The organism is Streptomyces sp. NPDC025833, assembly GCF_055558055.1.
In genome coordinates this window covers 1-56,011 of the sequence record NZ_JBVHNF010000010.1, presented here as the reverse complement: position 1 = coordinate 56,011, position 56,011 = coordinate 1, and the positions used below count along the sequence as shown (strand labels likewise).

The 56,011-nt window shown below is 74.5% G+C and carries 51 protein-coding genes, 1 tRNA gene and 1 pseudogene (1 of these 53 cut by a window edge); 36 read left to right on the top strand and 17 right to left on the bottom strand.

Translation table 11 applies throughout. The annotated features are described in order from the left end of the window. The 3 genes from ACZ4K2_RS18980 to ACZ4K2_RS18970 form a co-directional block, all read left to right on the top strand. Positions 1–31, top strand: the 3' end of a protein-coding gene (locus tag ACZ4K2_RS18980) for an ABC transporter substrate-binding protein (RefSeq protein WP_467475103.1). It extends 962 nt beyond the left edge of the window; only the last 31 of its 993 coding nucleotides appear in the window; the start codon falls outside the window, past its left edge; it ends in the stop codon at positions 29–31. A 10-nt stretch (positions 32–41) separates the two neighbouring features. Beyond that, positions 42–1,169, top strand: coding sequence for an aryl-sulfate sulfotransferase (locus ACZ4K2_RS18975; protein ID WP_467475105.1), 1,128 nt, complete (start codon positions 42–44; stop codon positions 1,167–1,169). 150 nt (positions 1,170–1,319) lie between these two features. Further along, positions 1,320–2,228 carry a class I SAM-dependent methyltransferase gene (locus ACZ4K2_RS18970; protein ID WP_467475107.1) on the top strand — a complete coding sequence of 303 codons (909 nt, stop codon included), beginning with the start codon at positions 1,320–1,322 and terminating at the stop codon, positions 2,226–2,228. Between the two features lie 151 nt (positions 2,229–2,379). Here ACZ4K2_RS18970 and ACZ4K2_RS18965 read toward each other — a convergent pair whose 3' ends face one another. Continuing rightward, the gene (locus ACZ4K2_RS18965; protein WP_467475109.1) at positions 2,380–3,072 is read right to left on the bottom strand and encodes a glycoside hydrolase family 75 protein; all 693 of its coding nucleotides are present in this window, start codon (positions 3,070–3,072) and stop codon (positions 2,380–2,382) included. Positions 3,073–3,277: 205 nt separating this feature from the next. Between ACZ4K2_RS18965 and ACZ4K2_RS18960 the strand changes: the two genes are divergently transcribed. Beyond that, positions 3,278–3,889, top strand: coding sequence for a hypothetical protein (locus tag ACZ4K2_RS18960; RefSeq protein WP_467475111.1), 612 nt, complete (start codon positions 3,278–3,280; stop codon positions 3,887–3,889). An 80-nt stretch (positions 3,890–3,969) separates the two neighbouring features. On the opposite strand, the gene ACZ4K2_RS18955 is transcribed toward ACZ4K2_RS18960, so the two are convergent. The 3 genes from ACZ4K2_RS18955 to ACZ4K2_RS18945 form a co-directional block, all read right to left on the bottom strand. Beyond that, the gene (locus ACZ4K2_RS18955; RefSeq protein WP_467475113.1) at positions 3,970–4,806 is read right to left on the bottom strand and encodes an aldo/keto reductase; all 837 of its coding nucleotides are present in this window, start codon (positions 4,804–4,806) and stop codon (positions 3,970–3,972) included. Positions 4,807–5,017: 211 nt separating this feature from the next. Continuing rightward, on the bottom strand, positions 5,018–6,844 hold the full coding sequence (locus ACZ4K2_RS18950) for an AMP-dependent synthetase/ligase (RefSeq protein ID WP_467475115.1): 1,827 nt from the start codon (positions 6,842–6,844) through the stop codon (positions 5,018–5,020). 303 nt (positions 6,845–7,147) lie between these two features. Then, a complete protein-coding gene (locus ACZ4K2_RS18945) occupies positions 7,148–8,017 on the bottom strand; it encodes a LysR substrate-binding domain-containing protein (RefSeq protein ID WP_467475117.1) in 870 nt (289 codons plus the stop codon). A gap of 162 nt (positions 8,018–8,179) precedes the next feature. Here ACZ4K2_RS18945 and ACZ4K2_RS18940 point away from each other — a divergent pair, with 162 nt between their 5' ends. After that, complete coding sequence (locus ACZ4K2_RS18940; RefSeq protein ID WP_467475218.1) at positions 8,180–9,235, top strand: bile acid:sodium symporter family protein; 1,056 nt, start codon at positions 8,180–8,182, stop codon at positions 9,233–9,235. On the opposite strand, the gene ACZ4K2_RS18935 is transcribed toward ACZ4K2_RS18940, so the two are convergent. Further along, positions 9,185–11,059: an exo-alpha-sialidase gene (locus ACZ4K2_RS18935; RefSeq protein ID WP_467475118.1), complete on the bottom strand. Its 1,875-nt coding sequence runs from the start codon at positions 11,057–11,059 to the stop codon at positions 9,185–9,187. The two genes, ACZ4K2_RS18940 and ACZ4K2_RS18935, sit on opposite strands and share 51 nt — an antisense overlap. A 236-nt stretch (positions 11,060–11,295) precedes the next feature. Here ACZ4K2_RS18935 and ACZ4K2_RS18930 point away from each other — a divergent pair, with 236 nt between their 5' ends. Further along, positions 11,296–11,823, top strand: coding sequence for an isochorismatase family protein (locus ACZ4K2_RS18930; protein ID WP_467475120.1), 528 nt, complete (start codon positions 11,296–11,298; stop codon positions 11,821–11,823). Between the two features lie 77 nt (positions 11,824–11,900). Here ACZ4K2_RS18930 and fdhD read toward each other — a convergent pair whose 3' ends face one another. After that, on the bottom strand, positions 11,901–12,749 hold the full coding sequence (fdhD, locus tag ACZ4K2_RS18925; RefSeq protein ID WP_467475122.1) for a formate dehydrogenase accessory sulfurtransferase FdhD: 849 nt from the start codon (positions 12,747–12,749) through the stop codon (positions 11,901–11,903). 404 nt (positions 12,750–13,153) lie between these two features. Between fdhD and ACZ4K2_RS18920 the strand changes: the two genes are divergently transcribed. From ACZ4K2_RS18920 to ACZ4K2_RS18875, 10 genes are all read left to right on the top strand, one after another. Further along, positions 13,154–14,101 carry a beta-ketoacyl-ACP synthase III gene (locus tag ACZ4K2_RS18920; RefSeq protein ID WP_467475124.1) on the top strand — a complete coding sequence of 316 codons (948 nt, stop codon included), beginning with the start codon at positions 13,154–13,156 and terminating at the stop codon, positions 14,099–14,101. Positions 14,102–14,218: 117 nt separating this feature from the next. Then, positions 14,219–14,306, top strand: a tRNA-Leu gene (locus ACZ4K2_RS18915). 443 nt (positions 14,307–14,749) lie between these two features. Further along, positions 14,750–15,418 carry a GTP cyclohydrolase II gene (locus tag ACZ4K2_RS18910; protein WP_467475125.1) on the top strand — a complete coding sequence of 223 codons (669 nt, stop codon included), beginning with the start codon at positions 14,750–14,752 and terminating at the stop codon, positions 15,416–15,418. Beyond that, complete coding sequence (locus ACZ4K2_RS18905) at positions 15,415–17,100, top strand: WD40 repeat domain-containing protein (RefSeq protein ID WP_467475127.1); 1,686 nt, start codon at positions 15,415–15,417, stop codon at positions 17,098–17,100. The genes ACZ4K2_RS18910 and ACZ4K2_RS18905 overlap by 4 nt, the downstream gene beginning before the upstream one ends. Before the next feature lie 182 nt (positions 17,101–17,282). Continuing rightward, positions 17,283–18,008, top strand: coding sequence for an SAM-dependent methyltransferase (locus tag ACZ4K2_RS18900; RefSeq protein WP_467475129.1), 726 nt, complete (start codon positions 17,283–17,285; stop codon positions 18,006–18,008). After that, complete coding sequence (locus tag ACZ4K2_RS18895; RefSeq protein ID WP_467475131.1) at positions 18,005–19,348, top strand: SGNH/GDSL hydrolase family protein; 1,344 nt, start codon at positions 18,005–18,007, stop codon at positions 19,346–19,348. Before ACZ4K2_RS18900 ends, ACZ4K2_RS18895 begins: the two co-directional genes overlap by 4 nt. Beyond that, a complete protein-coding gene (locus ACZ4K2_RS18890) occupies positions 19,345–20,328 on the top strand; it encodes a formylglycine-generating enzyme family protein (protein WP_467475133.1) in 984 nt (327 codons plus the stop codon). The genes ACZ4K2_RS18895 and ACZ4K2_RS18890 overlap by 4 nt, the downstream gene beginning before the upstream one ends. A 71-nt stretch (positions 20,329–20,399) precedes the next feature. After that, positions 20,400–21,488, top strand: coding sequence for a bifunctional diaminohydroxyphosphoribosylaminopyrimidine deaminase/5-amino-6-(5-phosphoribosylamino)uracil reductase RibD (gene ribD, locus ACZ4K2_RS18885; protein WP_467475220.1), 1,089 nt, complete (start codon positions 20,400–20,402; stop codon positions 21,486–21,488). Next, the gene (locus tag ACZ4K2_RS18880; protein ID WP_467475135.1) at positions 21,485–22,765 is read left to right on the top strand and encodes a flavodoxin family protein; all 1,281 of its coding nucleotides are present in this window, start codon (positions 21,485–21,487) and stop codon (positions 22,763–22,765) included. The genes ribD and ACZ4K2_RS18880 overlap by 4 nt, the downstream gene beginning before the upstream one ends. Then, on the top strand, positions 22,762–23,499 hold the full coding sequence (locus ACZ4K2_RS18875) for a class I SAM-dependent methyltransferase (protein WP_467475137.1): 738 nt from the start codon (positions 22,762–22,764) through the stop codon (positions 23,497–23,499). The genes ACZ4K2_RS18880 and ACZ4K2_RS18875 overlap by 4 nt, the downstream gene beginning before the upstream one ends. Before the next feature lie 382 nt (positions 23,500–23,881). Here the strand turns inward: ACZ4K2_RS18875 and ACZ4K2_RS18870 are convergent, their stop codons facing one another. Then, complete coding sequence (locus ACZ4K2_RS18870; protein WP_467475139.1) at positions 23,882–25,336, bottom strand: MFS transporter; 1,455 nt, start codon at positions 25,334–25,336, stop codon at positions 23,882–23,884. A gap of 64 nt (positions 25,337–25,400) precedes the next feature. On the opposite strand from ACZ4K2_RS18870, the gene ACZ4K2_RS18865 reads away from it, so the two are divergent. From ACZ4K2_RS18865 to ACZ4K2_RS18805, 13 genes are all read left to right on the top strand, one after another. Continuing rightward, complete coding sequence (locus tag ACZ4K2_RS18865; RefSeq protein WP_467475140.1) at positions 25,401–26,060, top strand: TetR/AcrR family transcriptional regulator; 660 nt, start codon at positions 25,401–25,403, stop codon at positions 26,058–26,060. A 48-nt stretch (positions 26,061–26,108) separates the two neighbouring features. After that, positions 26,109–29,126 carry an ATP-binding protein gene (locus tag ACZ4K2_RS18860; protein ID WP_467475142.1) on the top strand — a complete coding sequence of 1,006 codons (3,018 nt, stop codon included), beginning with the start codon at positions 26,109–26,111 and terminating at the stop codon, positions 29,124–29,126. A 216-nt stretch (positions 29,127–29,342) separates the two neighbouring features. Then, complete coding sequence (locus tag ACZ4K2_RS18855; protein WP_467475144.1) at positions 29,343–30,596, top strand: MFS transporter; 1,254 nt, start codon at positions 29,343–29,345, stop codon at positions 30,594–30,596. A 204-nt stretch (positions 30,597–30,800) separates the two neighbouring features. Continuing rightward, a complete protein-coding gene (locus ACZ4K2_RS18850) occupies positions 30,801–31,508 on the top strand; it encodes a carbon-nitrogen hydrolase family protein (RefSeq protein WP_467475146.1) in 708 nt (235 codons plus the stop codon). Between the two features lie 409 nt (positions 31,509–31,917). After that, positions 31,918–33,378 (top strand): nitroreductase family protein, encoded by a 1,461-nt coding sequence (locus ACZ4K2_RS18845; protein ID WP_467475148.1) that lies wholly within the window; start codon positions 31,918–31,920, stop codon positions 33,376–33,378. Between the two features lie 5 nt (positions 33,379–33,383). Beyond that, positions 33,384–34,823, top strand: a complete 1,440-nt coding sequence (locus ACZ4K2_RS18840) for a class I adenylate-forming enzyme family protein (RefSeq protein WP_467475149.1) — start codon at positions 33,384–33,386, stop codon at positions 34,821–34,823. Between the two features lie 24 nt (positions 34,824–34,847). After that, the gene (locus ACZ4K2_RS18835) at positions 34,848–35,111 is read left to right on the top strand and encodes a phosphopantetheine-binding protein (protein WP_467475151.1); all 264 of its coding nucleotides are present in this window, start codon (positions 34,848–34,850) and stop codon (positions 35,109–35,111) included. Further along, on the top strand, positions 35,104–35,820 hold the full coding sequence (locus ACZ4K2_RS18830; RefSeq protein ID WP_467475153.1) for a dihydrodipicolinate reductase C-terminal domain-containing protein: 717 nt from the start codon (positions 35,104–35,106) through the stop codon (positions 35,818–35,820). Before ACZ4K2_RS18835 ends, ACZ4K2_RS18830 begins: the two co-directional genes overlap by 8 nt. Then, on the top strand, positions 35,817–36,566 hold the full coding sequence (locus tag ACZ4K2_RS18825) for a class II aldolase/adducin family protein (RefSeq protein ID WP_467475155.1): 750 nt from the start codon (positions 35,817–35,819) through the stop codon (positions 36,564–36,566). Before ACZ4K2_RS18830 ends, ACZ4K2_RS18825 begins: the two co-directional genes overlap by 4 nt. Positions 36,567–36,644: 78 nt before the next feature. Beyond that, a complete protein-coding gene (locus ACZ4K2_RS18820; RefSeq protein ID WP_467475157.1) occupies positions 36,645–37,784 on the top strand; it encodes an acyl-CoA dehydrogenase family protein in 1,140 nt (379 codons plus the stop codon). Positions 37,785–37,853: 69 nt separating this feature from the next. Then, positions 37,854–39,230 (top strand): condensation domain-containing protein, encoded by a 1,377-nt coding sequence (locus ACZ4K2_RS18815; protein WP_467475159.1) that lies wholly within the window; start codon positions 37,854–37,856, stop codon positions 39,228–39,230. A 2-nt stretch (positions 39,231–39,232) separates the two neighbouring features. Then, positions 39,233–40,303 (top strand): polysaccharide deacetylase family protein, encoded by a 1,071-nt coding sequence (locus ACZ4K2_RS18810; protein WP_467475161.1) that lies wholly within the window; start codon positions 39,233–39,235, stop codon positions 40,301–40,303. Positions 40,304–40,401: 98 nt separating this feature from the next. Beyond that, positions 40,402–41,685 carry an MFS transporter gene (locus ACZ4K2_RS18805; RefSeq protein ID WP_467475163.1) on the top strand — a complete coding sequence of 428 codons (1,284 nt, stop codon included), beginning with the start codon at positions 40,402–40,404 and terminating at the stop codon, positions 41,683–41,685. Between the two features lie 130 nt (positions 41,686–41,815). On the opposite strand, the gene ACZ4K2_RS18800 is transcribed toward ACZ4K2_RS18805, so the two are convergent. Then, positions 41,816–42,229: a hypothetical protein gene (locus ACZ4K2_RS18800; RefSeq protein WP_467475165.1), complete on the bottom strand. Its 414-nt coding sequence runs from the start codon at positions 42,227–42,229 to the stop codon at positions 41,816–41,818. Positions 42,230–42,462: 233 nt separating this feature from the next. Continuing rightward, the gene (locus tag ACZ4K2_RS18795) at positions 42,463–42,915 is read right to left on the bottom strand and encodes an ATP-binding protein (RefSeq protein WP_467475166.1); all 453 of its coding nucleotides are present in this window, start codon (positions 42,913–42,915) and stop codon (positions 42,463–42,465) included. A gap of 121 nt (positions 42,916–43,036) precedes the next feature. On the opposite strand from ACZ4K2_RS18795, the gene ACZ4K2_RS18790 reads away from it, so the two are divergent. After that, positions 43,037–43,891: a helix-turn-helix domain-containing protein gene (locus ACZ4K2_RS18790; protein WP_467475168.1), complete on the top strand. Its 855-nt coding sequence runs from the start codon at positions 43,037–43,039 to the stop codon at positions 43,889–43,891. Continuing rightward, positions 43,888–44,070, top strand: a complete 183-nt coding sequence (locus tag ACZ4K2_RS18785) for a DUF397 domain-containing protein (protein ID WP_467475170.1) — start codon at positions 43,888–43,890, stop codon at positions 44,068–44,070. The genes ACZ4K2_RS18790 and ACZ4K2_RS18785 overlap by 4 nt, the downstream gene beginning before the upstream one ends. 32 nt (positions 44,071–44,102) lie before the next feature. On the opposite strand, the gene ACZ4K2_RS18780 is transcribed toward ACZ4K2_RS18785, so the two are convergent. Next, positions 44,103–44,699 carry an HD domain-containing protein gene (locus ACZ4K2_RS18780; protein ID WP_467475172.1) on the bottom strand — a complete coding sequence of 199 codons (597 nt, stop codon included), beginning with the start codon at positions 44,697–44,699 and terminating at the stop codon, positions 44,103–44,105. A 137-nt stretch (positions 44,700–44,836) separates the two neighbouring features. Between ACZ4K2_RS18780 and ACZ4K2_RS18775 the strand changes: the two genes are divergently transcribed. Genes ACZ4K2_RS18775 through ACZ4K2_RS18765 form a run of 3 tightly spaced genes read left to right on the top strand, consistent with a single transcriptional unit; the run spans position 44,837 to position 48,187 of the window. Then, positions 44,837–45,982 (top strand): NAD(P)/FAD-dependent oxidoreductase, encoded by a 1,146-nt coding sequence (locus ACZ4K2_RS18775; protein ID WP_467475174.1) that lies wholly within the window; start codon positions 44,837–44,839, stop codon positions 45,980–45,982. Next, on the top strand, positions 45,979–47,037 hold the full coding sequence (locus ACZ4K2_RS18770) for a saccharopine dehydrogenase (protein ID WP_467475176.1): 1,059 nt from the start codon (positions 45,979–45,981) through the stop codon (positions 47,035–47,037). Before ACZ4K2_RS18775 ends, ACZ4K2_RS18770 begins: the two co-directional genes overlap by 4 nt. Then, on the top strand, positions 47,030–48,187 hold the full coding sequence (locus ACZ4K2_RS18765; RefSeq protein WP_467475177.1) for a saccharopine dehydrogenase family protein: 1,158 nt from the start codon (positions 47,030–47,032) through the stop codon (positions 48,185–48,187). Before ACZ4K2_RS18770 ends, ACZ4K2_RS18765 begins: the two co-directional genes overlap by 8 nt. 12 nt (positions 48,188–48,199) lie before the next feature. Here the strand turns inward: ACZ4K2_RS18765 and ACZ4K2_RS18760 are convergent, their stop codons facing one another. Further along, positions 48,200–49,423 carry a serine hydrolase domain-containing protein gene (locus ACZ4K2_RS18760; protein WP_467475179.1) on the bottom strand — a complete coding sequence of 408 codons (1,224 nt, stop codon included), beginning with the start codon at positions 49,421–49,423 and terminating at the stop codon, positions 48,200–48,202. Positions 49,424–49,681: 258 nt separating this feature from the next. Here ACZ4K2_RS18760 and ACZ4K2_RS18755 point away from each other — a divergent pair, with 258 nt between their 5' ends. Then, on the top strand, positions 49,682–50,128 hold the full coding sequence (locus ACZ4K2_RS18755) for a PPOX class F420-dependent oxidoreductase (protein WP_467475181.1): 447 nt from the start codon (positions 49,682–49,684) through the stop codon (positions 50,126–50,128). Between the two features lie 18 nt (positions 50,129–50,146). Here ACZ4K2_RS18755 and ACZ4K2_RS18750 read toward each other — a convergent pair whose 3' ends face one another. Next, entirely contained in the window at positions 50,147–51,028 is an 882-nt protein-coding gene (locus tag ACZ4K2_RS18750; RefSeq protein WP_467475183.1) for an NAD(P)-dependent oxidoreductase, read from the bottom strand. Between the two features lie 102 nt (positions 51,029–51,130). Here ACZ4K2_RS18750 and ACZ4K2_RS18745 point away from each other — a divergent pair, with 102 nt between their 5' ends. Beyond that, positions 51,131–51,736, top strand: a complete 606-nt coding sequence (locus ACZ4K2_RS18745) for a TetR/AcrR family transcriptional regulator (RefSeq protein ID WP_467475185.1) — start codon at positions 51,131–51,133, stop codon at positions 51,734–51,736. Positions 51,737–51,752: 16 nt separating this feature from the next. On the opposite strand, the gene ACZ4K2_RS18740 is transcribed toward ACZ4K2_RS18745, so the two are convergent. From ACZ4K2_RS18740 to ACZ4K2_RS18720, 5 genes and pseudogenes are all read right to left on the bottom strand, one after another. Then, entirely contained in the window at positions 51,753–52,430 is a 678-nt protein-coding gene (locus ACZ4K2_RS18740; protein ID WP_467475187.1) for a TetR/AcrR family transcriptional regulator, read from the bottom strand. A 115-nt stretch (positions 52,431–52,545) separates the two neighbouring features. Further along, positions 52,546–54,009 carry a membrane-associated oxidoreductase gene (locus tag ACZ4K2_RS18735; RefSeq protein WP_467475189.1) on the bottom strand — a complete coding sequence of 488 codons (1,464 nt, stop codon included), beginning with the start codon at positions 54,007–54,009 and terminating at the stop codon, positions 52,546–52,548. A gap of 135 nt (positions 54,010–54,144) precedes the next feature. After that, the gene (locus tag ACZ4K2_RS18730; protein ID WP_467475191.1) at positions 54,145–54,738 is read right to left on the bottom strand and encodes a histidine phosphatase family protein; all 594 of its coding nucleotides are present in this window, start codon (positions 54,736–54,738) and stop codon (positions 54,145–54,147) included. Positions 54,739–54,744: 6 nt separating this feature from the next. Next, a complete protein-coding gene (gnd, locus tag ACZ4K2_RS18725; protein WP_467475193.1) occupies positions 54,745–55,623 on the bottom strand; it encodes a phosphogluconate dehydrogenase (NAD(+)-dependent, decarboxylating) in 879 nt (292 codons plus the stop codon). A 2-nt stretch (positions 55,624–55,625) separates the two neighbouring features. Further along, positions 55,626–56,011, bottom strand: a pseudogene (locus tag ACZ4K2_RS18720) (glucose-6-phosphate isomerase); the annotation flags it as partial.

Sequence of the window (56,011 nt, the reverse complement as noted above, 5' to 3'; positions counted from 1 at the left end):
CGCCGACCCCGCAGCCGTCACCCTCCGCTGAAAGGGACGCCATGACCACCATCGACCAGAACACACTGCGCCGCCGGGGCACCGGCCTGCGCGCCCACGACCCCGAGCGGTCCTACGGCGGCCACACCCTCTACACCCCGATCGCCGGCTCGGGCGAGACCTACCTCGTCGACATCCACGGCGAGATCGCGCACACATGGCACCTGGCCCACCCGCCGGGCCGCCACGCCCACCTCCTGGCCGACGGGACGCTGTTCTACCAGGGCAAGGACACCCGGTCCGGGGACCCGCTCTTCCCGATCTGGGAGGTCTACCACGGCGGCGTCCTCCAACTGGTCGCCCCCGACGGCACCGTGCTGCGCGAAGCCCGCCACCGGTACCACCACCACGACGCGAGCCTCCTCGCCAACGGCAACCTGATCCTGCTCGCCGTCGAACCGGTCCCCGCGGCACTCGCGGCCCGCATCCCCGGCGGCATCCCCGGCACCGAGGCACCCGACGGACGCGTCTGGGGAGACGTCGTCTACGAGATGACCTGGGACGGCGAGATCCTCTGGCGCTGGGCGTCCTTCGAGCACCTGCCGATCGAGGACACCCCCCTCAACCCCCACTTCGCCCGCGAGCACTGGCCGATGGCCAACACCGTCAACGAACTGCGCGACGGCAGCATCATGGTCGGCTTCCGCAGTGCCTCGACGGCCGTGATCATCGACCGCGCCACGTCACGGGTCACCTGGCGCCTGGGCCCGGACACGCTGGCCCAGCAGCACTACCCCCACGAACTGGACTCGGGCTCGATCCTGGTCTTCGACAACGGCTCCTACCGCGACGACACCTCCGTCCCGTACTCCCGGGTCATCGAGGTCGACCGCGAGAGCCGGAAGACCGTCTGGTCGTACGAGGACAACCCGCCCCAGAACTTCTACAGCCCCTACATGTCCAGCGCCCAGCGCCTCCCGAACGGCAACACCTTCATCGCCGAGGGCTCCTTCGGCCGCCTCTTCGAGGTCACCCCCGACGGCGACGTCGTCTGGGAGTACGTCGTCCCGCAGTTCGGCACCTTCGGCACGGGCGTCGGGATGGAGTCCTCCCGGGGCGCCCAGAACGCGGTCTTCCGCGCCTACCGCTACGGCCCGGACCACACCACCTGGCTGCGCCCGCGCCCGTGACCGGGACATCCCCGGCACGGCGGGCGGCGGACTCCGCCGCCCGGCCCGGCCGGTGCGGCGGCGGCCCGTTTTGCCGTACCGGCAACAGGAGTGGCCCGCGGGCGGCGGGCCGACGCACCCTGTCGGCATCCGGACGAGAGGCTGGCCACCATGGCGCACGAGCAGCACGAGCAGCACCACACCGGCACCCGCCACGCGCACGGCCACGGGCACCACACGGACCTCGACTGGAACGCGCTGGCCCCCCTGCTGGAGTCCCAGGCGGAGCTGCTCACCCCCGTGTACGAGCAGGCCATGGCGTGGCTCGGCCGGGAGGTGACCGAGCCGGGGCTGATCGTGGACGCGGGCAGCGGGCCCGGAGTCGTCTCGTGCCAGTTCGCGCAGGCGTTCCCGCGGGCCCGTGTCGTCGCCGTCGACAGCACCGCGCCGCTGCTGGACCGGGCGCGCGAGCGGGCCGGACGCCTCGGTGTGGGCGACCGGTTCGACACCGTCGCCGGTGAGCTGCCGGAGGTGCTCGGCAAGCTGGAGCGGTCGGCCGACCTGCTGTGGGCCGGCCGCAGCCTGCACCACCTCGGCGACCAGCGGGCCGCGCTGGCCGCGTTCGCCGAGCGGCTCGCCCCCGGCGGCACGCTGGCCCTCCTCGAAGGCGGCCTGCCCTTCCGCTTCCTGCCCCGGGACATCGGCATCGGCCGCCCCGGGCTCCAGGCCCGGCTGGACGCGCTGGAGGAGGAGTGGTTCGCCCGGATGCGGGCCGAACTGCCCGGCTCCGTCGCCGAGACGGAGGACTGGCCCGCGCTGCTGACCGCCGCCGGCCTGCGGCACGCGGGCACCCGCACCCTCCTACTCGACCTGCCCGCCCCGGTGACCGACCGGTCCCGCGCCTTCGTCGCGGCGCACCTGTCCCGGGTGCGCGGGGGCCACGGCGACGCGCTGGACGCCGACGACCGCGCCACCCTCGACCGCCTGCTCGACCCCGCCGACCCGGCGGGCGTGCACGCCCGCCCGGACGTCTTCGTGCTCGCCGCGTACACGGTCCACACGGCGGTCCGGCCCGCCTGACCCGGTACGTCCGGGGCGGCCCGCGGGGTGCGGGCCGCCCCGGACGCCCGTGCCGCACCGGCCGGCCGGTCCGTGGCGCCGGCCGGCGCTCCCGGTGGACCGGCGCCGCGGTCGTCCGCGCGCCGGCCCGCCCGACCGTGCGGCCGGCGCGTCAGTTGGCGGCGATGAACTGCTTGGCGAGCTGGTCGCCGAGGGAGACGGCGGCGCTGTGGCTCTCTATCGGGGACACCTGCGAGTTCTTGAACAGGATGTAGGTCACGCCCGAGTCGGCGCCGCCGGTCTCCGGGTCGGGATCGATGCCGAGCGCCTTGGCGGTGGCGTACGACGCCTCGCCGATGATCTTCGAGGGGCCGGTGTCGCCGACGACGGCGTACTCGACCTTGTTGTTGTAGACGACGGCGACCACGCCGCCGCCCTTGATGCCGGCGGAGGAGTAGTTCCAGATGGTGCTGGAGCTGGGCACGACGACGTAGGGCAGGGTCTCCGCCTTCAGCGGCTTGCCGTCGGACTGGTGGAACGCGGTGTCGTCCTGGAACCAGGGGTCGCGGTCCGCGTTGCAGTTGGTGGTGGGCTGGCCGTCGCAGTCGATGTCCATGTCGGCCTTCCAGAACACGGCCCCGTTCTTGCCGCACACCGGGACGGTGGCCGACGTCTCCTCGTCGGTCTTGTACTTGCCGTTGGAGATCTGCGAACAGGACGTCACCTTGGCGAGCAGGTCGGCCGCGCTGACCGTGCCCTCCTGGACGGACCTCGGGGAGGCGGCGGAGGCGTGGGCGGGCAGCAGCCCGGCGGCGAGCAGGGCGGTGCCGGAGGCCACGGCGAGGGTCAGGGTGCGAAGGCGCATGTGGGGGGCCCTTCTAATAGGAAGGTTTCCTTACCGGACCCGTACACGGTGATCCTGTCGGCATGCTCGCGTCAACCCTGAGGTGGCGAACGGCTGAAACGGGCCCGTATTGCGGTGATTTCGGCCGCTGGGGAGACTGGTTGAGCCGGATGGGTGACCTTTGTCCGGATCTGCCCCCTGCTCACCGTCCCCGGAGGCGAGACCCATGTTCGTACGCGCGGTGTACGCGACCGGTGATCCGGCGCTGCTCGACGCGGCCGTCCGGTCGCTGAACAGCGAGGGCCGGGACCTGCTGGAGGAGCGTCCCGGCTACCGGGGCGCGGGCGTGTTCGCGGACCGGGAACTCGGCAAGCTCCTCGCGCTGAGCTGGTGGGGGAGCGAGGGGGCGCGGCGCAACAGCGACGAGGTGATGCGGGAGCGGCGCGGCGGGCTGCTGGAGCCGTTCGCGGGCACGGTGTCGGTCGGCAACTACGAGGCCGCGGTGTTTCACCAGGTGCGGCACCCGCGCCAGGGCGGCGGGCTGCGCGCCACCCGGGTGGAGTTCGACCCGCGGGACGCCGATCTGGCCGTCGACACCTTCGGGGCGACGGTGCTGCCGCGGATCGAGCCGCTCCCGGGGCTGGCCGGGACCTTCCTGCTCGTGGACCGCGGGCGGGGGGTGGCCGTCGCCGGGGTCCTGTTTCTCGACCGCGCCTCGCTGGCCGCCTCGCGCGCGGCCGTCGCGGCCGTGCGCCACCAGGCGTCGGCGAAGGCGCAGGTGGACGTCGTCGGCCTGGAGGAGTTCGAGGTCGTGCACGCGGACGTGCGCTTCGACTGAGCCGCACGGCCCGCCGCCGGGGCGCGCGGAGACGGCACACGGCCGCGCGTCCCGCGGACGCGCGACCGTGCCCGGTGGTGTCAGCCGAGGTCGAAGGTGGCGGGGTCGGGACCCAGCCGCCGCTCCTCGTCGAGCGCGCTGATCGCCTGGAGGTCCTCGTCGTCCAGGCTGAAGTCGAACACCTCGATGTTCTCCTTGATCCGCGACGGCGTCACGGACTTCGGGATCACGACGTTGCCGAGCTGAACGTGCCAGCGCAGCACCACCTGGGCGGGGGTGCGGTCGTGCTTCCGCGCGATCGCGACGACCGCCGGCACCTCCAGCAGGCCCTTGCCCTGGCCGAGCGGCGACCACGCCTCGGTGGCGATGCCCCGCTCCGCGTGGAACTCCCGCGCCTCGCGCTGCTGGAGGTGCGGGTGCAGCTCGATCTGGTTGACCGCCGGGACCACGGAGGTCTCGGAGATCAGCCGCCGCAGGTGGTCGGGCAGGAAGTTCGAGACGCCGATGGCCCGGGCGCGGCCGTCGGCGTGCAGCTTCTCGAACGCCTTGTAGGTGTCGACGTAGGTGTCACGGGAGGGCAGCGGCCAGTGGATCAGGTACAGGTCGACGTAGTCGAGACCCAGCTTCTCCAGCGACGCGTCGAAGGCACGCAGCGTGGAGTCGTACCCCTGGTCGCTGTTCCAGAGCTTCGTGGTGACGAAGACGTCCTCGCGGGGCAGACCGGAGGCGGCGATGGCCTTGCCGGTGCCCTCTTCGTTGCCGTAGATCGCAGCGGTGTCGATGCTGCGGTACCCGGCCTCCAGCGCCGTGGCGACGGCCCGCTCGGCCTCGTCGTCCGGCACCTGCCACACGCCGAAGCCCAGCTGGGGCATCTCGACGCCGTTGTTGAGGATGATCGGGGGGACCTTGCTGCTCACGAGCCTCTTGATCCTTCGCTTTGTGGACATGCGGTACGCACATCTTCAACGATCACGGGCCGTTCCGTATTCCGGACCACGGAATCCGTACCGGTCGGCGAGTCGCCGCCCGGCGGCCCTGACCACGGACGCGGTCTCCCCTGCGGGTCCCCCGCGCCCGGGCGGGCCACACCCCCGCTCGTGCCCCGGTCCGGCGGGGGAGCGGCGGGCGTCAGGCGTGGTAGAGGGCCTCCACCTCGTCGGCGTACGCCTTCTCGATCGCCTTGCGCTTCAGTTTCAGCGACGGCGTCAGCAGGCCGTGCTCCTCGGTGAACGGCCGGGCGAGGATGCGGAAGGTGCGGATCGACTCGGCCTGCGAGACGAGCGTGTTGGCGGCGACCACCGCCCGGCGGACCTCCGTCTCCAGGTCCGGGTCGCGCACCAGCTCGGCCGGGGCGGGCCTCGGCTTGCCCCGCATCTGGAGCCAGTGCTCGATCGCCTCCTGGTCGAGCGTGACCAGCGCGGCGATGTACGGGCGGTCGTTGCCGACCACGACGCACTGGTTGACCAGCGGATGCTCGCGCACCCGCTCCTCCAGCACCCCCGGGGAGACGCTCTTGCCGCCGGAGGTCACCAGGATCTCCTTCTTGCGGCCGGTGATGGTCAGGTAGCCGTCCTCGTCGAGCGTCCCGAGGTCGCCGGTGGCGAGCCAGCCGTCGTGCAGGGTGCCGTCGGTGGCCTTCGGGTTGTTCAGGTAGCCGTGGAAGACGTTCCGGCCGCGCAGCCAGATCTCCCCGTCGTCGGCGATGTGCACGGTCACGCCCGGGACGGCCTGGCCGACGGTGCCGTAGCGGGTGCGCTCGGGCGGGTTCGCGGTCGCCGCGGCCGTCGACTCGGTCAGGCCGTAGCCCTCGTAGATCTGCACGCCCGCGCCCGCGAAGAACAGCCCCAGCCGGCGGTCCATGCCCGAGCCGCCGGACATCGCGTTGCGGATGCGGCCGCCCATCGCCGCGCGGACCTTCGCGTACACCAGCTTGTCGAAGAGCTGGTGCTGCATCCGCAGTCCCGCCGACGGGCCGGGGCCCAGCCCCCACGCCTTCGCCTCCAGCGCCTCGGCGTACTTCACGGCGATGTCGACGGCCTTCTCGAACGGCCCCGACCTGCCCTCCCGCTCGGCCTTGCGGCGGGCCGCGCCGAACACCTTCTCGAAGATGTACGGCACCGCGAGGACGAAGGTGGGCCGGAAGGCGGCCAGGTCCGGCAGGAGCGCGGCGGCGTGCAGGTGCGGCTGGTGCCCGAAGCGGACCCGGCCGCGGATCGCGGCGACCTCCACCATCCGGCCGAAGACGTGCGCGAGCGGCAGGAAGAGCAGGGTGGAGGCGGCGTCGTCCTTCCTGGTCCGGAACACCGGCTGCCACCGCTCGATCATCGTGTCCGCCTCGAACATGAAGTTGGCGTGCGACAGGACGCAGCCCTTGGGGCGGCCGGTGGTGCCCGAGGTGTAGATGATCGTGGCGACGGAGTCCGGGGTGACCGCCTGCCGGTGCCGGTGCACCACCTCGTCGTCCAGGCTCGCCCCGGCGTCGTACAGCTCCTGCACGCAGCCGGAGTCGAGCTGCCACAGCCGGCTCAGCCGGGGCAGCCGGTCGATGACGGTGGCGATGGTCATCGCGTGGTCCTCGTGCTCCACGATCGCCGTGGTCACCTCGGCGTCGTACAGCATCCAGAAGCACTGCTCGGCCGAGGAGGTGGGGTAGACCGGCACCACCTGGGCGCCGATGCTCCACAGGGCGAAGTCGAACAGGGTCCACTCGTAGCGGGTGCGGGACATGATCGCGACCCGGTCGCCGAACCGGACGCCGCGGGCGAGCAGCCCCTTGGCGAGGGCGACGACCTCGTCGCGGAACTCGGCGGTGGTGACGTCCCGCCACTGTCCGGCGTCGTCCTTGCGGCCGAGGGCGATGTGCAGCGGGTCGGTCAGGGCGTGCTCGAAGACGGTGTCGGCCAGACCGCCCACCGGCGGTGGCGACGCGACCGGAGGGCTGGTGAACTCGCGCAACCTCGTTCCCCCGTCCCTCGCCCCTCGGTGCCCGTGGTCGTGTACCGCACAGCGCGGTGAAAGCTACCCCACGGGCCCGGCGCCGGGGAGGGATGCGGAAACCGAGCAAACCGCGCGTACCGCCCGGACGGTGTCCGGGAAATGCGCGCACATGGGGAAGGGCCGGACACGATACTGACGGGTCAGTAAGTTTCGGTGCCGTAATCTCCACCGAATCCGTACGCCCCGATCACCCCACCTCACACCGGTGGCGCGGCCCCCGGAACGCGAACTTCCGCGCAACCGTGCAGGGGCCCGCCGGGCTCAGCCGCCGCCGCGCCGCAGCCGCTCGCCGCCCGCCAGGATCGCCGCCGCCAGCGCGTGCGCGGCGCCCTGGGCGGGGCCACGGCGGTGGCCGTGGACGAGGACGAAGTCGGTCCGTCCGAGGTCCGGCAGACCGGCCCGCTCCGGCAGCCGGAACAGGCCCGGCGGGATCAGCCGCCGGGAGTGCGCCATCACCCCGAGACCGGCCCGGGCCGCGGCGATGAGCCCGTTGAGGCTGCCGCTGGTGCACACGATCCGCCACGGGCGGCCCTGGCGCTCCAGCACCTCCAGGGCGCGGGCCCGGGTGATGCCGGGCGGCGGGTACACGATGAGCGGGACCGGCCGGTCGGGCTCCAGCCGCAGCGACCCGGCGCCGATCCACACCAGGTCGTCGCGCCAGACCAGCTCGCCGCGGTGGTCCTCCGGGCGCCGCTTGGCCAGCACCAGGTCGAGCTTCCCGGCGGCCAGCCGCTCGTGCAGGGTGCCGGACAGCTCCACCGTCAGCTCCAGGTCGACCTCCGGGTGGTCGTGGCGGAAGCGCTCCAGGATCTCCGGCAGCCGGGTCAGCACGAAGTCCTCCGAGGCGCCGAACCGCAGCCGGCCGCGCACGCGCGTGCCCGTGAAGAACGCCGTCGCCTGCTCGTGCACCTCCAGGATCCGGCGGGCGAAACCGAGCATCGCCTCGCCGTCGTCCGTCAGCTCCACGGAATGGGTGTCCCGGGAGAAGAGCTGCCGGCCCGCGGCCTCCTCCAGCCTGCGCACGTGCTGGCTCACCGTGGACTGGCGCACTCCCAGGCGCCGGGCGGCCTGGGTGAAGCTCAGCGTCTGGGCCACCGCCAGGAAGGTGCGCAACTGCGTGGGTTCGTACACCCTCCGAGCCTAGGGCCATCGCGGAACGTGATGACAGTCAGAGCGGTGTACGAGTTTCCCGATCAGCGGGCAGCGGGGACCATGGAGGGGGCCCCGCGGCCCGGACCGTACGACGCACACCGCGAACGGAGCACCGTGACACGCCTGCGCTGGCCGAGCTGGATGCCGATCGACCCGTACATCGTGCTGCTGCTCGGCACGGTCGGTCTCGCCGCGCTCCTCCCGGCCCGGGGCACCACGGCCGATGTCAGCTCCGGCGCCTCCACCGCGGCGATCGCCTTCCTCTTCTTCCTCTACGGCGCCCGGCTGTCCACCCGGGAGGCGCTGGACGGACTGAGGCACTGGCGGCTGCACGTCACCGTCCTGGTCTGCACCTTCGTCCTCTTCCCGCTGTTCGGGCTCGCCGCGCGGGGGCTGGTGCCGGCCCTGCTCACCCAGCCGCTCTACCAGGGCCTGCTGTTCCTGACGCTGGTGCCGTCCACGATCCAGTCGTCCATCGCGTTCACCTCGATCGCCCGCGGCAACGTGCCCGCGGCGATCTGCGCCGGGTCCTTCTCCTCCCTGGTCGGCATCGTGTTCACCCCGCTGCTCGTGGCGGGGCTCCTCGGCGGCGAGGCCGGGTTCTCCACCGACTCGCTCGTGAAGATCGTGCTCCAGCTCCTGGTGCCGTTCGTCGCCGGCCAGGTGCTGCGGCGCTGGATCGGCGGGTTCGTGACCCGGCACAAGCGGGTCCTCGGCCTGGTCGACCGCGGCTCCATCCTGCTGGTCGTCTACACCGCCTTCAGCGAGGGCATGGCCCAGGGCATCTGGCACCAGGTCAGCCCCCTGCGGCTGGCCGGACTGCTGGGCGTCGAGGCCGTCCTGCTGGCCGTGATGCTGGTCCTGACCTGGTACGGGGCCAAGGCGCTCGGCTTCCACCGGGAGGACCGGATCGCCATCCAGTTCGCCGGGTCGAAGAAGTCCCTCGCCTCCGGACTGCCGATGGCCGGGGTCCTCTTCGCCGGCCACGCCTCCCTGGCCGTGCTGCCGCTGATGCTCTTCCACCAGATGCAGCTCATGGTCTGCGCGGTCATCGCCAAGCGCCGGGCCCGCGACCCGGAGGCCGCCGCGGACGCGCCCGGGCGTCGGCCGGACGCGCCCGCGGCGGCGGCGCACACCCCGGAGGGGTCAGCCGCGCACCCGGTCGAGGGGCAGCCACAGGACCGTGTCCCGCGGTGACCGCAGCACGTCCGGGTCCGCCAGCTCCTCGTCGGTGAGCGCCCGGTCCCACACCCGCACCTCGTCCAGCGCGCCGGTGAGGGAGGCGCGGCCGTCCAGGCGCTGGCCGACGTGCACGCCGAAGGGCGAGTTGCGGCTGACCGAGCCCGGCACGTCCGCCGCCGAGGTCTCCGTACCGTCGACGGACAGCGCCAGCCGGCCGCCGCCCCGGCGGAGCACGGCGTGGTGCCAGCGGCCGTCGTTGTAGGCGGCGGTCGTGCGCACCGACGCGGCCCGTGGCGCGGCGGCGCCGTTCCGCACGGTGATCAGCGCCTGGACGCGGCTGCCCGCCGGCTCCCCGCGCAGCCACACCTGCGGCTGGCTGCCGCCGATCCCGCCCATCCACAGGAACGGCTGCTCCCCGGCCGTCGCCGTGTACCGGAACCACAGCGACACCGTGAAGTCCTTCGCGCCCAGGGGCAGCCCGCCGCGGTACGGCAGCCGGACGGCGTCACCGGCGCCGCCGAACGCCAGCGCGCCCCCGGACTCCCCGTCCGTCTCCCGCGGGCTGCCGAGCACCGCCGCCGGCCGGGCGTGCCGGGCGCGGTCGGGGGTGACCGGGTCGGGGCCGCGCCGCGCGGCGAGCCAGTCCTCGGTGAACCGGGCGAAGCGGATCTCGTCGCGGGCGTCCACCGCGCCGCCCTCGTACAGCAGGCCGACCGTGCCGGAGCCGATGTCCACCAGGTCGGAGTAGCCGGACCAGTCCGTGGTGACGACGGTGCCGCGGTCCGTGCCTTCCCAGGCGCGCCCGCCGTCGTAGGAGGAGCGGATCATCATCGTGCGGCGCCGGTCGGGGTCGCCGGGGCAGGCCAGCAGGATGCGGCCGCCCAGCCGCAGCATCGAGCCCTGCACCTGCGGGGTGTACAGGTCCGGCAGGGCCCGGAAGGGCGCCGTGAAGCTGCCGCCGCCGTCGCGGCTGACGGCCTGGGTGCGGTGCCCGAGGTCGGTGCCGTCCTGCTCCCGGCCGCTGACCAGGACCGAGCCGTCCTCCCGCTCGGCGAGGGTGAGTTCGGAGGGCTTCTGCCGGAAGGTGCCGTCGGAGGCGATGGGCCAGGTGTCGGTGGCTCCGGTCCGCCAGTGGCCGCCGTGGTCGTCGCTGACGACCAGGGCCGCGTGGTTGGCGGAGATCCGGCCGCCGTCCCAGGTCTCGGCGTTGACCCCGAAGACCAGGCGCCCCGCGTACCGGCCGCGGGTGAGCTGGATGCCGTGCACGGGTCCGGTGGCGTACCAGGAGTTCCAGCCGGCGGGCAGGATCTCGGGGCTCAGGTCGCGCGGCGCGGACCAGGTGGCGCCGTCGTCGTCGCTGTACCGGAGGTGCGGGGTGCGGTCGCAGGGGACCGAGCAGCCGGCGCCGTCCGTGCGGCCCGTGTTCCAGGTCTCCGCGAGCCAGACGCGGCCGGTGGTGCGGTCGACGACCGGCGCCGGGTTGCCGTGGGTGTCCCCGGCGCCCTCGTCGACCACCTGGAGCGGGCCCCAAGTGCGGCCGCCGTCCGTGGAGCGCTTGACCACGAGGTCGATGTCGGCGGCGTCCCCGCAGTTGAGGACGCGGCCCTCGGCGAACGCCAGCAGCGTGCCGGGGTTCGTCCGCACGACCGCCGGGATGCGGAAGCACGCGTACCCCGGGTCCTGGGCGGCCTTGAACAGCACCTGCTGCTCGAACGACGGCGCTCCGGCACCCGGCCGGGCCTGCGCCGGCTGGGCGGGGAGGAGCGGTAACAGCAGGCCGGCCGCGGCAGCGGCGGCGGCGAGAACCGATCTGAGACGGGCGCGGAGAGGTGACGGCACGGTGTGACCTGCCCTTCGTCGGCCGGACATCTGGACATCCGGACATCCCACGTCCAACGTGCGTCCCATCGACGGTAGTTGGGGCCCGCACGGCCCACAAGAAGCGTGCACCCACGGGCCCGGGACGGAGACGCGGAGCGGGCCCGGACCGCGGCCGGCCGGGGAGCGCGATCAGTTCACCGGGCCGTTGATCCGGATTTCCGGCACGGACGGCCGACGACGGTTAACGTTCCGTCATGACCGCCGCACCCGTACTCGACCCGCAGCGCACCGCGCTCGTCCTCGTCGACCTGATGGACCGCATCGTCGCGCTGCCCCTCGCGCCCCGCGGCGGCCCCGAGGTGCTGGCCGCCGCCGGGGAACTGGCGCACGCGTTCCGCCGCGCGGGCGCCCTCGTCGTCCTGGTACGCGCCGAGCGCCCCGCCGTCGCCGAGCAGCCGCCCGGCAGCTCACTGGTGGCCGGTCTGCTGCGGGACGGCGACCTGGAGGTGGTCAAGCGGACGGTCGGCGCCTTCCACGGCACAGGCCTGGACGAGCGGCTGCGCGCCCGGGGCGTGACCACCCTGGTGTTCGGCGGCGTCGCCACCAACCTCGGTGTCGAGTCCACCGCCAGGGCCGCCGCCGACCTCGGCTACGACCTCGTCTTCGCCGAGGACGCCATGGCCGCGCTCACCGCCCCCGAGCACGAGGCGTCCGTACGGCTCGACTTCCCCCGGCTGGGCACCGTCGCCACCACGCCCGGCATCCGCGCCGCCCTCGGCTGACCGCCCGCGCCGCGGCGGCGGCCCGCCGGTGCCCCCGGTACCGGGGTCCGGGGGCCGAGGGCGTCGCGTCCCCGCGGTCAGCCGCGGCCGGCCGGCTCCCGCAGGACGACGCGGTCCTCGCCCGCGTACACGTTCATCGAGCTGCCCCGCAGGAAGCCCACCAGGGTCAGACCGGCCTCCGCGGCCAGGTCCACCGCCAGCGACGACGGCGCCGACACGGCCGCGAGCACCGGTATGCCCGCCATCACGGCCTTCTGCGCCAGCTCGAAGGAGGCGCGGCCGGAGACCATGAGGATCGTCCGGGACAGCGGCAGCGCGTCGTTCTGCAGCGCGCGCCCCACCAGCTTGTCGACGGCGTTGTGCCGCCCCACGTCCTCCCGGGTGTCCAGCAGCTCACCGTGCTCGTCGAACAGGGCCGCCGCGTGCAGGCCGCCGGTCCGGTCGAACACCCGCTGGGCCGCCCGCAGCCGGTCCGGCAGGGCGGCCAGCAGCTCGGGGGTGACGCGCAGCGGCGGTGCGTCGGCGATCGGCCAGCGCGTGATGGTCCGTACGGCGTCCAGGCTGGCCTTGCCGCACAGCCCGCACGAGGAGGAGGTGTAGACGTTCCGCTCCAGGGTGAAGTCGGGGAGGGCGACACCGGGCGCGGTCTTCACGTCGACCACGTTGTAGGTGTTGCCGCCGTCCGCCGTCGCCCCCGCGCAGTAGACGATGTTCAGCAGGTCGGCCGCGGTGGCGAGCACGCCCTCGCTCACGAGGAAGCCGGCGGCCAGCGCGAAGTCGTCACCGGGGGTGCGCATGGTGACGGCGAGCGGTCTGCCGTTCAGCCTGATCTCCATGGGCTCCTCGGCGACGAGCGTGTCGGGCCGGGTGGAGACCGCCCCGTCCCGGATGCGCAGGACCTTGCGTCGTTCCGTGACTCGTCCCATGTTCTGATCAGCCCCGGTTCTGTGCGTGCGGGTGGCCGGTGAGGGCCCTTGATGCGGAGGGTGCCGCAGGTCACCGGGTCGTCGTGCGGGGAGGTGACCTGGACGACCCCATTGTCCTGCACGGGGAGCGCGCGGTCCGGTCCGCCCCGTGCCGGGCGCACCGTGGCCGTCCCCGTCCGCCGTGCCCCGTCCCGGTACCCGCCGCCGACGGGGAGAACCCGGTCCGGACCGGGTTCTCCCCGTCGGCGGCGGAGTGCCGCCGCGCGGGCGTCCGGGCGTCCCGTGTCTGACGGGAGCCGACAATCCCGGCGCGCTATTCCTGTGGCTTCACCTGCCGTCGTACCCGCCGGTCACTGACCAGACTGTGGGTGCCGCTACCCAAGGCAACGAGGGGGATCCTCCGTATGAACGGCTCGCGCATCGCCGCCATCGGTCACCACCAGCCCGCCCAGGTGCTCACCAACGACGACCTGGCCGGCCTGGTGGACACCAGTGACGAGTGGATCCGCAGCCGGGTGGGCATCCGGACCCGGCACATCGCCGGTCCCGACGAGCCCGTCGACGAGCTGGCCGCGCACGCGGCGGCCAAGGCCCTCGCCGCGGCCGGTCTGACGCCGGGGGACATCGACCTGGTGCTCGTCGCCACCTCGACCGCCATCGACCGCTCCCCGAACACCGCCGCCCGGGTCGCGGCCCGGCTCGGCATCCCGGGGCCCGCCGCGATGGACGTCAACGTGGTCTGCGCCGGGTTCACCCACGCGCTCGCGACGGCCGACCACACCGTGCGGGCCGGCGCGGCCACCCGGGTCCTGGTCATCGGCGCCGACAAGATGTCCGACGTCGCGGACTGGAGCGACCGGTCGACCTGCGTCCTCGTCGGCGACGGGGCCGGGGCCGCCGTCGTCGAGGCGTGCCGCCCGGGGGAGGAGCCCGGGATCGGCCCGGTGCTGTGGGGGTCCGTGCCGGAGATGGGGCGCGCGGTGCGGATCGAGGGCACCCCGCCCCGGTTCGCGCAGGAGGGGCAGAGCGTCTACCGCTGGGCCACCACCCGGCTGCCGGCCATCGCCCGCCAGGCGTGCGAGAAGGCCGGCACGGCGCCCGAGGACCTCGCCGGGGTCGTCCTGCACCAGGCCAACCTGCGGATCATCGAGCCGCTGGCGGAGAAGCTCGGCGCCGTCAACGCGGTGATCGCCCGCGATGTCACCGAGTCCGGCAACACCTCGGCCGCCAGCATCCCGCTCGCCTTCTCCAAACTGCTCGAACAGGGGGCGCTCGGCACCGGCGACCCGGTGCTGCTGTTCGGCTTCGGCGGGAACCTGTCGTACGCCGGCCAGGTCGTGCGCTGCCCCTGAGCCGACGCGGCGGGCGGAACCGCCGCCCACCGGCGGATACGCAGGTGAAACGCACTCCGAAACCTTGGTATTGTTGTCCGTGTCGCCGCGGGGATCACCCCGGGCGGCAGACACCTGGTCCGGGTGGCGGAATGGCAGACGCGCTAGCTTGAGGTGCTAGTGCCCTTTATCGGGCGTGGGGGTTCAAGTCCCCCCTCGGACACCAGCTGAGACCCCTGCCGAGCAGGGGTCTTCTGCTTTTCCGGGCGGTGCTGTGTCCGGTCGTGCGGTCGGTGTCTGTTCGTGGTGTTCCGCGTCGGCCCGTCGCGCGGCCTGTACCGGCGGGCCCGCGCCCGTCCGCCGTGCCGGTGTCCGGTTGAGGCGCTCCGGGCGGCGTCGGCGCCGGGGTGGCGGGCTCCTCCCGTGGTACCCGGCCCGCGCGTGCCGGTGGGTGACTTCGCCATCGCAATCGCGGGCGATCGCGGCGCCGGGCCGGCCCGGAACTCCCCGGACGGGGCTCGCCGTCGGGTGGCACCGGTGCCGGGCCCTCCGTTTCCGTCTCGGTGTTGAATGCAAAACGTTTCGGAGGGTGTCTCGGTCCGTCCGTAGTGTGCACGGCGGTGACGGTGTGATTACGTAATCGGGCCGTTACCAACGGAGGGACGATCCATGTTGAGCACGTCCAGCGGCAATCTGCCGCACCCGAGGACCGGTCCGCTCGCCACCGAAGCCGCGATCCGTACCAGGGTCGAGGTACCGGTACGGGTGAGCGACGGTACCTGGAGCACCGCCGAAATGATCACTTTCACCGGGCTCGCCGACGGACTGGAACACATCGCCGTCGTGTTCCCGTCCGCATGGCCCGTACCCCTGGTGCGCGTGCATTCGGAATGCCTCACCGGAGACGTGTTCGGTTCCGCGCGTTGCGACTGCGGACCGCAACTCTCCGAAGTGGTGGACCAGTTCGCCGAGACCGGCGGGATCCTGCTGTACCTGCGGCAGGAGGGCCGCGGCATCGGGCTCTACAACAAGCTGGACGCCTACCGGATCCAGGACGACCAGGGCCTGGACACCTATGCCGCGAACCGGGAGCTGAACTTCTCGGACGACCTGCGCGACTACCTCGTCGCCGCGCAGATGCTGCGCACCCTGGACGTGACCCGCATCAGGCTGCGCACCAACAACCCCGACAAGGTCAGCCAGTTGGAGGGCTACGGGATCGGTGTGGAGGAGGTCATTCCCACGGGCACCCACCGGACCGAACGCAACCTCGACTATCTGCGGGTCAAGGCCGAGCAGAGCGGGCACACCATCGAGCTCCTGGGAGAGTCCATATGATCCAGCATCGTGGGCCCATCAGCGGCATCGCGGCCTGGCGGGACGAGTACGTGGCCACGGCCGGCTACGACAACCAGGTCATCTGCTGGGACCAGCGCACCGGGCGCGCGGTGGCCCGCTCGTTCCACGACCACCTCGCCAACCAGTGCCAGTTCGCACCGGACGGCAGGCACCTGCTGACCTCCTCCAGCGACTACACCGCTCGCCTGTGGACCGTGCCCGGCCTGCGGCTGGTGGCCGTCCTCGGCGACCAGGAGGACGACGTGGAGATGTCCGTCTTCCACCCCGGCAAGGAACTCGTGGCCACCGCCTCCCGCGACCACCGGGTGCGGGTCTACGACTTCACCGGCCGGCTGCTGCACCGCTTCGAGGGGCACACCGCCGACGTCATCTCCGTCGAATGGGCCCGCGACGCCGACGAGTTGATCTCGTCCAGCGACGACGGCACCATCAAGCGCTGGTCGCTGGAGAGCGGCGGCATGATCGCCGACCTGGACATGGACGGCGTGGAGACCGACACCGTCGCCATCTCCTCCTCCGGCACCATCTTCGCCGGCAACGACGAGGGGCAGATCATCGTCGTCGGCCCCGAGGAGCGCAGCACGGTCCCCGCGCACGACGCGGGCATCAAGCGCCTCGTCCTCGACGACTCCCGCGACCTGCTGGTCAGCCTCTCCTACGACCGCAGGATGCGGCTGTGGGACGTCTCCTCCGCCCTCCCGGTGGCCCGGGACACCACGGACCTGCCCGACGACGTGTGGCCCCGCTCCTGCGCCTTCGCGGGCGGCACGCGGCTGGTGTTCGCCACCTTCGGCGCCTCCTACCGCGGTTACGACTACCGGACGCGCACCTGGGACACCACCGTCGTACCGCCCACCGGCGGTGTCAACGCGGTGCTGCCGGAGCGCGGCGGCTCGACGCTCACCGTCGGCGACGCGGGCGTGGTGCGGCGCGACGGCGAGCCGGTGGCCGAGACCGGCAGCCTGTGCAACTTCCTCACCCCGCTCGGCCCTCTGGTCCTGTCCGGCGGCCAGCTCGGCAAGGTCTTCGACGCGCTCACCGGCCGCGAGCTGTACCAGCACCGCTCCCCGCTGAACTGCGGCGTCGCCTTCGAACGCGACGGTGAGAGCTACGCCGTGGTCGGCGCCTACACCGGCGAGGGACTGCTGCTGAAGCTGGCCGGCGACACCGTCGAGCACATCGCGGACCTGCCGCTGAACGTCAACGCGGTCAAGGGCGTCGCGGTCTCCGGCGACCTGCTGTTCTCCGTCGCCGCCGACGCCTCCGCCACCTGGTTCCGCATCTCCACGCTGGAGAAGGCCGCCACGGTCGAGGGCGCCCACGACAAGATCGCCAACGGCTGTGCCGGTCTCGGCGACGGCTGGTTCGCCAGCGTCAGCCGCGACCTGAAGCTGCGCCTGTGGGACCCCGAGCGCGGGGTGCAGGTCCTGTCGACGCCGCACACCCACTCCATCAAGTGCGTCGCCGCCGACACCGACGGCCGGCTGATCGCCACCGGCAGCTACAACGGCCGGGTCGCCGTCTACGACCGTCAGGACGGCCGCTGGGCCGTGACGGAACGGCCCACCACCGCCGGCATCTCCTCCCTCGCCTACGACGCGGCCCGCAAGCTCTTCCTCGCCGCCTCGTACGACGGGCAGGTCTACCCGGTCGCCGGCTGAGCGACAGCGTGGGCCGGGCCGCACCGGACGCGGCCCGCCGAAGGACGCCCGGGGCGTCCGCGAGCGCCCCGCGCGACGAGCGGTGCCGGAGCAGCGTGTCCGCTCCGGCACCGTCGGCGCGTCCGGCCCCGCCCCGCCCTCCCGCCCGCCGCCGTGCCCTCACACGACAGGACTCCTCACCCATGTCCAGCCATCAGATAGCCGCCCGGTACTCCGTCGCCCCCACGACCACCCCGCCGCCCGACGAGTCGGCGTACGCGGACGTGCTGCGCTCCGACTTCCACGACCACTACGCCAACGGGCGCGACGTGTGGACCGCCGAGGACGCCATGCGCGAGGCCCCCCGCCTGCTGCTGCGCGCCCTCGACGGCCGCCCCGACGCGCACGTCCTCGACATCGGCACCGGACACGGCCGCGACGCCGCCATCCTGTTCGACGCGGGCTGCCGGGTCACCGGCATCGACCTGGTCGAGTCGCCCGAGTGGGCCGAGCTCACCGCCCGCAGCCAGGGGCGGGCGCGGTTCGCGGTGTGCTCGCTGGCCGACCTGGAGGGCACCGCCGTCCACGACGGCGTGCTCGACAACGGCTGCCTGCACCACCAGCACCCCGACGGATACGGCCGCTACCTCGACCGGATCCGCGAACTGCTGCGCCCCGGAGGCCTGTTCACGGTCTCCGTGTTCCGGTCGGCGGACGGTCCCGGCCGGCTCTTCGCCAACGGGGCGCGGCGGCTGTACCGGGAGTTCACCGAGGCGGAGCTGACCGAGCTGGTCGCCGGGCACGGCTTCACCCCCGTCGACGTACGGCTGGTGCCCCGCGGCACCGCCGGGCTGCACTACCTCGTCGGCACCTACCGCACGGCCGGCACCGGCACCGCCCCGGCCGCGGGCGCGGAAGGTGACCGATGAGCCCGACCGGCGCCCCCGCCGCACGGACCCGCCGAGGCCGGCACCCCCGCCTGCTCGCGGCGACCGCCACCGCCGCGCTGCTGGGCGGCGCCCTGCTGGGCACCGCGCCGACGGCCACCGCCGGCGCGGCCCCGGACACCACCGGGGGCACTTGGTCCGGCACCTGGGGAACCGCCCCCGCGCCCGCCGCGCCGGACGGCATCTCCCACACCGGCATCGACGACCGCACCGTACGCATGATCGTGCACACCTCGGTCGGCGGCGGTGAGCTGCGGCTGCGGCTGTCCAACGCGCACGGCACCGGCGCCCTGGTCCTCGGCCGCGTCACGGTGGGCCGGGCCGAGTCGCCCACCGCCGCGACGGCCGTCCCCGGCAGCCTGCGCCCCGTCACCTTCGGCGGCGCCGCCGGCACCACCGTCCCGGCCGGCGCGCAGACGGTCAGCGACCCGCTGCCCTACGCCGTCCCCGCGGGCGCCGACCTGCTGGTCAGCGTCCACCTGCCCCGGCCGACCGGCCCCACCACCTGGCACTGGCTGGCCCAGCAGACCAACTACCTCTCCGGACCCGGGGACCACACCGGCGACCAGGGCGCGGACTCCTACACCGGCACCGAGACCTCCTGGTTCTTCCTGACCGGCGTCGACGTGCGGGGACCGGGCACACGCGGCACCGTCGTCGCGCTCGGCGACTCCCAGACCGACGGCTCCGGCTCCACCCCCGACGGCAACGGCCGCTGGACCGACGCCTTCGCCCGCCGGCTCGCCGCCGACCCCGCCACCCGGGGGCTCGGCGTGCTCAACAAGGGCATCGGCGGCAACCGCGTGCTGCGCGACGGCACCGAGACCGAACGCCCGCAGCGCGGCACCAGCGCGCTCGGCCGGCTCGACCGGGACGTGCTGGACCAGTCCGGGGTGCGCGCCACCGTCCTCTACGAAGGCATCAACGACCTCCAGCTCGCCCCCTTCGCGAGCGCCGACGAGGTCCTGACCGGGCTGCGCACCCTCGCCCGGCGGCTGCACGCGCGCGGCGTCCCCGTCATCGTCGGGACCCTCACCCCGTTCAAGGACTCGCCGCTGTGGACGGCCGAGGCCGAGCGGCAGCGGGTCGCCCTCAACACCGCGCTGCGCACCAGCCCGGACTTCGACGCCGTCGCCGACTTCGACGCGGCCGTCCGCGACCCCGCCGACCCGCAGCGGGTGCGCGCCGCCTACGACGGCGGGGACCACATCCACCTCAACGACGCCGGCTACCGCGCGGTGGCCGACGCCGTCCCCACCGACCTGCTCACCGCCGGCGTGCCGGCGGTGTCCGCCGCGACCACCGACGGGAGGCACCCGTGACCGGCACCCCGGTGATGGCCAACCCCAACACCCTCTCTGACCGGGCCGCGATGGGGCTGCCCGACTCCTTCGTCGCCCGCACCCCGCCGGAGCCGCTGCGCGACCACCGCGACCTGCTCGGCGCGCCCGCCGAGGTCCTCGTCGCGGTCGCGGAGGACCCCGGGCAGTCCGCCGCGCGCCGGTACGCCGCCGGCACCGTGCTCGGCCTGATCGGCGACCCCCGGGTCCGCCCCGACGACCCGCCCATGGTCCGCGTCCCGGCCGCCCGGGTCCGCCTCGGCCTGGCGGCCGACCAGGTCGGCCGGGTCACCGCGCGCTGGCGGCACGCCGGGGTGATCGAGGACTGGATCGCCAAGGAGTGCCCCGTGTACGAGGCGGACCTCCCGGCGTTCCGCATCGCGCTGCACCCCGTCACCAACGCCGAGTACCGCCGGTTCCTGGAGGACACCCGCAGCACCGCGCTGCCCACCTCCTGGCGGTTCGGCGGCTACCCCGACGGGCTCGGCAACCACCCGGTGTGGACCGTGCCGCCCGAGGCCGCCGACGCCTACGCGGCCTGGCTGGCCTCCCGCACCGGCCGCGCCTTCCGGCTGCCGACCGAGGCGGAGTGGGAGTACGCCGCCGCCGGGCCCGAGGGACGGGAGTTCCCCTGGGGGGACACGTTCGAACCGGACCGCGCCAACACCGTGGAGCGGGGGCCGCTCGCCACCACCCCGATCGGCGTCCACCCGGCCGGGCGGTCGCCCTTCGGCGTGCACGACATGGCGGGCAACGTCGAGGAGTACACCGCGGACGACTACGGGCCCTACCCCGGCGGCAGCGCCGTCGCCGACGACCTGGCCGTCACCCGGGGCACGTACCGCATCGCCCGCGGCGGCAGCTTCACCCGCTTCGGCGACCTGGCCCGCACCCGGCGCCGCCACGGCTGGTACGACCGCGACATCTACGCCATGGGCTTCCGGCTCGCGGAGACACTGTGACGGACCGTCAGGAACTGAGCGGAGAAGGCGGGTCGGGGCCGGACCCGGCCTCGCCGGCCGAGCGGGCCGCCATGCGCCGGGCCGTCGAGCTGGCCGCGACCGCGCTCGGCCGGACCAGCCCCAACCCCGTGGTCGGCTGCGTCGTCCTCGGCGCCGACGGCACACCGGCCGGGGAGGGCTTCCACCGGGGCGCCGGGCAGCCGCACGCCGAGGTCGAGGCACTGGCCGCGGCCGGGGAACGGGCACGCGGCGGCACCGCCGTGGTCACCCTGGAGCCCTGCGCGCACCAGGGCCGCACCGGGCCGTGCGCCGAGGCGCTGCTGCGCGCCGGGATCGCCCGGGTGGTCTACGCGGTGCCCGACCCGAACCCGGCCGCGGCGGGCGGCGCGCACCGGCTGCGGGACGCCGGGGTCGAGGTGGCCGGCGGGGTGCTGCGCGCCGAGGCGGAACGCGGCAACGAGCTGTGGCTGACCGCCGTACGCCGCGGCCGGCCCTGCGTCACCTGGAAGTTCGGCGGCACCCTGGACGGCCGGGCCGCGGCGCCGGACGGCACCTCCCGGTGGATCACCGGGCCCGCGTCCCGGCAGGACGTGCACGCCCTGCGCGCCGCGCACGACGCGGTGCTGGTCGGCTCCGGCACCCTGCGCACCGATGACCCGCACCTGGGCCTGCGGCACGGCGTCGAGGGCGCGCCCCCGCTCCGGGTCGTCCTGGACCGCGACGGCACGATCCCGCCGCACGCGCGCGTGCTCGACGACACGGCGCCCACCCTCGTCGTCACCGGGCCGGACACCCCCGCGCCGAAGCTTCCCGACGGGCACGAGGTGCTGCGGGTGCCGGTGGCGGCCGGCGCCCTCGACCTCGCCGTCCTGCTCGACGGGCTGTGGGCGCGGGGCGTGCGCTCGGTGCTGCTGGAGGGCGGCGCCCGCCTGGCCGCGTCCTGCGTCGCCCAGGGGCTGCTGGACCGGGTGGTGGCGTACGTGGCGCCGCTGGTGCTGGGGGCCGCCGCCCGTCCCGTCCTCGGCGACTTCGGCGCCCCGACCCTCATGGCGGGCCTCCGGCTGCGGCTGGGCGAGGTGACCCGCCTCGACGACGACGTACGGCTGCTGCTGCGCACACAGGACCTGCCGGGGAGTGCGGAGGAAGGGGGCACCGCATGAGCCACCGGATCGCGGTGGTGTACCACAGTCGGCGCGGCACCGTCCGCGCGCTGGCGGCGCTGGCCGCCGAGGGGGCGCGGGAGACCGGTGCCGAGGTCCGGCTGCTGCGCGTGCCGGACGACCAGCCCGCCGGCCGGGGCTGGCCGGAGCGGCCGGCCGAACCGGAGGACGTGCTCTGGGCGGACGGGCTGGTGCTGGCCTGCCCCACCTACTACGGCAACGTGTCGTCCCCCTTCAAGCGGTTCCTGGAGTCGACCTCGCCGCTGTGGCGGCGGGGGCTGCTGGCCGACCGGGTGGCCACCGGCATCACCGTCTCCACCCAGCGCCACGGCGGCCGCGAGGCGACGCTGACGGCCCTGCACCACACCCTGTACCACTGGGGCTGCTGGGTGGCCGGGGCCGATCCGGCCGACCCGGTCACCCGCGCCGCGGGCGGCAACCCCTACGGCCTGGCCGCGGACAACAGCCAGGGCGAACCGGCCCCGGCCGAGCGCGTGGCCGCCCGCGCCCTGGGCCACCGCCTGGCCGCGCTCGCCGCCCGGGCCCGTACCGCGCCCCCCGCCTCACCCGGCGGGACGGCGGCCGGCGGGAGTCCGCCCGGTCCCGGCTCCGCCCGGCTCGCCGTCGTCTACCACGGCGCGGACGCCGCGCTCCGCGTCCTCGCGCAGGAGGCCGCCGGGGCGGCCCGGGCCGTCGGGGTGCGGGTGCGGCTGCGCCGGGTGCCGGGCGGGGCAGGGGACCGGCCCGCGCGGTGGCTGGGGCCCTGGGCCGCGCCCGCCGCGGCCGAGGACATCGCCTGGGCCGACGCCGTGCTGTTCGGAGCGCCCGTCCGGCTGGGCGCCCCGGCCGCGCCGCTGCTGGACTTCCTCCAGGCGATGGAGGACGGCGGGGACGGCCGCGGCCCGCTGTGGGGCAAACCGGCGAGCGGCTTCGTCACCACCCCGGCACCGCACGCGGGCGCGGAGACGGCCCTCCTCGACCTCGGCCACGTGCTGCTGCACTCCGGCGCGGTCCTGGTGCCCCCCGGCTACACCGACCCGGCCGTCGAGGCGGCCGGCGGCAACCCCTACGGCACCTCCCACCCCCGCACCGCGGGCGAGCTGCCCACCCCGCGGGTGCTGGCCGCGGTGGCCCACCAGGCGCGGCGCACCGCCCTCGCGGGGGACCTGCTGCGCCGCGACCCGCGTCCGTACCGCGCGGCCCGGCCGGACGCCGTGCGCACCGGCCCCGAACCCGTGCCGCTCGCACCACCGACCCCTGGAAGGAGCACGGCATGAGCGTGCAGCAGTACGACGAGATCGGCGAGACCTACGAGGGCTTCAAGTCGCTGCCGATGGCCCGCCACGCCGAGCGCGCCAGCTTCCTGGCGCTGCTCGGTGACGTACGCGGCGCCTCGGTGCTCGACCTGGCCTGCGGCACCGGCTTCTACACCCGGCAGATCAAGCGCCTGGGCGCCGCCGACGTGCTCGGCGCCGACATCTCCACCGAGATGGTCGCCGCCGCCCGCGCGATCGAGGAGAAGGCTCCGCTCGGCGTGCGCTACACCGTCGCCGACGTCGCCGAACTGCCCGCGCCACAGCGCCCGTTCGACCTGGCGAGCGCCGTCTACCTGCTCAACTACGCCGAGGACGCGCCCGCGATGGAGCGCATGTGCCGGGCGGTGCACCGCAGTCTGCGGCCCGGTGCCCGCTTCTGCGTGCTGACCCAGGCGCCCGGGTACCGCTTCGACGGCCCGTCCATGGCCAAGTACGGCTTCACCTACGAGCCGGTGGGGGAGGGGCCGACCGGTCCCCGGGTGCGGATCACCGCGCTGCTCGAACCGCCGGTGGAGTTCGTGACGTCGTACCCGCGGCGCGAGGTGTACGAGGAGAGCCTGGGCCGGGCGGGCTTCCACGACGTGACCTGGGTGCCGCTGCACGTGCCGGAGGAGGGCCTGCGCGAGCTGGGCGCCGACTACTGGGCGGACTTCCTCGCCAACCCGCCGCTGACCATGCTCCACTGCCGGGCCTGAGCGGGCGCGTGGCGAGCGCGGAGGGACGGAAGTCCCCGCCCGGCCGTACCGCACGGGCGGGCGGGGACTTCCTTGTGCCGCCGGGGGTTTCCGGCACGGTCCGGCGTCGTGCGACGGGGGGATGAACACGTCCACCGGCCGCCCGGAGGACCGCCCCGGCGGCAGTTCCGGGGGGAGGGCGGCCCGCCGCACGTCGTGCACGGCGGGCCGCCGCCCGGCGTCCGGCACGGAAGACCCCTGGTCCGTGCCGGACGCCTCCACGCGGCAGGGCCCCCGCGCGGTCCCCAACCGGGGGAGCCCTGCCGCGGCACGGTGCCGTAGTCCCCACCGACCGGCACCGGCCGTGCCCGGCCGGACCCTCGGGGCCCGGCCGGGAGCCGTGTCACCCGGCCGGGACGGTGGGCCGCAGCCGCCGGGAGAGCAGGACGCCGAGCAGGGCGAGCAGCGCCGTGAAGGCGAACAGGCCGCCCAGTGCCGTACGCGTGGAGGAGTCGTAGTGCTCGGCGATGGCCAGCGCGGCGCCGCCGAGACCGGCGACCACACCGGTGGCGAGGGTCTGCGCGAGCTGCAGGGCGCCGCTCAGCTCGCCCTGCCGCTCCGCCGGGGTCTGCTCCAGCGTGTCGGTCGTGGCGGCGTTGAACGCCACCCCCATGCCGATGCCGCCGATGGCCCAGCCCACCACCGCCAGCCACGCCGGGACCGAGTGGGACAGGATCGACAGCCCGATCACGGCGACGCCCGCGAGCAGCACGACGAAGCCGAGGGCCACGCTGCCGGCCCGCCCGCTCGCCTCGGCGTCCCGCTTGGCCTGCCAGGCCGAGCCCAGCACCCAGGCGATGGCGCCCGCGGACAGGCCGAGACCGGCCTCCCACGCGCTCAGGCCGCGCAACTCCTGCAGGCCCAGCGGCAGATAGGCCTCACTGCCGAAGTACGCCCCGCACAGCAGGCCCCGGATGACCACGCCGGCCCCCAGCCCCGAGCGTGCCGTCAGCGTGCCCTCCGGGGTGACCCGGCGCAGTGCCGGCAGGGCGACGGCGGCACCCACCACCGCGAGCACCACCAGCAGGACCAGGTTCTTCAGCAGCAGCGCCTGGAGCAGCACGCCGGTGCCCACGGTAAGCAGTACGGCATTGGCCAGCGGGCCCTTCCACCAGGCCTCGGCCGGGGCCGTGCGCCGCTCCTCCTGCGGCCGCTCCAGGCGGCGCAGGCCGGGCAGGGTGAGCAGCGCGGCGATCGCCACGATCGGCAGCATCAGCAGGAAGACCGCGCGCCAGGTGGTGCTGTCCGCCAGGGTGCCCGCGACGACCGGGCCGACCAGCGAGGGAATCGTCCAGGCCGAGGAGAGGAGGGCGAACATCCGGGCCCGCAGGTGCTCGGGGTAGGCCAGCCCGATCACCGTGTACGCCATGGCCATCACGGCGCCCACGCCGAGGCCCTGGAGGAAGCGCCCCACCAGGAACAGCGGCCAGGAGCCGGCCGCGCCGGCCACCGCGCAGCCCACCGCGAAGACGGCCATGCCCGCCGTCACCGGCGCCCACGGTCCCCGGCGGTCGGCGGCCCGTCCCGCGAGCACGGTGCCGATGATGTTGGCGAGCATCAGCGCCGACAGGCCCCACCCGTACGCGCCCAGGCCGTCCAGGCTCCGGGCGATGTCGGGCAGCACCGTGGCCACACCGAGGGATTCGAAGGCGACCATGCTCACCGACAGGATCACGCCGAGGCTGAGCGCCCGGTACGGGCCGGAGAAGACGCTCTCCGCCCGCTCGGTCCGGGCGGTCTCGGCGCCGGTCGCGGGCGGCCCCATGTCGTCCGGTAACTCGCCGATGTGTTGGGACATGACGTTCACCTCGTGGGAGAGAATTACGTTTCGATCCGGAACGGAAATATAATATACTGGAGCCATGGTGCAGACGCCACAGGACATCGCGGCCCCCTCGTCGTCGGCCGCGCAGCGCTCGCGCGGCCGGCCGCGCGACGAACGCATCGACGCGGCGGTACGGCACGCGGTGATGGAGATCCTCAACGAGGTCGGCTACGGCCGGCTGACCCTGGAGGCGGTCGCCGGCCGGGCCGGCACCAGCAAGCCGACGCTGCGCCGCCGCTGGCGCTCGCGCCAGCACCTGGTGGTCGGGGCGCTCGTGCAGACGATGGGGGCCTCACCCACCCCCGACACCGGCTGCACCCACTGCGACCTCATCGCCGGCATCCGCACCCTGAGCCACGCCTTCACCACCAGCATCGGGCGGCGCGCCCTGCCGGCGCTGATCGCGGACCTCGCCGACGACCCCGAACTGGAGTCGGAGTTCCTCAACGAGTTCTTCCACCCGCGCCGCGCCGCCACCGCGGCCGCCCTGCGCCGGGGCATCCAGCGCGGCGACATCCGCCCGGACGCCGACATCGACCTGCTGCTCGACATGCTCGGCGCCACCGCCTACTACCGGGTGCTGTTCGGTCACCTGCCGCTCACGCCCACCCTCGCCGAGGACGTCGTGGAGGTCGTCCTCGCCGGTGTCGCCACAGCCCAGTGGCGCAGCCAGCACGGCGCTGTGGACAGCGTCTGACTCCGAGCGACAGCATTCCGGGGCCCAAGGGACGAGAAGGGGATTCGTGTGCTAAGCCGTGACTGTGAAGTGTCCGATTTACAGAAGGTCCTGGCCTCCGCCGCATCCGGAGCCGGGGCCAGTCTCCTGCTGGAGGGGGGCATCGGGGCCGGCAAGTCGTATCTGCTGAGGGCCGCGGTCAGGACCGCCCGGGCGAACGGATTCGAGACGGGCTCCCTGCGCGCCCGGCCCTCCGGCACCGCCCTGACCTGTGACGTGCTGCGCCAGTTGCACCCCGGCCCGCTGACCCGCGCCGGCGCGCCCGCCGAGGAGGCGGACACCGCCGAGGCCGCCGCCGACCGCCTCGACCAGCTCATCGGGGCGCTCGGCCCCCGCACGCCCCTGCTGATCGCGGTGGACGACCTGCACTGGGCCGACCAGGCCTCGCTGCGCTGGCTGGAACGCCTGACGGCCCGGCTGGAGGGGCTGCCGGTGGCGCTGCTGGCCACCCTCACCCCCGGCCTCGCCCCGCCCCGGGACGACCTGGCGCGCGGCTGCCCGGCCGGACCCGACGGCGGCCCCGCGGCCGACGCCCGCGGGACGGTTGCACGCGGCGACGGCGGGCGGGCGGGCAGCTTACCGGCGGACGGCTCAGGAGCGGGGAGCTTACGGGCGGACGGCTCACGGGCCGACTGCGTGCCCCGTGACGGCCTGCGGGGCGAGAGGACCGCCGTCCTCGCCCGCGTCCTGTCCGACTTCCACCAGCGCACCGTGCTGCCCGGCCTGGGCCCGGACGCCGTCGGCTACCTGCTGGCCTCCTTCCTGGGCGGCCCCGTCTCCGAGGCCCTGGTGCACGCCTGCCACCGGCACACCGGCGGCAACCCGCTGCTGGTGCACGCGCTGCTGCGCGAACTCAGACGTCTGGGCACCGCCGCCGAACCGGCCTGCGAACAACTGGCCTCCCTCGGGTCCGTCGAGGTCGCGGAGACCGTCGTGGCCCGCTTCGAGGAACGTTTCCCCGGCGTCGGCCGGGCCCTGGACGCCGTCGCCGTCACCGGCCGGGCAGGCACCCCCGCGCTGGTCGCCGAACTCGCCGGCCTCCCCCGCGACGAGGCCGCCGACCTGCTCCACACCCTCGTCCGCTGCGGTGTCCTCCAGGAGGCCGGCGGCCCGGGCGGGACCGTCGCCTTCGCCCAGCCGATGCTGCCCGTCTCCTTCCTCGCCGCGCTGCCGCCCAGCGAACACGCCCGGCTGCACGCGACGGCGGCGTACGCCCTGCACGCCGGCGGCGCCCCCGCACCCCAGGTCGTCCACCACCTGCGCAACGCCCCGCGCATCGGCGCCCGCTGGGCCTACCGGCTGCTGTTCGACTCGGCCGGCACCGCCCTGTCCCGCAACGACCTGGCGCAGGCCCGCGTCCTGCTGGAACGGTGCGCCCAGGAAGCCGAACCCGGCGACCGGCCCGAACTGCTGCGCCGGCTGAGCTGCGTCGCCCTCGCCGCCGATGCGCCAGCCACCGCCGTCGGCCGGCTGCACGGCCTGGACCGGCCACGCGACGCGGGCGACACCGCCGCCCTGGCCACCCTCGTCAACCTCGCCCAGGCCCTCGCCCTCGACGGCGACCTGGACGGCGCCCGGCGCACCCTGCGCGGCGCGCTCACCGACCTCGGGCCCCTCGACCCCGCCGACGAACCGGCCGCGGGCGCCTGCGCCGTCCTCGACGTGCTCACCCTGCTCACCGGCGGCCACGACGCACCGCTGCCCGTCCCGGCCGCGACCACCGCCCGCACCCCCTGGGTGCGCTGCGCCCAGGTGACCCTGGCCGCGCTCGCCGCCCGGGCGCGCGGCGGGCGGCGCGAGGAGGCCGTCCGGCACGCCCGCACGGGGCTGGGCGAACCCCTCGGCCCGGCCGACGTGCCCACCACCCCGCTGCGGCTGCTCCTCGCCCACCTGCTGTGGGACGCGGGGGAGCACGACGAGGCGCTGGAGGCCTGCCGCACGCTGGCCGCCGCGGCCCGCGAGGAGGGCGCCCGCACCATGGCGGCCCTCGCCGACACCGTCCTGGCCGTGTGCGCCTGCCGGGCCGGACGGCTCGGCGAGGCGGCCCGGGCGGCCCACTCGGCCCTCGCCGACGGGCCCGCCGGGACCTGGCTGGGCGGCGTCCTGGCCCGCTGCTGGCTCGGCGGCGTCCTGCTGGACACCGGCGACCTGGACGGGGCCCGCCGGCTGCTCCTGGACGACCTGGCGCTGACCGACCTGCCCGAAGCCGCCCTGCCCTGCCTGCTGTTCCACCGCGGCAGGCTGCACGCGGCGCTCGGCCACACCCGGGCCGGGCTGGCCGACCTGGAGGAGTGCGGCCGGCGGCTGGAGCGCGGCACCCACCACCACGACGCCCTGCCGTGGCGCACGGCCGCCGCCGCCCTGCACGCCCAGGCGGGCGACACCGCCGCCGCCGAACGGCTGGCCCGGGAGGAACTGGGCCTGGCCCGTGCCTGGGGCGCCCCGCACGCCGTCGGCACCGCCCTGCACACGCTCGCCCTCGTCCTGCGCGGCGGGCAGCGCGCCGCCCTGCTGTACGAGGCGGCCGACCTGTGCCAGGGCTCCGGGGCGTGGCTGGAGCAGGCCCGCGTGCTGCGCTCCCTGGGGCACGAACTGCGCCGGCTGCGCAAGGTCCGCCAGGCCAGGGAACAACTGCGCGCGGCGCTCGCACTGGCCGAGAAGTGCGGCGCGGACGCCCTCGCCAACGCGTTGCGCGACGACCTCGCCTCCGCGGGCGCCCGGCCCCGGCGCAGCGCCGAGACCGGCCTGCAGGCGCTCACCCCGGCCGAGCACCGCACCGCCCTGCTGGCCGCCAAGGGCCTCACGAACAAGGAGATAGCCGACCGGCTCTACGTCACCCGGCGCACCGTCGAACTCCACCTCAGCCGCGTCTACCGCAAACTCTCCGTCGCCGGCCGCAGCGACCTGCCCGCCGCGGTCGCCGGCCAGCTCCCCGACCCCGCCCGGCGGGCCCTACGGCGCGTCGACACGGGAGTCAACCCGCCGGACCGCCCCGCCCGCTCGGTGACACTCCGCCCGGCCTCATGACCGCCTCGTGACCCCGGGCACGGTCCGGGTCCCCCGGCTTTCCCCGCCCTTCTTCCGGAAACCCGCCGGGGCCGCGGACTCCGGCGGCGGGCGCCTTCGACCACGGGCGGTCCGAGCCGGAAGGAAGACCCCCGGAACGCCCGTCCCCCCACCCCCACCCCTCGGCCCCGCCCCGCACGCGCGGACTCGCGTCCCCTTCGCAGATCGGACACCGTCATGCCCCTCAGCTCCCCAGCCTCCCGGCGCGCGGCGGACCGCCCACCGGCACCGGACACGCCCTCCCACGGCGGACCCCTGCTCCTCGTGGCGCTCGCCCTGCTCGCGCTCAACCTGCGCGCCCCGCTGACCTCCGTCGCCCCCCTGCTCAAGCCGCTGCGCGCGGACCTGCACCTCGGTGACACGGCGGTCGGCGTGCTCACCTCCCTGCCCGTGCTGTGCCTCGGCCTGTTCGCCTTCGTCGCACCGCGGCTCGGCCGCCGCCACTCCACCCGCACCCTCCTGATCGTCTCCCTCCTCGTCCTCACCGCGGGCGGCCTGCTGCGGACCGCCCCCTCCGCCGCCGCGCTGTTCGTGGGGACCGTGCTCGTCGCGGCCCCGATCGGTGTCGCCAACGTGCTCATACCCGGGCTCATCAAGCGCCGGTTCCCGGGGTCCGTGCCGCGCGTGTCCGCGTTCTACTCGGGCGCGCTCACGTTCGGCGCGGCGGGCGGTCCCGCGGTGGCCGTCCCCCTCGCCGACGCCACCGGATCAACCTGGCGGACCCCGCTGCTGCTCCTCGTCGTGCCCGTGGCGCTGGTGACGGTGGTGGTGGTCCTGATCGCCCTCGGCGGCCGGCCCGGCGGCGAGGCCGGCGCACCGGCACCGGGCTCCGGCGGCCGCCCGCCCGGCCTGTGGCGCAACCCGCTGGCCTGGCAGGTGACCGTGTTCTTCGGCGCCCAGGCCCTGCTGTCGTACACCGTCTTCGGGTGGCTGCCGACCATGTGGCAGGACCGCGGCGGGAGCGCGGCGTCGGCGGGACTCGCGCTGTCCCTGTGCAGCGCGGTGGGCGTGCTGGGCGCCTGGCTGCTGGCCCTCTCCGGACGGCACCTGGCCGACCAGCGGCCGGCCGGGGTGGTCGTGGCCTGCCTGAGCGGGCTCGGCCTGGTGGGGGTCGTGGCCGGGCCGAGGAGCCTGGCGTGGCCCGCGGTGGTCGTCCTCGGGCTCGGCCTCGGCGCCGGATTCGCCCTCGCGCTCAGCCTGTTCGCGTTGCGCTCGCCCGACGCGCCGACCACCGCGGCCCTGTCCGCCATGGGCCAGGGCGTCGGCTACCTGATCGGCGTCCTGGGCCCCCTGGGGGCGGGCGCGTTGCACGACGTCACCGGGACCTGGGTGTCGCCCCTCGCCGTGCTGCTGACCGCGTGCGCCGTACAGATCCTCGTCGCCCTGCCCGCCGGCCGGATCCGCACCGTCACCGCCCCGGCACCACGCTGACCGGCCGCCGCCGCTCGCGCCCCGCGCCTGCCCGGCGCGGCCAGGGGCGGGCGGCGTGTGGCAACTCCTGCTGCGCGGAGCGCAGTTCATCGGACGCGTGCCGGGTCACGGCCCGCGGTGCGCGTTCGGCCGGGAGCGCGGCAGGTATCGGCGCCAATAGACTCGTCCGCGTCCCGCCCGGCCCACCGGACGCGGAGTGCCGTCGTGCCCGAACCGCTGACCGTCGCGGTCGTCCAGCCCCACTGGGCCGGCCCGGACGTCGCCGCCAACGCGGCCCTGCACGCCGAGGCGGTGCTGGGCGCCGGGGCGCGACTGGTCGTCTTCCCGGAGCTGTCCCTCACGGGGTACGACCTCGCCGCCCCGGCCGTGGCCGCGGACGACCCCCGGCTCGCGCCGCTCGTCGACGCGTGCCGCGGCACGGGGGCCGTGGCGCTGGCCGGCGCCCCGCTGCGGGGCGGCGACGGACGCGAGTACATCGCGACCCTGGCCGTCACGGGCGAGGGCGCCGCGCCGGTGTACGCGAAGATGTTCCTGCACGGGGACGAGCACCCGCGCTTCACCCCCGGCGGGGAACCGGCGGTGCTGGACATCGACGGGTGGCGGCTGGGGACGGCGGTGTGCCGGGACGCGGCGGTGGAGCGGCACGCGGCGGCGACGGCGGCGCTGGGCATGGACGCGTACGTGGCGAGCACACTCTATGGCGCGGGTCCCCGGCAGTCGGCCCGCCGGGACGCGCACATGCGGGAGCGGGCGACGGCGCACGGCGTCTGGGTCGTCCTGTCGACCGCGGCGGGCCCGAGCGGTGAGTACGAGGAGACGTCCGGCGGCTCCGGGGTGTGGGCGCCCGGCGGTTCCCCGGTGGCCCAGGCCGGCCCCGAGGCCGGCGCCGCGGTGACCTGGACCCTCACCTGAGGGGCCCGGTCCGGCCCGACGGCCCCCGCCCGGCCGGGCTTGCCGCTTTTGCCTCGTATATTCGGTTGGTTGGGATTAATTAAGCAGCCTTGTTTCATTGGTCTTGACCAGCACCCGGGCGCTTGGCATGCTGTCACCGGCCGTAACCGATCAAGTGTTCTCATGTAGCGAGACATTCAATCGAATACGCGCCATGTCCTGGCGTCAAAAGCTCAGCGCACTCTTCTCGCGATCCGAGACCCGCATCGGTCTCGATACCGGACAATCGGAAGTCCGGTCAAGGGATCGTTGTGACAGCAAATGATGTGCCCCCACCTTGATGCATTAGGTCCGCACCCCCCGTGCAGAGGTCACAGCCGCCCTCACACGCTTTTGCGGACTGTCAGGCAACAGGAGGTCTGCGTCAGACGTGCAAGGAAATCTCACCACCCCAAGAGCCGGGTCGGTCGCGCTGCCCGAACGTGCGTCCTCGACCCGCGTCGCCGACCTGTGGGCCCGCGTCGCCCTGCCGGCGGCGGCCCCCGAGCCGCCCGCCGGACCGGTCGTCGCCCCCGGTCTGCGCCTTGCCCTCTCCCTGCTGGAAGAAGGCGCGCTGACCAGTCGCGCCAACCGCTCCTGCGGTTCCTACGCGGCCCGCGCGGTACCGTCCGCCGGGGCCCTGTACCCCTATGAATTCGCCGTCCTCGCCATGGAGGACGGGGAGCCGTCGGCCTTTCGCGTCGACGTCGACCGCCGCACCTGCGCCCGGCTGGCCACCGGCCCCCGTGTCCGCGCCGCACTGGATGAGTCGACACTGGCGATCCCGGAAAACGGCGGGGCCGTGGTGGTCACCCTCACGCGCCCCTGGCTTTCCATGCGCAAATACGGCGACCGGGGATACTTGTACACCCAACTAGATGCCGGACACGCAGCGGGAAACCTCATGCTGGCCGCGTACGGCCGTGGCGCCGCGGGGGTGCTACGGCTGCGCTTCCCGCGGGAATCCTTCTCGGAATTGCTGGAGGCGGGCGAGAACTGCCGGGAGATTCACTCCGCAATTCTGGCGCCGGCCGGTCCCGTCGACGAGTCGTGGACCCGCTGGACCGTGCACGACGGCACCGACCGGGAACAGCGCGGCCCCGTCTGGCGGTCGTGGCTGGAAAGCACCTGCTGGGACTCGCTCACCGGCTGGACCGTGCCGACCGGCCCCCCGGACCTGCGGCCCGCGCCCGCGCCGCTCACGCGGATCCGCACCGACCGGCGGCCGCCCGCCGGGCAGAGCGGCCTGGGCGACCCCGCCACCTGGTCGGAGCTGATCGCGACGCGCGCCTCCAGCAAGGCGTTCACCGGCGAACCCGTCTCCGCCGACGCCGTCTGGCAGGCGGTCTCGGCCCTGTCGACGCCGCTCGGGACCGACCTCCCCGACGCCTCGCCGCTGTCCGCGACCCTGGTCCTGCGCTCCTCGACGGACCCCGGCCAGGACGCCGTGTACCGGCTCGGCACCGGTGAGCGCGGGGCGGGACGGCTGCCGTCCACCGAAGAGGTGGCCCGCGCCTGCATGCAGCAGCGCGCCCTCGCCGGGGCCGCCGCCATCCTGCTGCTGCACGTGCCGCGCACCTCGCTCGCCGGGGCCGGCTCGGCCGCCGGCGCCGAGAACCTGCGCGAACTCGCCTTCCGCTGCGGCTCCCTAGGCCAGCTCCTCTACCTGGGCGCGAACCGCGCGGACGTCGGGGTGACCGCCATCGGCGGCTTCGACACCCCGCTGTGGCGCACGCTGGCGGGGCTGCCGGAGGACGACGAGGTCCTGTACGCCCTGCTGCTCGGCCGCCCGGACGACTCGGGCATCAAGTTCGACCGGCTTGCCCTGGCGCACGCCCAGAACGAGCGGTGATCCCGATGCGCCCCGTACTCCCCGACGTCTTCACCGAAGTCCTCTCCCGGCACGGCGACCGCGTCGCCGTGACCGACGCAGACGGTTCGCTCGGCTACGCCGAACTCGCCGACCGGGCCCGCACCGCGGCGGCCAGGCTCACCCGGTACGCCGAGGGGGACGAGCGGCTGCGGGTGGGCCTGTACGCCACCAACTCCGTCGAGTACGTCGTCGCCTACCTGGCGACGCTGTACGCCGGCGCGGTGCCCTTCCTCGCCGACTCCGCCTTCGGCCCCTTCGAACTCTCCCGGATCGCCGAGGACTGCGGACTCGACCTGCTGGTCCACACCCCGAGCGCCGACGTCCGGGCCGTCACCGACGAGGCCCTGTCCGACGACGGCGAGTTCGGCTACCTCACGGTCAGCCGGGTCCGCCGGTACGACGCCCCCCGCCCCCGGCTGCTGGACGACACCGAGGTGTGCCGGTTCACGTCCGGGTCCACCGGCCGGCCCAACTGCATCGAGTTCTCCGGCACCGCGGTGTCCGCGGCGGCCGGCAACTGGGCGAAGGGCACCGGACTGTCCGCCGAGGACCGGATCGCCTGCTTCGCCGCGCTCTCCAACGGCCTCGCGTTCAACACCTCGCTGCTGGCCGCCTTCCTGGCGGGCGCCTCCCTGCACCTGTCCCACGGCCTGCCCACCGCCTCCCGGGTGGTACGGCTCCTGGAGGGCACCGCCGCGACCCGGCTGGTGGCCTTCCCCGCCCTGTACGAGTCGATCGTGCGGCGCGCCCCGCAGGAGGGCTTCGCCACCGTCGAGACCGCCATCTCCTCCGGCGCCCCGCTGCGCGAGTCCGTGCGCGAGGAGTTCACCCGGCTCACCGGCGTGCCGGTCCACAACTACTACGGGGTCGCCGAGACCGGACCGCTGACCTACGCCCCCGACGCGGCCGTCAGCGGGCTCGGGGCGCCGCTGCCCGGCGTGCACCTGCTCGCGGAGGAGCACGGGATCCGGGTCAGGAGCGAGTCGATGGGCTCCCGCTACCTCAACGCCCCCGGCGTGTTCGAGGAACGCGTCGACGACGAGGGCTACTACCACACCGGCGACCAGGGCCGGCTGCTCGACGGCACGCTGCACCTGACCGGACGCACGAGCCGGCTGGTCAACGTGGGCGGGCGCAAGATCGACCCGATCGAGATCGTCGACGTGCTGCGCACGGCGCCCGGCGTGCTGGACGCGGCGGCCTTCGAGGCCGAGAACCAGCACGGCGAACCGGCCCTCGCCGCCGTCGTCGCCGTCGAGGACGGCGTGACCGCGCAGTCCCTGCGCGCCCACTGCGCCGAGACCCTGCCGTCGTTCAAGGTGCCCGGCATCCTCCGCCTGGTGGACCGGATACCGGCCAACTCGATCGGCAAGCCGTCCATCGAGCGCCTGCGGCGCCTGCTCGCCGAACCCCAGAGCAACTGAACCCTTCGAGACACGGGAACCACCATGGACAGCACCGCCCTGCGCAGCAAGATCGTCGACCTCGCCATCGCGGCGGGGGACGGCAGCGTCACCGCCGCCGACCTCGCCGCCACGAACTACTCGCTGCGCGACGTCGGCTACACCTCGCTCTCCTACATGCGCCTGATCGACAGCATCGAGAACGAGGTCGGCGTCTACCTCGACCCCGAGGCCGCCATCGAGCACTACGAGACCATCGACACCGTCACCGCCCTGGTCCTCGCCAGCGGAGCCGCCGCCGATGCCTGACCGACCCGTGCACGACGGCCCCGCCATCGGGATCGTCGGCCTCGGACGCCTCGGCTCGGCCCTGCGGTCCGTCTGCCGGGACACCGGCACGAGGGTCTGCCTGACCGCCTCCCGCACGGCCGGCTGGACCGCCGAGGCGGTGCCCGACGTCCTCGTCGACACCAGCGCGCCCGAGGCGCACGCCGACGTGCTCGACTACTGCGCCACGCACCGGGTGCCGCTCGTCGCCTGCGTCTCCAACCTCGACGACACCCAGTGGAAGGCGCTCGGCGAACTGGCCGACGTGGTGCCGGTGGTCCGCGCGACCAACCTCTCCTTCGCCCACTACCTCCAGGTGCGCATCGCCGAGTTCACCGCCGCCCTCACCACGGGCCCCTTCGGCGCGGACACCACCGTCCGGGAGCGGCACCCGCTCGGCAAGGCGCACCGGCCGAGCGCCACGGCGCACGTGCTCGCGGACGCCTGGGCGGCGGCGAGCGGCCGGGCGGTGGCCGACATCGCCGACGAACGGGCCGGACTGCCCGTCAGCGAACACGAGCTGACCCACACCTGGGACGGCGAGGCGCTGCACGTGCGGCACCACGTGGCCAGTTGGACGGTGCCGGCCCGCGGCGCGCTGGCCGCCGCCGACTGGGCCCGCGCCGCCGCCCCCGGCCTGGTCACCATGCGCACCGTCTACGACGACCTGACAGCGAGGAGCACGACATGACCAGCGAGGAATCGCGGCCGCTGAACCCGGCCGAACGCCGGCTCGTCCTCCAGGTGGCGATCGGCGCCCGGATGCTCTCCCTCGACGGGCACGACGACTTCAACCAGGGCCAGATCTCCGCCCGGATACCCGGCCGCGACGAGTTCTTCATCAAGGGCGCGCTGGTCGGCTTCGACGAGGCCGCCCCGCAGGACGTCGTCCGCTGCTCGGTGGACCACACCCTGCCCGCGCCGCCGCTGGCGCCGCCGGAACTGCCGCTGCACCAGGCCATCTACCGGGCCCGCCCGGACGTCAACGGCATCGTCCACAGCCACGCGCCGTACACCCTGCTGTTCGGGGCCACCGACCTGCCGATGCGTCCGGTCTCGCACGACGGCGCCTACTTCCGCGACCGGATCGGCCTGTTCACCGAGACCAGCAACACCGTCCTCGACATCGAGACCGGCGAGCACATCGCCAAGGACCTCGGCGAACACCCGGCCGTCCTGCTGCGCAACCACGGCGGCGTGATCGTCGGCAAGAGCGTGCGGCACGCCTCCGTCTTCGCCCAGGTGCTGGAGCGGGCCTGCCGGCTCCAGCTCACCGCCGAGAGCACCGGCGTGCCCTACGCCTGGTCCACCGACCAGGACGTGGCCGCCAAGCAGGACTTCATCTACGCCGACCTCTCCGTCCGCTCCTACTGGGACTACGCCGTGCGCCGGGTGGGCCGGCACTGGCCGGAGACCACCGGCTGGGACCGTGGCTGACCGCGCGGGCCGGACGGCCCGGCCCGGCGGGGGCCGCCCGCCCCGCCCACCACAGCCGACACACACGGAGGACGCCCGATGAAGGTCCAGCGCAACCTGCCCACCGAGGAGGCGGCCGACCTGCTCGGCCTGGTCCGGGAGATAGCGGCCGGTGAACTCGCCCCCAACGTGGACAAGTTCGAAGCGGCCCACGAGTTCCCCCGGGAGATCGTGCGCACCCTGGGCCGGGCCGGGCTGCTGAGCCTGCCGTACCCCGAGGAGTACGGCGGCGGCGGACAGCCCTACGAGGTCTACCTCCAGGCGCTGGAGGAGATCGCCTACCACTGGTTCGGGGTGGCCGAGGCGGTCAACGTGCACAACCTCGCCTGCTTCGGCACCGCCACGTACGGCACCCCGGCCCAGCGCGCGGAACTGCTGCCCGGCATGCTCGGCGGGGAACTCCTGGGCGCCTACTGCCTGTCCGAGGCGGAGGCCGGCTCGGACGCGGCCTCGCTCACCACCCGGGCGGTCCGCGAGGACGACGGCTACCGCGTCAACGGCACCAAGTCCTGGGTCACCCACGCCGGGCACGCCGACTTCTACAACGTGTTCAGCCGCACCGGCGGCCCGGGGGCCCGGGGCCTGTCCTGCCTCGTCGTCCCCGACGGCACGCCCGGCATGGTGGTGCACGAGCCGGAGCGGAAGCTCGGCGTCTGGTCCAACCCCACCGCGCAGGTCGGCTTCGAGGACGTCCGGGTGCCGGCCGGGCGGCTGATCGGACGCGAGGGCAAGGGCTTCCTGATCGCGATGGGCGCGCTGGACTGCGGCCGGCTGGGCATCGCGGCCTGCGCCGTCGGCATCGCCCAGGCCGCCGCCGACTACGCCGTGCGGTACGCCAGGGAACGCCGCCAGTTCGGGCAGCGGATCATCTCCTTCCAGGGCGTCGGCTTCCTGCTGGCCGACATGGCCACGCAGATCGCCGCGGCCCGGGCGCTGACCCTGGCGGCCGCCCGCCTGAAGGACGCCGGCCTGCCCTACTCGCTGGAGGCGGCGAAGGCGAAGCTGTTCGCCACCGACGTCGCCATGAAGGTCACCACCGACGCGGTACAGGTGCTCGGCGGCGCGGGCTACGTCTGCGACCACCCGGTGGAGCGCTGGATGCGCGAGGCCAAGCTCCTCCAGATCGTCGAGGGCACCAACCAGATCCAGCGCATGGTCATCTCGCAGGGCCTCGACTAGCCGCCGGGCGTCCGGCCCGATCTCAGCAGGCGTCGTACGAGACAACCGAAGGGAAGGTACGGCAACACGATGACCACGGTCGAGGAGCGGACCATCAGACTGGACTCCGCGAGGGCCGGCACGGGGCCGGCCACCTGGGGGCAGCGGGCGATCTGGGGTGTCGTCACGCGGCTCGGCGACGACGCCCCCCGGTACAACCTGCGGCTCGACCTCCCCCTCACGCCGCCCCGCCCCGCCTCCCGCGTCCTCGCGGACCTGGCGGAACTGCTGCGGATGCACGACAGCCTGCGCACCCGGCTCCTGCCGGACGGCGAGGACGGCCTGGAGCAGGTCGTGGACGGGGCCGGCGAGCTGGCGGCGGAGGTCAGGACGTGCCCGGCGGCCGGGGCCCCGGCCGCCGGCGCGGCCCTGATGGAGGAGCTGGCGGGGCGCCCCTTCGACCACGCGCGGGAGTGGCCGTTCCGCGTCGGCCTCGTGGAGTGCGAGGGCCTGGTCCACCGGCTGGTGCTCGCGGCCTCGCACACCGCGATGGACCTGTGGGGCGAGGGCCGGATGCTCCGCGACCTGGAGCTGATCGAGGCGGGGGAGACCGCCGAGTCGCTGCTCCGGGCCCGCCCCGCCCTCCAGCCCCTGGAGGCCGCGGCGGCCCAGGCGTCGCCGCTCGGCCGCCGCCGGGACGAGGCGGCCCGGCGCTACTGGTGCGAGCGGCTGGCCGCCGGACCCCGGCGGATCTTCCAGGACCCCGCGGCGCCGGACCTCGCGGTGACCGACCCGGGCCGGCTGTTCCCCAACGCGCTGCTGCGCTCGCCCGCGCTGGCACTCGCCGCCGAACGGCTGGCGGCGGACCTGGCGGTGAGCGACGCCGCGGTGCTCCTGGGCGCGGCCTCCCACCAACTGGCCCGGATGTCCGGGAGCGGCGACATGCTGTTCCAGGTGGTGGTGAGCAACCGCTTCCAGCCGGCCGCCGCCGAGTCGGTCAGCACGATGGCGCAGGAGGCCGTGTTCCTCCTCACCGACGCGGACAAGGACTTCGTGGACGCGGTACGGCGGACGCGGTCCGTCTCGTTCGGCGCGTTCCGCCACGCTGGCTACGACAAGTGGGCGCTGGACCGGGAGCGGGCGCGGCTGATCGAGAGCGGTGAGGCGGCCGACCACTCGTGCTGGTGGAACGACACCCGGGACCCGGGCGACGGCCCGTTCGACACCGTCGAGCGGCCGCGGGACGCGCTGGAGGACCTCACCGGCCGGACCGAGCTGAGCTGGCCGACGGAGTTCCTGCCCCGCAAGAACGTCTCGGTGGCGGTGGACGTCCTGACCGCGCCCGGCGCCCTGGAACTCTGCATGACCGCCGACCCGGCCGTCCTCTCCCGCGCGGACATGGAGCGGTTCCTGCGCGGGGTCGAGGCGCTGATCGTCGCCGAGGCCGTCGCCCGGGGGAACGGATGACCATGAGATACGCGGGAATCGCCTGGACGGACGCCGGCTACCGGGTCGAGGTCCTCGACGGCGCGGGGCGCCGGGTGACCGAGCCGGTCGACTGGGGCGCCGACCGGGTCGCCGGACTCATCGCCTGGCTGCGCGAGCTGGGGCGCGAGCAGCCGCTGGCCGCGGTGTTCGAGAGCACCAACGGCCTGCTCGACGGGCCGATGACGGCGGCCGGTCTGGAGGTCTACCGCGCCGATCCCTGGCTGCTGCCGGACCGGCCGCCGTTCGGCTCCGTCCCGGCCCACCGGCTGGCGGAGCAGGCCCTGCGCACGCCGGGGGAGCTGTCCCGGGTGACCGCCGAGGGCGGCACCCTGTCCGGCCGCGCCGACGAGTACTTCGAGGGCGTGCGGCGCAGCGAGCCGGCGCAGGCGGCGCTCACGGCCGCCGGACGCTGCTTCGAGCACGGCCCCCGGGACACCCCGCGGGTCGCGCTCACCTTCGACGACGGGCCCGATCCGGTGCACACCCGCCGGATCCTGGAGATCCTGGCCCGCTACGGCGTACGGGCGACCTTCTTCTGCGTCGGCCACCACGTCGCGGCGCTGCCCGACGAGGTGCGCCGGATCGTCGCGGCCGGCCACGAGATCGGCAACCACTCCTGGTCGCACCCCTTCCTGCCCGACCTGACCCCGGCCCAGCTGTGCGAGCAGCTCGACCGGACGACGGAGGCGGTGGCCCGGGTGACCGGCGAGGCCCCGGCCTGGTTCCGGCCGCCCTACGGCGCCCTGACCCCGGAGGTGCTCGCCACCCTGGAGGGACACGGGACCACCATGACGATGTGGGACGTGGACTCCCGCGACTGGTCTCGGCCGGGACCGGAACGGATCGCCGCGACCGTCCTGGAGGCCGCAGGGCCCGGCTCGGTGGTGCTGATGCACGAGGGCGCCGGCGACCGCGGCCAGACCGTCCAGGCCCTCCCGTCGATCATCGAGGGGCTGCTCGCGCGCGGCCTGGCGCCGGTCACCGTGGGGGAGCTGGCCGTGCCGTCCGCACAGGCCGGCGCCGGCCGCGGACCGGCGGCCGCGCCCCGCTGAAACGCCCCGCCCGCCGCACGGCCACCGCGCCCGGGCACCCACGACAGGCGGCCACCCGCACCGAAGAACACGACCAACGGCTGGAGCATGGAATCGACATGAAGGACAGCTCGGCAGACCACACCGCGGCGGTGACGTCCTCGCAGGTCCAGGACCGGCCCGCCGGGGCGCCGCCGGCCGGGCAACCGGCGATCTGGTCCCGCAACTTCCAGTACTATTTCACCGCCCGCAGCGCGGGTCTGCTCGGCTGGGCCATGCTGCCGGTCGCGGTCTCGGCCGGACTGCTCAGCGCCGGGTACGGGGTGAGCATCGCGGGGTACTCGATGGCCTTCCTGGTGGGCCCGTTCGCCGGGCTGGTGCTGTTCGGCGGGGTGCTCGCCGACCGGTTCACCGCCCGCCGGATGATGATCGCCTCGGACCTGGCCAACCTCGCCACCCATGTGCTGCTCGCGTTCCTCTTCATCCAGGGGATCGACCGGCTCTGGCACCTGTACGCGCTGCTGATGGTGGCCGGCACCGCCAACGCGATGTTCCAGCCGGGCGCCTCCTCGACCGTGCCGCTGGTGGCCCGGGACGTGCAGGGCGCCAACGGGGTGCTGCGCATCTCCGAGGCGCTCACCGCGCTCGGCGGTCCCGCGCTGGCCGGTGTGCTGGTCGGGCTCGGCGCCACCGGCTGGGTGATGGTGATCTCCGCCGTCGCCTACGGGACCAGCGCCTTCTGCCTGTTCGCGCTCCGGCTGGGGAAGATACCGGCCCCGCCGGCCGGTGAGAGCCTGTGGCGCAACCTGGTGGTCGGCTGGCACGAGTTCCGCGGCCGGAGCTGGCTGTGGGGCGTGATCGTGATCTGGATGTTCTTCGCCGTGCTCTCCTGGGGGCCGCAACTGTCCGTCGCCGCGGGCGTCATCGTGCCCGAGCACGGCGCCACCGCCTTCGGCCTGCTCAACTGCGCGTTCGGCGCGGGTACCGTGGCCGGCGGGGTGCTGGCGCTGCGCTACAAGCCCGCACGGCCGCTGGCCGCCGGTGCGGTGGCGATGCTGGCGTACCCGCTGTACCCGCTCGGCATCGTCCTCGACTGGCCGGTCTGGCTGCTCGCCGTCGCCCAGTTCCTGGTCGGCGTGGGCATCACCGTCTGGGGCGTCATGTGGGCCACCAGCGTGCAGACCCAGGTGCCGGGCGAGGTGCTCAACCGCGTGCACGCCTACGAGGTCGCGGGTTCCGTCGGCATGTTCCCGGTGGGCAGCGCGCTGGCCGGTCCGGCCGTCGGCGCGTTCGGCACCGACCGGGTGCTGGAGGTGGGCATCGTGGTCGCCCTCCTCACCGCCGCCGCCCTGCTGCTCGCCCACCCGATCCGCACCCTGACCCGGGTACCCGACCGGGCCTGAGCGGCCGGGACCGCCGCGGCGCCGCCCGCGGTCCGCCCCCGTCGTGCCCCCGCCCGCGCGCGGCGCACGACGGGGGCTTCGCGGCGGCGGACCAGGCTCGTTGCGGGCACGCTGTTCCGCCGGCGGATCTTCACGGCTGAGGTGGTCTCGCCCACCGGCCGTCGAGATCGAAGGAGTCGACTGGCGCATTGAAGTCGAGGGTCCATTGTGCGAACACGAACCCACCCAGGAAGAGTTTCACGGGCCATTCCGGCTGCGGAATGGTGGGTGGCGCCTCTTCGTCCGTCAAGGTGAGCAGCCTCGCATCCGGAAGGTCGAGCAGTGACAACGCACCTTGATCGCCGGATTGCTGCACCGACAGGCTCTGAAAAGGATTCGACGTGACCACCCCAGGACCGTCGTCCCCATGGATGTGGTCGAACCAGAAGTCCTCAACAGGATTGCCGCCGTCATCGAACCTTGTGAAGGCGAACCTCGTCACCTGGTTCCCGTTCTGATCCGTGGCGTCTACGTCAAGGCCCGTCGGGGTCAGTCCGATAGGCATCGGGTGATCCTTTCTGTGAGCCGACTCGGCCTTCCCGGCTCGCGATCAACCCACCCCATCGCCCAGCCGGTCGGCCCCCGAACAAGGAGTCAAACGGCACCTCGTCGCACTTGACCTGCCGTGGACGGCGTACGGGCGACCCGGCGACGCGAGCGCCGAAATCCCCTCTCCCAGCATGCGCGTGCACATTCTCCATGTCCACCGCAGGATGGGGAGCGGGGCCCGGTCACCACTCAGCGGCTCCAAGACGTGGTGAGTTCGGCCCACACGGTCTTGCCGGGGCCGCCGTCGGCGCGGGGTGCGCAGCCCCAGCGGTCGGCCAGGGCCTCGACGAGGAGGAGTCCGCGACCGCCGTCGCGCGGGTCGTCCTCCGGTGCCGGGGCGGGCAGGCGGGGGAGGCGTTCGCCGCGGGTGTCGGTGACCTCGATCCGTACGGTGCCGGTGGCCGGGTCGGCGCTGAGCAGGACCCGGAAGTCACGTCCGGTCACGTGCCCGTGCCGGACGGCGTTGGCGCACAGTTCCGCCGCGACGAGGACGACGGCGTCGTGCGCGTCGCCGCCGTACGGGATGCCCCAGGCGTCGAGCCGGTTCCCGCACAGCCGTCGGGCCAGGCGGGCCCCGCGCGGGGTCGAGCTGAAGCACATCGTGAACTGGTGCACCGTGAGGGGTGATCGTGCTGCGGTCATGCACTCACCGTGGCGTCCTGTGGCATAGCGTGACCAGTGGTGATGCGCCGACGCCGGTGGTTCGTACGGGGCGGGCGCGGGCGCTGTACGTGGCGATACGCGGGGGAGAGGCGGCAGGGCGGTGACGGTGGCGAGGGACGAGGAAGCGGCGCAGTGGGAGAAGCGGCCGGAGGACGAGCCGGGGACGGGTGTCGTGGCCGCGTTCGGGCGGCAGTTGAAGCTGCTGCGGGTACGGGCGGGGCTGGACCGGGCCGAGTTCGGCAGGCTGGTCGGCTACTCGGCGGAGACGGTGGCCTCCATCGAGCAGGGCAGACGCATCCCGCAGGCCCGCTTCATCGAGAAGGCGGACGAGGTACTGGGCGCCGGCGGGGTGCTGCTGGCGCTGAAGGAGGAGGTGGGGCGGGCCCAGTATCCGGCGTTCTTCCGGGACGCCGCCCGGTTGGAGGCGAACGCGCACGAGCTGTTCCTGTACGCGGTGCAGGCGGTGCCGGGGCTTCTCCAGACCGAGGAGTACACACGTGCCCTGCTCGCCATGCGACGTCCGCTGCTGGATGAGGACACGATCGAACAGCGCGTCGCAGCACGGCTGTCACGTCAGGAGGTCTTCAACCGCTGGCCGGCGCCGCTCGTGAGCTTCGCCGTCGAGGAAGCGGTGCTCCGCAAGCCGTTCGGCGGCAAGCCGGTGCTTCGCGGGGTACTCGAGAACATCCTGTTGATCGGGCACAAGCGCAACGTCGAGATCCAGGTCATGCCGAACGACCGGGAGGACAACGCAGGCGTGGACGGGCCGTTCACCTTGATCACTCCGGGGAAGGGTGACCAGATCGCGTACCTGGAGGTGCAGGGTCGCAGCATCCTGGTGACCGACCGGGACGAGGTACGGTCTATCTCAGCACGCTATGGGATCATCCGAAGTCAGGCTCTCACTCCGCGAGAGTCCCTGGGATTCGTAGAGAAGGTGCTGGGGGAGCTATGAACACCGGCGAGTCGTGGCGCAAGAGCAGCTACAGCGGTGCGGAGGGCGGCGAGTGCATAGAGGTCGCCGAGACCAGCGGAGCCATACGGGTCCGTGATTCCAAGCGTCCCGAAGAAGCCACGTTGTCCTTCGGGACCGAAGCCTGGGCCGGCTTCGTGCGGATGGCCGCTCGGGGCTGAACCGGACGGGGCCCGGTGCGCGACGCACCGGGTCACCGGCCCGGCCGTGCCTGCGGGACCGGTCCGGAGAGGTCCGGGTCGCCGAACTCCGTGCGCAGGGAGTGGAACGCGGCGACCTTCTCCTCGCCGAAGCGGCGGACGTGGGCCGCGTACTCCTCGGCGGTGAGGAACGCCGACGGGCGGGACTTGGTGTGGAACTTGTCCGCGTACATCACCAGCCGCTCCTCGGGCGTCTCCGCCAGGTAGTCGGCGACGGGCAGCGGGAGACCCTGGCTCAGGACGTCGTGGCGGGTGAGGCCGACCCCGGTGTGGTGGGAGCAGAACCTGCGCAGCGGCTCGGGGAAGCCCTCCCGCTCCAGGATCTCGTCGCCGAGCAGCCCGTGCCGGACGTACTGCGCGTGGTCCAGTCGTCCGTGGGCGTCGTAGAGGCGGTAGACGCCGATGTCGTGGAGGAGGCAGCCGGCGCGGACCAGATCGGCGTCGAGGTGGCTCAGGCGCGGCGCGGACAGGAGCTGCTCGGCGATGCGCCAGACGATCTCGCAGTGCGTGTGGACGAGGTCGAACGCCTCGGCTGTGGGCGCGTACTTCCGGTGCAGGGCACGGATCTCGTCGGGTCCCGGAATGCTCATCCGGCGAGCCTAACAACGGCCGTGCGACGGTCCGCACGGCCCTCCCGCCCCCGGTTCGGCGACCCGTGGGCGGGACAGGATCAGAGGGCGATCCGGTCCGTGCGGTGAGACGGTGGAACGGTGAAGGAGGCGGCGGCGTGGACCTCGTGGCCCGGGTGGTCATCGTCGGCGGCGGGGTGATGGGCACCAGCATCGCCTGGCACCTGGCGCGCGCCGGGGTGACGGACGTCGTCCTCGTCGAGCGCGACGAACTCGCCGCCGGCTCCACGTCCAGGGCGGCCGGCGGGGTGCGGGCGCAGTTCTCGGACGAGCTGAACATCGCGCTGGGCGCCCGCAGCCTGGAGGCTTTCGGCCGCTTCGAGGAGGAGGTGGGGCGGGACATCGGGCTGCACCGGGTCGGCTACCTCTTCCTGCTCTCCACCCCGGAGCAGGTGGCCTCCTTCGAAGCGGGCGTACGGCTCCAGAACGGCCTCGGGGTGCCGAGCCGCCTGCTCACCCCGCGCGAGGCCCGCGCACTGTCCCCGCTGATCACCACCGACGGCCTGCTGGCCGCCGCCTACTCCCCGGACGACGGCCACTGCACCCCCGAGGCCGTCGTCCACGGCTACGCGGCCGCCGCCCGCGCCCGCGGCGTCCGCATCCTGCGCCACACCGAGGTCACCGGCATCGAACTGCGCGGGAGCACCGTCACCGCCGTCCGCACCACCGCCGGCCGGATCGCGACGGACACGGTGGTCTGCGCGGCCGGCGCCTGGTCCCGGGCGGTCGGCGCGATGGCCGGCGTGGACCTGCCGGTACGGCCGCTGCGCCGGCAGATCGCCGTCACCGCGCCGGTGCCGGGCCTGCCGCCCAGGCTGCCCATGACCATCGACTTCACCACCAGCCTCTACTTCCACCGCGAGGGCCCCGGGCTGCTGCTCGGCATGTCCGACCCGGACGAGGAACCCGGCTTCGCCACCGGCACCCACGACCGCTGGCTCCCGCGGCTCGCCGAGGCCATGCGGGAACGCGCGCCCGGCCTGCTCGACCTGCGGCGCACCGGCGGCTGGGCCGGCCTGTACGAGAACACCCCCGACCACAACGCGCTGATCGGCGAGGCACCGCAGGTCACCAGGTTCCTGTACGCGACCGGCTTCTCCGGCCACGGCTTCCTCCAGGGCCCCGCCGTCGGCGAGGTCGTCCGCGACCTGTACCTCGGCCGCGTACCCTTCGTTGACATCAGCCCGCTGAGCGCCGGCCGGTTCGCGGCCGACGCCCCGCGCCCGGAGGTCAACCTCGTATGACCGAGCTGCACCTGTGGCTGCGCCACGAGTCACGTACGACCGAGCGGCGCACCCCGCTCGTCCCCGCCGACGCCCGCCGTCTCGTCGAGGGCGGCGTGACGCTGACCGTCGAGGAGTCCCCGCAGCGGATCTTCCCCGTGGCGGAGTACGAGGCGGCCGGCTGCCGCCGCGCCCCGGCCGGCTCCTGGCCGTCGGCCCCCCGCGACACCGTCGTCCTGGGACTCAAGGAACTCCCGGACCGGCCGGCCGAACTGACCCATCGTCACGTCTTCTTCGGGCACGCCTACAAGCGGCAGCCCGGCGCCGCCGCGCTGCTGCGCCGGTTCACCGCCGGCGGCGGCGCGCTGCTGGACCTGGAGTACCTCGTGGACGAGGAGGGCCGCAGACTCGCCGCCTTCGGGTTCTGGGCGGGCTACCTGGGCGCCGCGCTCGCCGTGCTGCGGCACCGGGGCCGGCTCACCGCACCGCTCGCGCCGACCACGAAGGACGAGCTGGACGCCGTACTGCGGCCGGCCGCCGGGGACGAGGAGTTCACGGCGCTGGTGATCGGCGCCCTGGGCCGCAGCGGGCGGGGCGCCACGGCCGCCTTCCGCACCGCGGGCACCGACGCGACCCGCTGGGACCTGGCGGAGACCCGCGACCTGGACCGGCCGGCCCTGCTCGGGCACGACGTCCTGGTGAACGCGGTCCTCGCGACCGGCCCGGTCCCGCCCTTCCTGCGCGAGGAGGACCTGGACTCCCCGGCCCGCCGGCTGCGCACCCTGTGCGACGTCACCTGCGACGTGGGCTCCCCGTACAACGTGCTGCCCGTCTACGACCGCACCACCGACTGGGCGGAGCCCGCGCGCCGGCTGCGCGAGGTGCCCCCGCTGGACCTGATCGCGATCGACAACCTGCCGTCCCTGCTCCCCCGGGAGTCCAGCACGGACTTCTCGGCGGCCCTGCTGCCGCTGCTCCTGGCCTTCGGCACCGGCGCCTGGGAGCGCTGTCTCGACCGGTTCCACCAAGCCCGCCGCGACCTCGGCGGCCCGGAAGAGGGGTCCCGTCATGACTGACCGCGTCCCGGCGAGCGGTACCGTCCACTGGGTGGGCGCCGGACTGTCCACCGGCAGCGGCCTGGCCGCCCTGTGCGCCACGGCCGACCGGGTCCTGCTGTGGCACCGCACCCGGGACCGGGCCGCCGCCGCGCTGGCCGGGCTGGGGCTGGCGGGGCGCGCCGAGCCCCGCGCCCTCACCGGCACGGCCGCGCTCGCCGGGGCCGTGGCGCCCGGGGACGTCGTGGTGTCCATGCTGCCCGCGCCCCGGCACGCCGAACTGGTCGCCGCCTGCGTGCGCGCCGGGGCGCACTTCGCCTGCTCCAGCTACGTCTCGCCGGAGGTGTCGGCGCAGGCCGGGGCGGCGGGCGCGGCCGGTGTCGTGGTGCTCGCCGAGACCGGCCTGGACCCGGGCATCGACCACCTCTTCGCCCACAGCCTCATCGGCCGGGCCCGGGCGCGGGTCGGCGCGCACACCCCGGCCTCCTACCGGCTCACCTCGTACTGCGGCGGCGTCCCGGCCGTGCCGAACGACTTCCGGTACCGCTTCAGCTGGGCCCCGCTGGGCGTCCTCAACGCGCTTCGCTCACCGGCCCGTTACCTCCGGGACGGCACCGAGACCGTCGCCGCCCGCCCGTGGGAGGCGACCCGGCCGCTGGTGCTGGACGGCGAGACGTTCGAGGCCTACCCCAACCGCGACAGCGTGCCCTTCATCGCCCAGTACGACCTGCCCGGCGCCTGGACGCCCCGCACCTTCGTGCGGGGCACCCTCCGGCTGGACGGCTGGCTGGAGGCATGGCAGCCGGTCTTCGAGGAGCTGACCGCGGGCGACGACGAGCGGATCGCCGCGCTGGCCCGCGAACTCGCGGCGGCCCACCCGACCACGAAGGCCGACCGGGACCGGGTGGTGCTCTCCGTCGCGCTGGAGGTCGACCCGGGCGAGGGCCCGGTCTGGACCGGCGCGTACCTGCTCGACGTGACCGGGGACGCCGGGGAGTCCGCGATGGCCCGGTGCGTCTCCCGCCCGCTGGCGCTCGGGGTCCGCCACATCCTGGACGGCAGCCTGCCGCCGGGCCTGCACCGGGCGGCGGGCACCCCCCAGCGGGCCGACCGGTGGCTGGCCGGACTCGCCGACGACGGACTGGAGTTCACGCTGACCCTCGGTCAGTAGCGGTCCGCCGGGTCAGTCCGTGAGGGCCGCGTGCACCAGCCGGCGCAGCTCGGGGAAGACCTTCAGCCGCTTCGGGCGCACCTGGGTCATGAACTGCACGGTCAGGTCGTGGGCCGGGTCGACCCAGAACGCGGTGGTGGCCACACCGGTCCAGCCGTAGGTGCCGGCGTGCGACGGGGACAGGGTGCGGGCGGGGTCGGTGACGACGGAGACGTTGTAGCCGAAGCCCAGGCCGTCCATGGCCGGCTCCTGGTGGGCCGGGGCCCCGAAGGCGCGGACGGTGGCGCCGCCGGGCAGCTGGTTGCGGGTCATCGCGGCGAGGGACGCGCGGTCCAGGAGCCGTACGCCGTCCAGTTCGCCGCCCCGGCGCAGCATCTCCATGAACCGGTGGAAGTCGTGGGCGGAGGAGACCAGGCCGCCGCTGCCGGACAGGAACCGCGGCCGGCCGCGCACCGGCAGTCCCGGCACCGGCTCGATCCCGCCGTCGTCCGTCTCGCCGTACAACTCGGCCAGTCTGCCCTCCTGCCCGGGCCCGAGCCGGAAGCCGGTGTCGGTCATGCCGAGCGGGCCGAGGACGCGTTCGGCGAAGAACACGTCCAGCGGCTGCCGGGAGACCACCTCGATCAGCCGGCCGAGCACATTGGAGGCGACCGAGTAGTTCCAGCGGGTGCCGGGGTCGAACTGGAGCGGCATCCGCGCGTAGAGGTCGACGGTCTCGGCGAGGTCCTTGCCCGGCGGGACGGAGTACGCGAGGCCCGCCTCGCGGTAGACGGCGTCCACGGGGTGCCGGTGGTAGTAGCCGAAGGTCAGGCCCGCGGTGTGGGTGAGCAGGTGCCGGATCAGGATCGGGCCGGCGGCCGGCCGGGTGCGCACCTCGGTGCCCGTGCCGCTCACGTGCACCCGGGGCGCGGCGAACGCGGGCAGATGGCGGGCGACCGGCTCGTCCGGGGAGAGCCGGCCCTCCTGCGCCAGCAGCAGCACCGCGACGGCGGTGAGCGGTTTCGTCATCGAGTAGATCCGCCACAGCGTGTCCGGCTCGACGGGCAGCCCGGCGGCGACGTCCCGCAGGCCGTAGGTGCTCAGGTGGGCCACCCGGCCGCCGCGGGCGACCGCCAGCAGCCAGCCGGGCAGGCGCCCCTCGTCGACGTGCCGGGCGAAGTGCCGGTCCAGGCGGTCCAGCGCCCCCGGGTCGAGCCCCGCCTCCGCCGCCTCGACGTCCTGTCGCAGCCGCGCCATCGCCCACCTCCGGTCGTGTCGTCCACGGTCCCGGCCGGCCGCCGCGCCGGGCCGGGTCGGGTCCGTTCTCATGATCGCGCGGAACCGCCCGCCGGGACCGGCTTTCGCGGGGTGCGGGCGGGGAGCGGTGGTCCGGCCGCCGGGCGGGACTGTCGGCCGGTGGCCGGTGGCCGGTGGCCGGTGGCTGGGGTGGCTGGTGTGCGTCGGTGGCCGGGTGCGCGGGGAATGCGCGCGGCGCCGCGGGGTGTTGAGCCGGCTATGACTCAGGACTCCACCGACGAAGCGCTGCTGGGCCTGCTGTCCGAGGGGCACGGCGGTGTGCTGGTCACCCTCCGGCGCGACGGCCGCCCCCAGCTGTCCAACGTCAGCCACACCTACGACCCCGGCGAGCGGATCATCCGGATCTCGGTCACCGACGACCGCGCCAAGACCCGCAACCTCCGCCGCGACCCGCGCGCCTCGTACCACGTCACCAGCGCCGACCGCTGGGCGTACACCGTGGCCGAGGGCACCGCCGAGCTGACCCCGGTCGCCGCCGACCCGCACGACGGGACCGTCGAGGAGCTGATCCGGGTCTACCGGGACATCCTCGGCGAGCACCCCGACTGGGACGAGTACCGGGCCGCCATGGTCCGCGACCGCCGCCTGGTGCTGCGCCTGCGCGTCGAGCGGGTGTACGGCATCCCGAGGAAGAAGGAGGGCTGACCCGCGCGGCCCGCCGGGCTACCCGGCCCCGGCGGCGGTGCGCGCCTCGATCGCCCGCAGTACGGCGACCATGTCCTCGCCGCCGTGCCCCTGCGCCACCGTCTCCTCGAACAGGGTGTGGCAGACGTCCAGGAGCGGTGACGCGAGGCGCGCCCCGCGGGCCGCCTCGGCGATGAGCCGGTTGTTCTTCAGCACGTCCAGCGCCGCCGCCTGCACCGCGAAGTCCCGCTCGCGCAGCTTGGGCGCCTTCATCCGGGACACCCCGCTGGCCATCGGGCCCGCCTCCAGCACCTCCAGGAACAGCCGCCGGTCCAGACCCTGCCGCTCGGCGAAGTGGAACGCCTCGGCCAGCCCGGTGACCAGGGTGATCAGGAAGAGGTTCACCGACAGCTTCATCCCCAGCGCCGCGGGCGCCGGACCGCACACGAACGTCTGACGGCACATCGGCGCCAGCAGCGGCCGTACGGCGGCGACGGCGGCCTCCTCGCCGGCCAGCATGGCGACCAGCTCCCCCCGTTCGGCGGGCACCCGGGAGCCGGAGACGGGCGCCTCGACGTACCGGCCGCCCGCGGCCCGGACGTCGGCCTCCAGGGCACGGGAGTACTCCGGGGAGGTCGTGCCCATGTGCACGACCGTCCGTCCCGCGACCCGTGCGGCGAACCCGGGCGTGCCGCGCCCGAGGACCGCGTCCACCGCGGCCTCGTCGGCGAGCATCAGCAGCACCACCCCGGCCCGGGCGAACACCCCGGCGGGGTCCGCGGCCACCTCGGCCCCGGCCGCGCGCAGCGGCCGGGCGCGCTCCGGGGTCCGGTTCCACACCACCAGCGGGGTGCCGGCTGACGCCAGGCGCAGGGCCATGGGACGGCCCATCACTCCGAGACCGATGAATCCGACGTGCACGGCTGGGCCGCCCTTCGCACCGCGGGCCGACTATGACAGCCGTCATAGTAGCGCCGGTTATGACGGCGGTCATAGGGTGGGGCGAGGGAACGGAGGACGGCGATGACGCAGCGGCGGTACGGCCCGCGGGAGCGGATGGTCTTCAGCGCGGCCCAGCTCATCCGGCGCGACGGGGTCACCGCGACCGGCATGCGCCAGGTCGCCGCGCATGCCGGCGCCCCGCGCGGCTCCCTCCAGCACTACTTCCCGGGCGGCAAGGAGCAACTGGTCGGCGAGGCGGTCGAGTGGGCCGGCCGGTACGCGGGCAGGCGCATCGCCCGCTTCCTGGCCGGGATGACGGAGCCGGCGCCGAGCCGCCTGTTCGCCGCCATGGCCGCCCAGTGGACCGACGAGTACGCGGCCGACGGGTTCGGGGCGGGCTGCCCGGTGGCCGCCGCCACCGTCGACTGCGCCGCGACCGGCGAGTCGGCCCGGCAGGCGGCGGCGGCCGCGTTCGAGGCCTGGCGGGCGCCCCTCGCCGAGGCCCTGACGGGGATGGGGGTGCCCGCCGCCCGGGTCGGCTCGCTGGCCACCCTCATGATCGCCACCCTGGAGGGCGCGATCCTGATGGCCCGGGCCGAGCGGGACGTCCGGCCCCTCACCACGGCCGTCACGGAACTCGGCCCGCTGCTCGACGCGGCCGTGGAGGGCCGGCCGGCGGGGCCCTGACCCCGGCCGCCTCCCGTCAGGAGGAGGCCCGGCCCCCGGTCCGGCCGGCCGTCAGGTAGGCGATCACCATGTCGCCGAGCATGGTCCGGTAGCGCTCCCGCCGTGCCGGGTCCAGCAGGTCCCGGCCGGACAGGGCGCCGAACGAGTGCCGTCCGGTGACCCGGAACGAGCAGAACGAGCAGATCATCGCGTGCACGTCGACCGCGTCGGCGTCCGCCGTGAACAGGCCGGACTGCCGCCCGGCGGTGAGGGCGCGGCGGATCGCCTCCACGGCCGGGGAGCCGGCGCGCCCGAGTGCCCCGGAGGCGGTGAGGTGCGAGGCGCCGTCGAGGTTCGCGGCGCCGACCAGGCGGACGAGGTCCGGGTGCCGTTCGTGGTGGTCGAAGATCAGCTCGGCCAGCCGCCGGATCGCCGCCACCGGGTCCAGGTGGCCGACGTCCAGCCGCCGTTCGGCGTCCCGGACCACCCCGTACGCCCGCTCCAGCACGGCCGTGAACAACTGCTGCTTGCCGCCGAAGTAGTAGTAGATCATCCGTTTCGTGGTGCGGGTCCGGGCGGCTATCTCGTCGACCCGGGCGCCGTCGAACCCGGCCCGGGCGAACTCCCGCGTGGCCACGTCGAGTATCTCGGCCCGGGTGCGGGCGGCGTCGCGCGCCCGCTCGCCGGGACGGGACGGCTCGTCGGCACTGGTCATCGGATTCCTCCGGGGCCCACCGCGCCTGGCCGGCGCGCTCGTTCGCGTGCCGGTGATTGTAGGAGCACGCGTTCCCGGGCCCGGCGCCGGCGTGTCCGGCGGACCCCGCGGGGCGTCACTGGCGGCTGACCGCGCGGGTGATCCCGGCGGCGACCGTGGTGGCGAGGATCCAGCCGGTGAGGACGAGGAGGTAGGCGAGCAACTGGTGGGCGCCGCGCGGCGCGAAGGCGGAGTCCTGGCCCAGGGAGATCACCGGCAGCAGCAGGTCGAGCGTGTAGAAGACCGGGCTGAACGGCGGTGCCTCGCCCGCCTTCAGCGGCTGCGGGTGGTGCAGGGCGAAGGCGGCGGAACCGGCCGCGAGCAGCGAGAGCAGCCAGCCGGTGGCCCGCAGCGGACGGAAGCCGTAGCCGACGGTGACGTCCTGGGCCAGGGACCACAGCCGGCCGTACCACGGCAGTGTGGGACGGTGCCGGCGCTGCTTGGCGAGCTGGACGAGCCGGGCCGCGCGGTCGTCGCCGATCCGGCGGTAGGCGGCTGCCAACTGCTCGTAGGCGTGCGGGACATAGCCGTCGTGCTCCCGCTCCAGCATGGGCAGCCGGCGCTCGGCCGGCTCGTGCGGGACGAGCGAGGTGTACGTCAGCTCGGCGAGCAGCACCTCCTCGGGCACCGACTCCGGCTCCACGAAGAGGACGTCGAGCCGGGCGCGGCGCAGATTGAGGGCGCCCTCCACGGGCGGTCCCTTGCGCAGCCACAGCTCGCCGACGGTGCTGCTGGGGGCCCGGAGCGCCGCACCGCCAGGATGCGACAGGAGGGTGTACGACAGGTCGAGCCGTCCCGCCACGCGCGCGCCGCGCAGGCCCACCCAGCCGCGCACCTCGGCGCCGCGGACCAGCAGGTCCCCGGCCACCGTGAACGTCTCCGCGTCGAGCGCGGCGCCCCCGGGCCGGCTGAGCCGGGCCTCGTTGAGGTTGACGGTGCCGGCGACGGTGGCGCCGTTGAGCCGTATCTGTCCCTGCGCGCGCAGTCCGGGCGCCCACAGGTCCGCGCCCAGGGCCGCCTGGTTGACCTGGAGCACCGGCTCCTCCGCGCCGGGCGCCGTCATCTCCGCGCCCTCCAGGTACAGGCTGCCGCCGATCCGGGAGCCGCCCAGCCGCACGACGCCGCGGCACCGGGTGCGGGTCAGCCGCACGGCACCGTCGACCTGCATGGCGTGTGCCACGAACCCGGGCAGGACGGAGTCGCCGAGGTTGATCTCGCGCAGCCGGGCCGCGTAGCACCGCGGGGCCTCGTCGAAGTGGCAGTGCCGCAGCCGCACCGGGTGGTCGACGGTCGCGTACTGGAGGTCGAGGCGGCCCGTGATCCGGGCGCCGGCCAGGCTCAGCGACGCCGTCTTCCCGTCCTGCCGGGGTCCGCCGAGCAGCAGCGCCCGCAGCACCTCGGCGCGCACGGTCCGCTCGGGACCCCAGTCACCGCCCTCGGCGGGGTCGTCGTCGGGCCCGTTCCGGAAGTCCACGTCCTCGCCGCGCGGGAACGCCCGCCACACCCGCTGCTCGGCCGCCGTCAGCTCGTCGGTCTCCACCAGCGGGACTCTGACCCGAGGCGCACGGTGCTGTCAATCGGCCGCCGCTTGCCGGGACTTGGGGACCGGCGGCACGGTGCCCCCGCTCCGCCGGAGGGCGGAACGGGGGCATCCGCGAGGCCCCGCACGGTTCGGTTACGGCGTGACGTTCCACTCCGCGATCACCGGGCGCCCGTGCTCCGTGGACAGGCGGCTGACCGTGCCCGTGGCGAGCTGGAACAGCCGTCCCTCGGCGGGCGGCAGGCCCAGCCGGCGGGCGGTGAGCACGCGCAGGAAGTGGGAGTGGGCGACGAGCACCACGTCCCCGGCGTCCTCGGCGAGGGCCGCGTCGACCCGGGCCAGGACCCGGTCGGCGCGGGCGCCGATCTGCTCGGGCGACTCGCCCGGGTGCCCCTGCGGGCCGGGTGGCACGCCGTCGGTCCACAGCTCCCAGCCGGGCCGGGTGCGGTGGATGTCGGCGGTGGTGATGCCCTCGTAGCCGCCGTAGTCCCATTCGTGCAGGTCGGGGTCGGTGGCGACCGCGGGAACGCCCGCCAGTTCGGCGGTGCGCAGCGCGCGGGCCAGCGGGCTGGCCAGCGCGAGGGCGTAGGTCCGGCCGGTGAGGAGCGGGGCGAGGGACTTGGCCTGTTCCTCGCCGTTTCCGGTCAGCGGCAGGTCGGTCCAGCTCGTGTGCTGTCCCGACCTGCTCCACTCCGTCTCACCGTGGCGGACCAGCAGGAGGTCCCCCACGGCGGATCAGCCCTTCTTCTCGACCGCGTGGCCGCCGAACTGGTTGCGCAGCGCGGCGATCATCTTCATCTGCGGCGAGTCGTCCTGCCGGGAGGCGAACCGCGCGAACAGCGACGCGGTGATCGCCGGCAGCGGCACCGCGTTGTCGATCGCGGCCTCCACGGTCCAGCGCCCCTCACCGGAGTCCTCCGCGTAGCCGCGCAGCTTCTCCAGGTGCTCGTCGTCGTCCAGGGCGTTGACCGCGAGGTCCAGCAGCCAGGACCGGATGACGGTGCCCTCCTGCCAGGAGCGGAAGACCTCGCGGACGTTGTCCACCGACTTGACCTTCTCCAGCAGCTCCCAGCCCTCGGCGTAGGCCTGCATCATGGCGTACTCGATGCCGTTGTGGACCATCTTCGAGAAGTGGCCCGCGCCGACCCGGCCCGCGTGGACGTAGCCGTACGGGCCCTCCGGCTTGAGCGCCTCGAAGATCGGCCGGAGCCGTTCCACGTGCTCCTTGTCGCCGCCGACCATGAGGGCGTAGCCGTTCTGCAGGCCCCACACGCCGCCGGAGACACCGGCGTCGACGAAGCCGATGCCCTTCACGCCGAGTTCGGCCGCGTGCTTCTCGTCGTCCGTCCAGCGGGAGTTGCCGCCGTCGATCACCGTGTCGCCCTCGGACAGCAGGTCCTTGAGCTCGTCGACGACCCCCTGCGTGGCCGTGCCCGCGGGGACCATCACCCACACGTGCCGCGGCGCGTCGAGCTTCTCGACCAGTTCGGCGAGGCTCTTGACGTCGGAGACCTCCGTGTTGCGGTCGTAGCCGATGACGGTGTGGCCGGCGCGGCGGATCCGCTCGCGCATGTTGCCGCCCATCTTGCCGAGACCGATGAGACCGAGCTGCATGATCAGTTCTCCGATGCGTTCTTGAGGGTGCGGTAGGCGGCGACGAGGGCGGTGGTGGAGGGGTCGAGGCCGGGGACGTCGGTGCCTTCGGTGAGGGCGGGTTCGACGCGTTTGGCGAGGACCTTGCCGAGTTCCACGCCCCACTGGTCGAAGGAGTCGATGTTCCACACCGCGCCCTGGACGAAGACCTTGTGTTCGTAGAGGGCGATGAGCTGGCCGAGGACGGAGGGGGTGAGTTCGGGGGCGAGGACGGTGGTGGTGGGGTGGTCGCCGTGGAAGGTGCGGTGGGCGACCTGTTCCTCGGCGACGCCTTCCGCGCGGACCTCGTCGGCGCTCTTGCCGAAGGCGAGGGCCTGGGTCTGGGCGAAGAAGTTGGCCATCAGCAGGT

Excerpts from the sequence above, each read along its gene's own strand:
- ACZ4K2_RS18975 (WP_467475105.1), top strand. The coding sequence starts at position 42 with ATGACCACCATCGACCAGAACACACTGCGCCGCCGGGGCACCGGCCTG.
- ACZ4K2_RS18970 (WP_467475107.1), top strand. The coding sequence starts at position 1,320 with ATGGCGCACGAGCAGCACGAGCAGCACCACACCGGCACCCGCCACGCG.
- ACZ4K2_RS18965 (WP_467475109.1), bottom strand. The coding sequence starts at position 3,072 with ATGCGCCTTCGCACCCTGACCCTCGCCGTGGCCTCCGGCACCGCCCTG.
- ACZ4K2_RS18960 (WP_467475111.1), top strand. The coding sequence starts at position 3,278 with ATGTTCGTACGCGCGGTGTACGCGACCGGTGATCCGGCGCTGCTCGAC.
- ACZ4K2_RS18940 (WP_467475218.1), top strand. The coding sequence starts at position 8,180 with ATGCCGATCGACCCGTACATCGTGCTGCTGCTCGGCACGGTCGGTCTC.
- ACZ4K2_RS18930 (WP_467475120.1), top strand. The coding sequence starts at position 11,296 with ATGACCGCCGCACCCGTACTCGACCCGCAGCGCACCGCGCTCGTCCTC.
- fdhD (WP_467475122.1), bottom strand. The coding sequence starts at position 12,749 with ATGGGACGAGTCACGGAACGACGCAAGGTCCTGCGCATCCGGGACGGG.
- ACZ4K2_RS18920 (WP_467475124.1), top strand. The coding sequence starts at position 13,154 with ATGAACGGCTCGCGCATCGCCGCCATCGGTCACCACCAGCCCGCCCAG.
- ACZ4K2_RS18910 (WP_467475125.1), top strand. The coding sequence starts at position 14,750 with ATGTTGAGCACGTCCAGCGGCAATCTGCCGCACCCGAGGACCGGTCCG.
- ACZ4K2_RS18905 (WP_467475127.1), top strand. The coding sequence starts at position 15,415 with ATGATCCAGCATCGTGGGCCCATCAGCGGCATCGCGGCCTGGCGGGAC.
- ACZ4K2_RS18900 (WP_467475129.1), top strand. The coding sequence starts at position 17,283 with ATGTCCAGCCATCAGATAGCCGCCCGGTACTCCGTCGCCCCCACGACC.
- ACZ4K2_RS18895 (WP_467475131.1), top strand. The coding sequence starts at position 18,005 with ATGAGCCCGACCGGCGCCCCCGCCGCACGGACCCGCCGAGGCCGGCAC.
- ribD (WP_467475220.1), top strand. The coding sequence starts at position 20,400 with ATGCGCCGGGCCGTCGAGCTGGCCGCGACCGCGCTCGGCCGGACCAGC.
- ACZ4K2_RS18880 (WP_467475135.1), top strand. The coding sequence starts at position 21,485 with ATGAGCCACCGGATCGCGGTGGTGTACCACAGTCGGCGCGGCACCGTC.
- ACZ4K2_RS18875 (WP_467475137.1), top strand. The coding sequence starts at position 22,762 with ATGAGCGTGCAGCAGTACGACGAGATCGGCGAGACCTACGAGGGCTTC.
- ACZ4K2_RS18870 (WP_467475139.1), bottom strand. The coding sequence starts at position 25,336 with ATGTCCCAACACATCGGCGAGTTACCGGACGACATGGGGCCGCCCGCG.
- ACZ4K2_RS18865 (WP_467475140.1), top strand. The coding sequence starts at position 25,401 with ATGGTGCAGACGCCACAGGACATCGCGGCCCCCTCGTCGTCGGCCGCG.
- ACZ4K2_RS18855 (WP_467475144.1), top strand. The coding sequence starts at position 29,343 with ATGCCCCTCAGCTCCCCAGCCTCCCGGCGCGCGGCGGACCGCCCACCG.
- ACZ4K2_RS18840 (WP_467475149.1), top strand. The coding sequence starts at position 33,384 with ATGCGCCCCGTACTCCCCGACGTCTTCACCGAAGTCCTCTCCCGGCAC.
- ACZ4K2_RS18835 (WP_467475151.1), top strand. The coding sequence starts at position 34,848 with ATGGACAGCACCGCCCTGCGCAGCAAGATCGTCGACCTCGCCATCGCG.
- ACZ4K2_RS18830 (WP_467475153.1), top strand. The coding sequence starts at position 35,104 with ATGCCTGACCGACCCGTGCACGACGGCCCCGCCATCGGGATCGTCGGC.
- ACZ4K2_RS18825 (WP_467475155.1), top strand. The coding sequence starts at position 35,817 with ATGACCAGCGAGGAATCGCGGCCGCTGAACCCGGCCGAACGCCGGCTC.
- ACZ4K2_RS18820 (WP_467475157.1), top strand. The coding sequence starts at position 36,645 with ATGAAGGTCCAGCGCAACCTGCCCACCGAGGAGGCGGCCGACCTGCTC.
- ACZ4K2_RS18815 (WP_467475159.1), top strand. The coding sequence starts at position 37,854 with ATGACCACGGTCGAGGAGCGGACCATCAGACTGGACTCCGCGAGGGCC.
- ACZ4K2_RS18810 (WP_467475161.1), top strand. The coding sequence starts at position 39,233 with ATGAGATACGCGGGAATCGCCTGGACGGACGCCGGCTACCGGGTCGAG.
- ACZ4K2_RS18805 (WP_467475163.1), top strand. The coding sequence starts at position 40,402 with ATGAAGGACAGCTCGGCAGACCACACCGCGGCGGTGACGTCCTCGCAG.
- ACZ4K2_RS18800 (WP_467475165.1), bottom strand. The coding sequence starts at position 42,229 with ATGCCTATCGGACTGACCCCGACGGGCCTTGACGTAGACGCCACGGAT.
- ACZ4K2_RS18795 (WP_467475166.1), bottom strand. The coding sequence starts at position 42,915 with ATGACCGCAGCACGATCACCCCTCACGGTGCACCAGTTCACGATGTGC.
- ACZ4K2_RS18785 (WP_467475170.1), top strand. The coding sequence starts at position 43,888 with ATGAACACCGGCGAGTCGTGGCGCAAGAGCAGCTACAGCGGTGCGGAG.
- ACZ4K2_RS18780 (WP_467475172.1), bottom strand. The coding sequence starts at position 44,699 with ATGAGCATTCCGGGACCCGACGAGATCCGTGCCCTGCACCGGAAGTAC.
- ACZ4K2_RS18770 (WP_467475176.1), top strand. The coding sequence starts at position 45,979 with ATGACCGAGCTGCACCTGTGGCTGCGCCACGAGTCACGTACGACCGAG.
- ACZ4K2_RS18765 (WP_467475177.1), top strand. The coding sequence starts at position 47,030 with ATGACTGACCGCGTCCCGGCGAGCGGTACCGTCCACTGGGTGGGCGCC.
- ACZ4K2_RS18760 (WP_467475179.1), bottom strand. The coding sequence starts at position 49,423 with ATGGCGCGGCTGCGACAGGACGTCGAGGCGGCGGAGGCGGGGCTCGAC.
- ACZ4K2_RS18755 (WP_467475181.1), top strand. The coding sequence starts at position 49,682 with ATGACTCAGGACTCCACCGACGAAGCGCTGCTGGGCCTGCTGTCCGAG.
- ACZ4K2_RS18745 (WP_467475185.1), top strand. The coding sequence starts at position 51,131 with ATGACGCAGCGGCGGTACGGCCCGCGGGAGCGGATGGTCTTCAGCGCG.
- ACZ4K2_RS18740 (WP_467475187.1), bottom strand. The coding sequence starts at position 52,430 with ATGACCAGTGCCGACGAGCCGTCCCGTCCCGGCGAGCGGGCGCGCGAC.
- gnd (WP_467475193.1), bottom strand. The coding sequence starts at position 55,623 with ATGCAGCTCGGTCTCATCGGTCTCGGCAAGATGGGCGGCAACATGCGC.